This window comes from Actinokineospora spheciospongiae (assembly GCF_003182415.1).
GTDB lineage: Bacteria > Actinomycetota > Actinomycetes > Mycobacteriales > Pseudonocardiaceae > Actinokineospora > Actinokineospora spheciospongiae.
Map to the genome: position 1 here is coordinate 209444 of NZ_QHCP01000008.1, position 57118 is coordinate 266561.

54 protein-coding genes and 1 pseudogene (1 of these 55 only partly in view) are annotated in these 57118 nt (G+C 72.2%); 34 read left to right on the forward strand and 21 right to left on the reverse strand.

Annotation, left to right across the window (positions count from 1 at the left end; all coding sequences use genetic code 11):
• The first annotated feature begins 685 nt into the window (after window positions 1-685).
• From DFQ13_RS21855 to DFQ13_RS21915, 13 genes are all read left to right on the forward strand, one after another.
• Window positions 686-1651 (forward strand): multidrug resistance efflux transporter family protein, encoded by a 966-nt coding sequence (locus tag DFQ13_RS21855; RefSeq protein ID WP_219994581.1) that lies wholly within the window; start codon window positions 686-688, stop codon window positions 1649-1651.
• A gap of 110 nt (window positions 1652-1761) precedes the next feature.
• Window positions 1762-2949: an MFS transporter gene (locus tag DFQ13_RS21860; protein ID WP_110081148.1), complete on the forward strand. Its 1188-nt coding sequence runs from the start codon at window positions 1762-1764 to the stop codon at window positions 2947-2949.
• 415 nt (window positions 2950-3364) lie between these two features.
• Entirely contained in the window at window positions 3365-4147 is a 783-nt protein-coding gene (locus tag DFQ13_RS21865; RefSeq protein WP_233427423.1) for a glycosyltransferase, read from the forward strand.
• Complete coding sequence (locus DFQ13_RS21870; RefSeq protein ID WP_035278576.1) at window positions 4144-5598, forward strand: glycosyltransferase family 4 protein; 1455 nt, start codon at window positions 4144-4146, stop codon at window positions 5596-5598. The genes DFQ13_RS21865 and DFQ13_RS21870 overlap by 4 nt, the downstream gene beginning before the upstream one ends.
• On the forward strand, window positions 5595-8138 hold the full coding sequence (locus tag DFQ13_RS34505; RefSeq protein WP_219994584.1) for a glycosyltransferase: 2544 nt from the start codon (window positions 5595-5597) through the stop codon (window positions 8136-8138). The genes DFQ13_RS21870 and DFQ13_RS34505 overlap by 4 nt, the downstream gene beginning before the upstream one ends.
• A complete protein-coding gene (locus DFQ13_RS21880) occupies window positions 8116-8874 on the forward strand; it encodes a phytanoyl-CoA dioxygenase family protein (RefSeq protein ID WP_052020596.1) in 759 nt (252 codons plus the stop codon). The genes DFQ13_RS34505 and DFQ13_RS21880 overlap by 23 nt, the downstream gene beginning before the upstream one ends.
• A 43-nt stretch (window positions 8875-8917) precedes the next feature.
• Window positions 8918-9931, forward strand: a complete 1014-nt coding sequence (locus DFQ13_RS21885; protein WP_161784419.1) for a polysaccharide pyruvyl transferase family protein — start codon at window positions 8918-8920, stop codon at window positions 9929-9931.
• Between the two features lie 148 nt (window positions 9932-10079).
• Window positions 10080-11633, forward strand: coding sequence for an ArnT family glycosyltransferase (locus DFQ13_RS21890; protein ID WP_110081149.1), 1554 nt, complete (start codon window positions 10080-10082; stop codon window positions 11631-11633).
• 407 nt (window positions 11634-12040) lie between these two features.
• Window positions 12041-12562, forward strand: a complete 522-nt coding sequence (locus DFQ13_RS21895; protein ID WP_035278579.1) for a hypothetical protein — start codon at window positions 12041-12043, stop codon at window positions 12560-12562.
• A gap of 254 nt (window positions 12563-12816) precedes the next feature.
• The gene (locus DFQ13_RS21900; protein ID WP_181400097.1) at window positions 12817-14649 is read left to right on the forward strand and encodes a protein kinase domain-containing protein; all 1833 of its coding nucleotides are present in this window, start codon (window positions 12817-12819) and stop codon (window positions 14647-14649) included.
• A gap of 66 nt (window positions 14650-14715) precedes the next feature.
• Window positions 14716-15495, forward strand: coding sequence for an FHA domain-containing protein (locus tag DFQ13_RS21905; RefSeq protein ID WP_110081150.1), 780 nt, complete (start codon window positions 14716-14718; stop codon window positions 15493-15495).
• A 28-nt stretch (window positions 15496-15523) separates the two neighbouring features.
• Window positions 15524-16657, forward strand: a complete 1134-nt coding sequence (locus DFQ13_RS21910) for a hypothetical protein (RefSeq protein WP_035278582.1) — start codon at window positions 15524-15526, stop codon at window positions 16655-16657.
• Window positions 16654-18237, forward strand: a complete 1584-nt coding sequence (locus DFQ13_RS21915) for a vWA domain-containing protein (protein ID WP_110081151.1) — start codon at window positions 16654-16656, stop codon at window positions 18235-18237. Before DFQ13_RS21910 ends, DFQ13_RS21915 begins: the two co-directional genes overlap by 4 nt.
• On the opposite strand, the gene DFQ13_RS21920 is transcribed toward DFQ13_RS21915, so the two are convergent.
• Window positions 18231-19583 carry a hypothetical protein gene (locus DFQ13_RS21920; RefSeq protein WP_110081152.1) on the reverse strand — a complete coding sequence of 451 codons (1353 nt, stop codon included), beginning with the start codon at window positions 19581-19583 and terminating at the stop codon, window positions 18231-18233. The genes DFQ13_RS21915 and DFQ13_RS21920 overlap by 7 nt on opposite strands.
• Window positions 19584-19693: 110 nt before the next feature.
• Between DFQ13_RS21920 and DFQ13_RS21925 the strand changes: the two genes are divergently transcribed.
• Entirely contained in the window at window positions 19694-20509 is an 816-nt protein-coding gene (locus DFQ13_RS21925; RefSeq protein ID WP_110081153.1) for an SDR family NAD(P)-dependent oxidoreductase, read from the forward strand.
• Here the strand turns inward: DFQ13_RS21925 and DFQ13_RS21930 are convergent.
• Window positions 20494-20976, reverse strand: coding sequence for a flavin reductase family protein (locus tag DFQ13_RS21930; protein WP_325050953.1), 483 nt, complete (start codon window positions 20974-20976; stop codon window positions 20494-20496). The two genes, DFQ13_RS21925 and DFQ13_RS21930, sit on opposite strands and share 16 nt — an antisense overlap.
• Before the next feature lie 220 nt (window positions 20977-21196).
• Here DFQ13_RS21930 and DFQ13_RS21935 point away from each other — a divergent pair, with 220 nt between their 5' ends.
• The 9 genes from DFQ13_RS21935 (at window position 21197) to DFQ13_RS21980 (ending at window position 32148) form a co-directional block, all read left to right on the forward strand.
• Window positions 21197-22819, forward strand: a complete 1623-nt coding sequence (locus DFQ13_RS21935; protein ID WP_233438520.1) for an ABC transporter substrate-binding protein — start codon at window positions 21197-21199, stop codon at window positions 22817-22819.
• The gene (locus tag DFQ13_RS21940; protein ID WP_181400098.1) at window positions 22816-23787 is read left to right on the forward strand and encodes an ABC transporter permease; all 972 of its coding nucleotides are present in this window, start codon (window positions 22816-22818) and stop codon (window positions 23785-23787) included. Before DFQ13_RS21935 ends, DFQ13_RS21940 begins: the two co-directional genes overlap by 4 nt.
• On the forward strand, window positions 23780-24616 hold the full coding sequence (locus DFQ13_RS21945) for an ABC transporter permease (RefSeq protein ID WP_110081155.1): 837 nt from the start codon (window positions 23780-23782) through the stop codon (window positions 24614-24616). Before DFQ13_RS21940 ends, DFQ13_RS21945 begins: the two co-directional genes overlap by 8 nt.
• Window positions 24613-26211, forward strand: a complete 1599-nt coding sequence (locus DFQ13_RS21950) for a dipeptide ABC transporter ATP-binding protein (RefSeq protein ID WP_110081156.1) — start codon at window positions 24613-24615, stop codon at window positions 26209-26211. The genes DFQ13_RS21945 and DFQ13_RS21950 overlap by 4 nt, the downstream gene beginning before the upstream one ends.
• Before the next feature lie 103 nt (window positions 26212-26314).
• Window positions 26315-27439 carry an LLM class flavin-dependent oxidoreductase gene (locus tag DFQ13_RS21955; RefSeq protein WP_110081157.1) on the forward strand — a complete coding sequence of 375 codons (1125 nt, stop codon included), beginning with the start codon at window positions 26315-26317 and terminating at the stop codon, window positions 27437-27439.
• Between the two features lie 9 nt (window positions 27440-27448).
• A complete protein-coding gene (locus DFQ13_RS21960) occupies window positions 27449-28807 on the forward strand; it encodes an NtaA/DmoA family FMN-dependent monooxygenase (RefSeq protein WP_110081158.1) in 1359 nt (452 codons plus the stop codon).
• A 373-nt stretch (window positions 28808-29180) separates the two neighbouring features.
• Entirely contained in the window at window positions 29181-30443 is a 1263-nt protein-coding gene (locus DFQ13_RS21970; RefSeq protein ID WP_110081159.1) for an alpha-hydroxy-acid oxidizing protein, read from the forward strand.
• Between the two features lie 203 nt (window positions 30444-30646).
• The gene (locus DFQ13_RS21975) at window positions 30647-31696 is read left to right on the forward strand and encodes a DUF6745 domain-containing protein (RefSeq protein ID WP_233438521.1); all 1050 of its coding nucleotides are present in this window, start codon (window positions 30647-30649) and stop codon (window positions 31694-31696) included.
• An 11-nt stretch (window positions 31697-31707) separates the two neighbouring features.
• Window positions 31708-32148: a hypothetical protein gene (locus tag DFQ13_RS21980; protein WP_110081205.1), complete on the forward strand. Its 441-nt coding sequence runs from the start codon at window positions 31708-31710 to the stop codon at window positions 32146-32148.
• A gap of 232 nt (window positions 32149-32380) precedes the next feature.
• On the opposite strand, the gene DFQ13_RS21985 is transcribed toward DFQ13_RS21980, so the two are convergent.
• Entirely contained in the window at window positions 32381-32770 is a 390-nt protein-coding gene (locus DFQ13_RS21985) for a carboxymuconolactone decarboxylase family protein (RefSeq protein ID WP_035278600.1), read from the reverse strand.
• 54 nt (window positions 32771-32824) lie between these two features.
• Entirely contained in the window at window positions 32825-33571 is a 747-nt protein-coding gene (locus tag DFQ13_RS21990; protein WP_110081160.1) for a dienelactone hydrolase family protein, read from the reverse strand.
• Window positions 33572-33717: 146 nt separating this feature from the next.
• Between DFQ13_RS21990 and DFQ13_RS21995 the strand changes: the two genes are divergently transcribed.
• Window positions 33718-34590 (forward strand): helix-turn-helix transcriptional regulator, encoded by an 873-nt coding sequence (locus DFQ13_RS21995; RefSeq protein WP_110081161.1) that lies wholly within the window; start codon window positions 33718-33720, stop codon window positions 34588-34590.
• Between the two features lie 3 nt (window positions 34591-34593).
• Here the strand turns inward: DFQ13_RS21995 and DFQ13_RS22000 are convergent, their stop codons facing one another.
• The 3 genes from DFQ13_RS22000 to DFQ13_RS22010 form a co-directional block, all read right to left on the reverse strand.
• Complete coding sequence (locus tag DFQ13_RS22000; RefSeq protein ID WP_181400099.1) at window positions 34594-35211, reverse strand: hypothetical protein; 618 nt, start codon at window positions 35209-35211, stop codon at window positions 34594-34596.
• Between the two features lie 349 nt (window positions 35212-35560).
• Window positions 35561-36109, reverse strand: a complete 549-nt coding sequence (locus tag DFQ13_RS22005) for a flavoprotein (protein WP_110081162.1) — start codon at window positions 36107-36109, stop codon at window positions 35561-35563.
• Entirely contained in the window at window positions 36106-37320 is a 1215-nt protein-coding gene (locus DFQ13_RS22010) for a helix-turn-helix domain-containing protein (protein ID WP_110081163.1), read from the reverse strand. Before DFQ13_RS22010 ends, DFQ13_RS22005 begins: the two co-directional genes overlap by 4 nt.
• A 266-nt stretch (window positions 37321-37586) precedes the next feature.
• Between DFQ13_RS22010 and DFQ13_RS22015 the strand changes: the two genes are divergently transcribed.
• The 4 genes from DFQ13_RS22015 (at window position 37587) to DFQ13_RS22030 (ending at window position 40104) form a co-directional block, all read left to right on the forward strand.
• Complete coding sequence (locus tag DFQ13_RS22015) at window positions 37587-37898, forward strand: hypothetical protein (RefSeq protein ID WP_146241323.1); 312 nt, start codon at window positions 37587-37589, stop codon at window positions 37896-37898.
• A gap of 35 nt (window positions 37899-37933) precedes the next feature.
• Window positions 37934-38740 (forward strand): helix-turn-helix domain-containing protein, encoded by an 807-nt coding sequence (locus DFQ13_RS22020; protein WP_181400100.1) that lies wholly within the window; start codon window positions 37934-37936, stop codon window positions 38738-38740.
• The gene (locus DFQ13_RS22025) at window positions 38737-39135 is read left to right on the forward strand and encodes a hypothetical protein (protein ID WP_146241324.1); all 399 of its coding nucleotides are present in this window, start codon (window positions 38737-38739) and stop codon (window positions 39133-39135) included. The genes DFQ13_RS22020 and DFQ13_RS22025 overlap by 4 nt, the downstream gene beginning before the upstream one ends.
• 147 nt (window positions 39136-39282) lie before the next feature.
• On the forward strand, window positions 39283-40104 hold the full coding sequence (locus tag DFQ13_RS22030; protein WP_110081167.1) for a helix-turn-helix domain-containing protein: 822 nt from the start codon (window positions 39283-39285) through the stop codon (window positions 40102-40104).
• A gap of 104 nt (window positions 40105-40208) precedes the next feature.
• Here the strand turns inward: DFQ13_RS22030 and DFQ13_RS22035 are convergent.
• The 14 genes and pseudogenes from DFQ13_RS22035 to DFQ13_RS22090 all read right to left on the reverse strand — a co-directional run.
• A pseudogene (locus DFQ13_RS22035) lies at window positions 40209-40568 on the reverse strand (nuclear transport factor 2 family protein); the annotation flags it as partial.
• A 78-nt stretch (window positions 40569-40646) separates the two neighbouring features.
• Window positions 40647-41123, reverse strand: coding sequence for a hypothetical protein (locus DFQ13_RS33240; protein ID WP_146241325.1), 477 nt, complete (start codon window positions 41121-41123; stop codon window positions 40647-40649).
• Between the two features lie 73 nt (window positions 41124-41196).
• Window positions 41197-42552, reverse strand: coding sequence for a NucA/NucB deoxyribonuclease domain-containing protein (locus DFQ13_RS22040; protein ID WP_181400101.1), 1356 nt, complete (start codon window positions 42550-42552; stop codon window positions 41197-41199).
• 454 nt (window positions 42553-43006) lie between these two features.
• Window positions 43007-43291, reverse strand: coding sequence for a transposase (locus DFQ13_RS22045; protein ID WP_233438522.1), 285 nt, complete (start codon window positions 43289-43291; stop codon window positions 43007-43009).
• A 7-nt stretch (window positions 43292-43298) separates the two neighbouring features.
• Window positions 43299-43631 carry a transposase gene (locus DFQ13_RS35190; protein WP_233438523.1) on the reverse strand — a complete coding sequence of 111 codons (333 nt, stop codon included), beginning with the start codon at window positions 43629-43631 and terminating at the stop codon, window positions 43299-43301.
• Window positions 43632-43830: 199 nt separating this feature from the next.
• Window positions 43831-44241: a nuclear transport factor 2 family protein gene (locus DFQ13_RS22050; protein WP_035278614.1), complete on the reverse strand. Its 411-nt coding sequence runs from the start codon at window positions 44239-44241 to the stop codon at window positions 43831-43833.
• Entirely contained in the window at window positions 44238-45857 is a 1620-nt protein-coding gene (locus DFQ13_RS22055; RefSeq protein ID WP_110081170.1) for an FAD-dependent monooxygenase, read from the reverse strand. Before DFQ13_RS22055 ends, DFQ13_RS22050 begins: the two co-directional genes overlap by 4 nt.
• Window positions 45858-45880: 23 nt before the next feature.
• Complete coding sequence (locus DFQ13_RS22060) at window positions 45881-47434, reverse strand: MFS transporter (RefSeq protein ID WP_110081171.1); 1554 nt, start codon at window positions 47432-47434, stop codon at window positions 45881-45883.
• A 43-nt stretch (window positions 47435-47477) separates the two neighbouring features.
• Complete coding sequence (locus DFQ13_RS22065) at window positions 47478-48434, reverse strand: NADP-dependent oxidoreductase (protein WP_181400102.1); 957 nt, start codon at window positions 48432-48434, stop codon at window positions 47478-47480.
• A gap of 43 nt (window positions 48435-48477) precedes the next feature.
• Window positions 48478-49149, reverse strand: a complete 672-nt coding sequence (locus DFQ13_RS22070; RefSeq protein WP_035278617.1) for an HAD family hydrolase — start codon at window positions 49147-49149, stop codon at window positions 48478-48480.
• Window positions 49150-49151: 2 nt separating this feature from the next.
• Entirely contained in the window at window positions 49152-49388 is a 237-nt protein-coding gene (locus DFQ13_RS22075) for an acyl carrier protein (protein ID WP_035278618.1), read from the reverse strand.
• Window positions 49389-49415: 27 nt separating this feature from the next.
• Window positions 49416-50417 (reverse strand): beta-ketoacyl-ACP synthase III, encoded by a 1002-nt coding sequence (locus DFQ13_RS22080; protein ID WP_110081172.1) that lies wholly within the window; start codon window positions 50415-50417, stop codon window positions 49416-49418.
• Window positions 50418-50454: 37 nt separating this feature from the next.
• Window positions 50455-51174: an AAA family ATPase gene (locus tag DFQ13_RS22085; protein WP_035278620.1), complete on the reverse strand. Its 720-nt coding sequence runs from the start codon at window positions 51172-51174 to the stop codon at window positions 50455-50457.
• A gap of 26 nt (window positions 51175-51200) precedes the next feature.
• Window positions 51201-52199, reverse strand: a complete 999-nt coding sequence (locus DFQ13_RS22090) for an AvrD family protein (RefSeq protein WP_110081173.1) — start codon at window positions 52197-52199, stop codon at window positions 51201-51203.
• Window positions 52200-52485: 286 nt separating this feature from the next.
• On the opposite strand from DFQ13_RS22090, the gene DFQ13_RS22095 reads away from it, so the two are divergent.
• The 6 genes from DFQ13_RS22095 to DFQ13_RS22120 all read left to right on the forward strand — a co-directional run.
• Window positions 52486-52941: a hotdog fold thioesterase gene (locus DFQ13_RS22095; RefSeq protein ID WP_052020603.1), complete on the forward strand. Its 456-nt coding sequence runs from the start codon at window positions 52486-52488 to the stop codon at window positions 52939-52941.
• Window positions 52942-53117: 176 nt separating this feature from the next.
• On the forward strand, window positions 53118-54329 hold the full coding sequence (locus DFQ13_RS22100; protein ID WP_233427426.1) for an MFS transporter: 1212 nt from the start codon (window positions 53118-53120) through the stop codon (window positions 54327-54329).
• A gap of 200 nt (window positions 54330-54529) precedes the next feature.
• Complete coding sequence (locus DFQ13_RS22105) at window positions 54530-55402, forward strand: helix-turn-helix transcriptional regulator (protein ID WP_063935874.1); 873 nt, start codon at window positions 54530-54532, stop codon at window positions 55400-55402.
• Window positions 55399-55542, forward strand: coding sequence for a hypothetical protein (locus DFQ13_RS34030; protein ID WP_181400103.1), 144 nt, complete (start codon window positions 55399-55401; stop codon window positions 55540-55542). Before DFQ13_RS22105 ends, DFQ13_RS34030 begins: the two co-directional genes overlap by 4 nt.
• 555 nt (window positions 55543-56097) lie before the next feature.
• Window positions 56098-56778, forward strand: a complete 681-nt coding sequence (gene cmk / locus DFQ13_RS22115; protein ID WP_110081208.1) for a (d)CMP kinase — start codon at window positions 56098-56100, stop codon at window positions 56776-56778.
• On the forward strand, window positions 56775-57118 hold the 5' portion of the coding sequence (locus DFQ13_RS22120; RefSeq protein ID WP_110081209.1) for a lysophospholipid acyltransferase family protein. The gene runs 334 nt beyond the window's last position; only the first 344 of its 678 coding nucleotides appear in the window; the start codon lies at window positions 56775-56777; its stop codon lies off the right edge, out of view. Before cmk ends, DFQ13_RS22120 begins: the two co-directional genes overlap by 4 nt.

The following is a 57118-nucleotide window of genomic DNA, read 5'->3' on the forward strand; positions in this document are numbered from 1 at the left end:
GCCCGGTCACCAGCCGCATCGAGTCCTGTCAGTGCAGCCGCCGACCGCTTCGGAAACCAGTTGTCTGGCGGGCGGCGGGGTCTGGGCGGTTGGTTGCCGGTGCGTGGGTGAGGTGTGGGCGGGTCGGCCATTCTTGGGGTGGTCGGCCGCTGTGCCGTCGAGATTTGGCGTGGCCCCCAGCCACAGCGAACCCGCCGGTGCGGCGGCAACCAGTCATCCCGCCAACACCGCCCCGGTCACCAGCCGCATCGAGTCCTGTCAGTGCAGCCGCCGACCGCTTCGGAAACCAGTTGTCTGGCGGGCGGCGGGGTCTGGGCGGTTGGTTGCCGGTGCGTGGGTGAGGTGTGGGCGGGTCGGCCATTCTTGGGGTGGTCGGCCGCTGTGCCGTCGAGATTTGGCGTGGCCCCCAGCCACAGCGAACCCGCCGGTGCGGCGGCAACCAGTCATCCCGCCAACACCGCCCCGGTCACCAGCCGCATCGAGTCCTGTCAGTGCAGCCGCCGACCACTTCGGAAGCCCGTTGTCCGGCGGCTGGTGAGCGGCGGGTTCTGGGCGGTTGGCTGCCGGTGCGGGGTGGCCGAGCGGCTTCGCGGGCAGGCCCCGGGCCGTGCGGAGTGGTTCGCTGTGCTGTCCGTCATGGGTGGTTTGCTGGTGGAGTGGGCCGTCTCTGGCTCAGAATCGCGGGGTGTCCACTCCGTTCCCGCTCCGCGTGCCCCGCGTCCGCCCGTTGGCCCTCTCCGGCCTCCCCGCCGCGATGGGGCTCGGGTTGCTCTCCGCGCTGTTCTTCTCGGTGTCCTTCGTGGCCAACCGGGGCCTGTCCGTCGGTGGTGGGGCGTGGGAGTGGACGGCGGCGCTGCGCTACCTGATCACCCTGCCCGTCTTCGCCGCCCTGGTGGGGTTGCGTGGTGGGCTGCGTCCGGTCGGCGCTGCGCTGCGGGCGGCGCCGGGGCGGTGGCTGGTGTGGGGGACCGTCGGGTTCGGGCTGTTCTACGCGCCGTTGTGCTTCGCCGCCGACAGTGCGCCCGGGTGGGTGGTCGCGGCGGTGTGGCAGGTGACGATCGTCTGCGGCATGGTGTTGGCCCCCGTCCTCTACCGCGATCCGGCCCGCAGGCGGATTCCCCCGGTGGCGCTGGTCCTGTCGCTGGTGGTGTTGGGTGGGGTGGCGTTGACCGTCCTGGAGGCACCCGGGGGGCTCGGTTGGTCCGTGGTCGTGGGGGTTGTCGCGGTGCTGGTGGGGGCGGTCGCCTATCCGGTGGGCAACCGCAAGTCGATGGACCTCGGTGGTGGGTTGGACACGTTCCAGCGGGTGTTGGCGCTGACGGTCGGCAGCCTGCCCGGGTGGGTTGTCCTCGCCGTGGTGGGTGGGGTGCGGGCGGGGTTGCCGTCGGGGACGCAGGTGGCCGGGACGGCTTTGGTCGCGCTGTCGTCCGGGGTGGTGGCGACGGCGTTGTTCTTCGCCGCGACCCGGCGGGTGCGGGACGACCCGGTGCACCTGGCGGCGGTGGAGGCGACGCAGGCGGGGGAGGTCGTGTTCGTCGCGGTGGCGGAGCCGCTGGTGCTGGGTGGGGCGGCGCCGGGCGCGGTGGCGTGGTTGGGGATTCTGGTGATCGCGCTCGGGGTCGTCGGGTACGCGGTGGTCGGTCGCGGCTGACTGTCCCCAGTGGACCGCAAAGGGGGCTGTGGACAACTTTTCGCCCCCGAAACCGTTCCGCCGTAATCTTCGTCCGCGGTGAACGGACGAGGGTTGGGGGAAGCGTGCGGATGCGGATCGCGGTGGTGCAGGTGTTGGCGCTGGCCGTCTGGTTCTCGGTGTCGGCGGTGGTGCCGGGCCTGCGGCAGGAGTGGGGGATCGGGGCGGCCGAGGCGGTGTGGCTGACCGGGGCCGTGCAGGTGGGGTTCGTCGTGGGCGCGGTCGGGTCCGCCGCGCTCACCCTCGCCGACCGGGTCCGGCCGCACCTGCTGCTCGCCGCCTGCGCCCTCGCCGCCGCCGCGTGCACGGCGGTGCTCGCCGTGGCCGTCGACGGGATGGCCGGTGCGGTGCCGTTGCGGTTCCTGACCGGGGTGTGCCTGGCGGGGGTGTACCCGGTGGGCATGAAGCTGATGGCGTCCTGGTCGGAGTCGGCCACCCGGGGGCGGTCGCTCGGCATCCTGGTGGGGGCGTTGACGGTGGGGTCGGCGCTGCCGCACCTCCTCGGTGGGGTCGGGCACCTGCCGTGGCGGGGCGTGCTCGCCGTCGCGGCCGGGTTGGGGGTGGTGGGGGCGGTGGTGGCGGTCGTGTCCGTGCGGCCGGGGCCGCACGCCGCGGTGGGTGCGCCGCCGCGCAACCCCCGGTACGCCGTGGCGATGTTCGGGGAACGGGGGCCGCGGCTGGTGAACTTCGGCTACTTCGGTCACATGTGGGAGTTGTACGCGCTGTGGACCTGGTTACCCGCCTTCCTGGTCGCCGCCGGGACCGGGGGCGCGGCCTCGGAGGTCCTGGTCTTCTTCGCCCTGGGGGTCGCCGGTGTTGTCGGGTGCCTGCTCGGCGGGTGGGCTTCGGACCGGTGCGGGCGCTCGTCCGCGGCCGTGGGGGCGTTGGCGGTGAGCGGGGCGTGCTGCCTGTTGTCACCGATCGCCTTCGCCGCGGGGCCCGCCGCGCTCGCGGTCCTGTGCGTGGTGTGGGGCGCGGCGGTCATCGCCGACTCGGGGGTGTTCTCCACCGTCCTCAGCGAGACCGCCGACCAGCGGTACGTGGGCACCGCGCTGACCGCGCAGACCGCGCTCGGCTTCACCCTCACCACCGTCAGCATCGCGCTCGTGCCGGTGTTCGCCGAGGCCGCGGGCTGGCGGTACGCGTTCCTGCTGCTCGCCCCCGGCCCGCTGGTCGGCGCGGTGGCGATGCGGGTGCTGCGGGCAGGTCAACCACCGTCTGGAGTGGACGGTCGCTTCGTCCGGACGGCTTCGGATTGATCGCTCCCCACATTTTCCTACTTTCGCAGGTAGCGCTCCGGAGCACGGGTCAGGACGGAAAAATCGGACCACCGCAGAAGCTGTGAATGAAGTTCGAGTTTGCTGACAACAGCGGTGTGACACATTGTGGCAAACGGAGCAATTGCCCACGGGGGCCCCTGAGCTGCGCAAACGTTGACTGTTTCTGCCTTCAACCATTTCCGGGACCGGCGTCCACCTGCGGAAATGGTGGATCGTGACCCCGCTCACTCGATACTCTCGGTGTCGTCGTAACGGTGAATTCGCCGTTTCGTGTTGTGAACAGGTACCCCTCCTGTGTTACGCCGCAACCGACCGTGTCCTATGGTCAGAGCCGCTGTGCCACCGCAGGCAGGAACAGATCGCAGGAATCCGCAATCACGACGGGAGCCCTCGTGTGACCCAGGCCAGCCAGTTGCCGCCCCGCGCCCTCCGGGCACAGGTGTCCGACCCGGCCATCCCCCGGCCACGGCGCTCCGCTGTGGACCTCGAGGTGGTCATCCCGGCCTACAACGAGGCGCGCAGGCTGGGGGTGTCGCTCACCGCCACCGCCGACTACCTGGCCGGGGTGCCGTGGTCGACGCGGATCGTCGTGGTGGACAACGGCAGCAGCGACGCGACCTCCCGGGTGGCCCGCACCGCGGCCTCCGCCGCCGTGCCGGTGGAGGTCATCGGCTGCTCCACGGCGGGCAAGGGCGCGGCGGTCCGGCGCGGCATGATGACCAGCTCCGCCCGGTTCGTCGGGTTCGTCGACGCAGACCTGGCCACCCCCATCGACGCCCTCGGCCCGGCCGCCGAGCTGCTGGAGCAGGGCGCCACCGCGGTGATCGGCTCCCGCTACGCCACCGGCGCGGCCATCGTGCGCAGGCAGCCGGTCACCCGGCGCGTCGGCGGCGCCGCGTTCCGGGCACTGACCAGGCGGGTCGTGCCCGGGGTGTCGGACACCCAATGCGGCTTCAAGTTCTTCGAGCGCCGCGCGGTGCAGCGCGCGCTGTCGGGCTGCGCGGTCACCGGCTTCGCCTTCGACGTCGAGCTGCTGCGCGGTGTGCAGGCCCAGGGCGGCACCGTCGTCGAGCTGCCGGTGAACTGGACCGACGACGCCCGCTCCACCTTCCGCCCGCTGCGCGACGGGCTGCCCGCGTTCCGCGCGGCCCTCGGTCTCCTCGGGACGAACGGATGAGCGGCGTGTCGGGTTCGGACGGACCGGTGAGCGGTCTGCACGCGCTGCGGGGTCGCTCGGTCCTGCTGGTCAACTGGCGTGACATCAGGCACCCGCAGGCGGGCGGCGCCGAGCTGTACGCCCACCAGATCGCCCGCCGCTGGGCCGCCGCGGGGGTGAAGGTCACCTGGCTGACCTCGCGCCCCGAGGGCGCCGCCGCCCGCGAGGTGATCGACGGCGTGCAGGTCCTGCGCCGGGGCGGGCAGTTCTCGCTGTACCCGGCGGCGGCCTCGGCGCTGCTGCGGGTCGGCTCGCTGTTCGACGCCGTGGTGGACTGCCAGAACGGCATCCCGTTCTTCGCCCCAGCGTTCGTGCCGAAGTCCACCGCCGTCGTCCAGGTGGTGCACCACGTGCACCAGGACCAGTTCGGCGCGCACTTCAGCAAGCCGGTGGCCGCCGTGGGCCGGTTCCTGGAGGGCCCGGTCAGCAGGCGCGTCTACCGCGACCGGGCGATGGTCGCGGTCTCCCCGTCGACCCGCCGCGACATGCGCACCCGGCTGGGCGCGCGGGGCCCGGTGTTCATCGTGCCCAACGGCAACGAGCCGTCGGTGCTGCGCGCCGGTCCGCGCGACCCCGACCCGACGATCGTGCTGGTGAGCAGGCTGGTCGCGCACAAGCGGGTCGACCTGCTGCTGCGCGCGCTGCCCGAGGTGCTCACCGCCGTGCCGAACCTGCGGGTGGAGGTCATCGGCGACGGCCCGCTGCGCAGGCCGCTGGAGCTGCTGGCGGGCGAACTGGGCCTGCGCGGCTCGCTGCGCTTCCGCGGCAGGCTCTCCGACGCCGAGCGCGACGAGCTGATGCAGCGCGCCTGGCTCACCACCTCCACCTCCCAGGGCGAGGGCTGGGGCTGCACGGTGCTGGAGGCGGCCAGGTTCGGCGTGCCGTGCCTGGCCATCGCCGCCGCGGGCATCGACGACTCGGTGCTCGACGGCCGCACCGGCTGGGTCGTGCCGGACGCCGCCGCGCTCGGCCAGGGCGTGGTGGACGCGCTCACCGCCCTGGCCGACGACGACACCGCCGCCGCGGTGTCCGACCGCTGCCGGGCGTGGGCGTCCGCGTTCACCTGGGACCGCAGCGCCGAACTGCTGGCCGGGGTGGTCGGTGCCGAGATCACCCGCCGCGGCACCGCGCGCCGCAGCCGCCGCCACGCCCGCTCCGACATGGCGACCGCCGTGCGCTTCCGGGTGCCCCGCGACGTCCCGGCCCCCCGGGGCAGGCTGACCGACCAGGTCCGGGTGGACGGTGAGCACGGCACGGCGCTGCTGCACGGCTGCGACGAGCTCGACGCCGAGTCGGTGCTGGCCCGGTGGAACGTCGAGCCGGTCAGCGTCGAACTGGCCACCGAGGAACACCTGCTGACCGGGGTGAACCCCCTGCCCGCGACCTCGTCCACCGCCGTGGAGCGCCGGTGAGCGGTGCGCCGCTGGCCCGCGCGGGCCTGCAGGTGGCGGGCGCGACGATGGTGGTCAGCCTGGTCAGCTACGGCTACGGCATCGTCCTGGCCCACCTGCTCGACGGCGCCCAGTACGCCGTGTTCGCCGCGGGCCAGACCATGCTGCTGCTGGCCGGGACCGCCTCGGCGGCGATCCCGTGGGCGCTGGCCAAGGCGGTGCGCGTGCACCCGCCCGGCTCCCCGGGGCGCCGCTCGGCCATGGCCCACAGCGTCACGCTGAGCCTGGTCGGCGCCCTGCTCGTCGCCCTGGTGCTGGGCGGGATCAGCGCGGTGTACGCGCCGGTGCCCGCGGTGCTGGCCACGGCCGCCGCGGTGGCCGCGGTGGTGCTGCCGGGGACCGCGATCGGTTGGTTGCAGGGGGAACTGCGGTTCGCCCGGCTCGCCGTGCTGCGGGTGGCGGAGGTCGTCGTCCGGGTGGCGCTGGGCGCGGTGGCGGTCGTCGCCGGGTTCGGCGCGGCCGGGGCGCTGGGCGCGTTCGTGGTCGGTTCGGCGGTGCTGCTCGTCGGCGGCCTGACCGCGCGGGCGGTCGGCGACGGCGTGCCGCAGACCGCCGGATCGCAGCTCGGTGACCTCGGTCCGACTGGGACGGCCAAACCCGCCTGGCGCGACCTGCGCTGGCGGCCGGGGCTGCTGGGCGACCGGTCGCGGTGGCGGGAGACGGCCGGGCTGACCAGGGCGCAGGCGCTGCTCGGTGTGTTCACCGCGACCGACATCGTGCTCGCCCCCGTGCTCGCCGGGGCCGACACCGACACCGCGGGCTTCCAGTTGGCCAGCACCCTGGGCCGGGCCCCGCTGTACGTGGCCACCGCCCTGGCCGTCGTGCTGTACCCGAGGCTGGCGGGCCCGGACCGGCGCGACGCGCTGCGCTCGGCGCTGTCGGCCTACGGGTGGCTCGGCCTGCCCGCCGCCGCTGTGCTGGTCACCGCCCCCGCCGACGTCCTCGGCCTGGTCGTGCCCGCCCACCTGTCCGGTGTCGGGGGGCTCGTGGTGGCCACCGCCGTCGCCGGTCTCGGCTACGGCGTGGTGACCCTGGTGGCCACCGTGCACCAGGCACGCGGCGCGTTCGGGCAGGTCACCGGGATGCTGGCGGTCGCGGTCGGACTGCTGGTCGCCGGGCTGGCGGCGGGCTGGTTCCTCGGCGGGGTGCCGGGGCTGGCCGTCGGCACCGCGCTCGGGTCGGTGGCCGCGGCCGTGGTGGCGGTGCGCACCGAGCCGCTGCCGGTGCCGCTCGGGGCCGTGCTGGCCACGCTGGTCGCGCTGCCGCCGTTGTGGCTCGCGCGGACCTGGACCCCGGCCTGGGCCGTGCTGGCGGTGGCGCTCGGGCTGTTCGCGCTGTGGCGGCTGCGGTCGGGTCGGCCGCAGCCTGCGCCCGGTGAGCGGCTGCGGGTGCTGCACCTGGGTTTCGAGGACCCGGCGCTGCCCGGGTCCGGCGGCGGGGCGGTGCGCACGCACGAGATGAACCGCAGGCTCGCCCGCAACCACGACATCACCGTGCTGACCACCCGCTGGCCCGGCTGCGTCGACCGGGTCGAGGACGGCGTGCGCTACCTGCACGTCGGCGTCGGGTCGGGGCGCACCTACCTGGGGCGGATCGCGGGCTACGCGGTGGCGCTGCCGTTCGTCTCCCGCAGGCACCGGGCCGACCTGGTGGTCGAGGACTTCTTCGCACCCATCTCCACCATGGCGGCTCCACTGTGGACCAACCGGCCCACGCTGGGCATGGTGCAGTGGCTCAACGCCAGGGAGAAGGCGCGGCAGTACAGGTTGCCGTTCCACCTCGTCGAACGCGCCGGGGTGCGCACGCACCGGCGGATGGTCGCGGTGTCCGACGGCATCGCGCGGGAACTGCGCCGGATCAACCGCACCGCCCGGGTCGACGTGGTCGGCAACGGCGTGGACGCGCGGGCGTTCGACGTGCGCGAACCGCGCGGGTGCGACGTGGTGTTCGTCGGCAGGCTGGAGATCGCCCAGAAGGGCCTGGACCTGCTGCTCACCGCGTTCGCCGCGCGCGCGGGCGACCTGCCGGGGGACCTGGTGCTCGCGGGCACCGGGCCGGACGAGGAGCGGTTGCGCGCGCTGGCGGCGCGGGCTGGGATCGCCGACCGGGTGCGGTTCGCCGGGTGGGTGGCCGGGGTGGACAAGTACCGCCTGTTCGCCGGGGCCGCCGTGGTCGCGGTGCCGTCGCGGTTCGAGACGTTCGGGATGGTGGCGGTCGAGGCCGCCGCGGCGGGCAGCCCGGTGGTGGCCTTCGACATCGACTGCCTGCGCGAGGTCGTACCCGAGGCGGTCGGCGTGCGGGTCCCGTGCTTCGACACCGACGCCCTGGGCGCGGCACTGGTGTCGCTGGCCCTGGACCCGGAGCGGGCCGACCGGCTCGGCGCGGCGGGGCGGGAGTTCGCCCGGGCGTACTCGTGGGACTGGTTGGCCGAACGGCAGGAGGAGAGCTACCTGTCGGCGATTCGGGAGTGGAGCGCGGATGCCGCACACGGTGGTCGCTGAACGCGAGCGCGACGCGCTGCTGGGGCAGGGCTTCCTGGCGGTGCCCTCGCTGTTCACCGCGGCCGAGGTGGCGGAGGTCGCCGCGGAACTGGACCGGCTGTTCGAGTCGTTCCCGGCGCTGCCCGCCACCAGCGTGCTGGACCTGGGGGCGACGGACGGCGACTTCGGCGCCGACGTGCCGGAGATCCTGTACCCGTCGGTGCTCTCGCCCGCGCTGCGCCGCTCGGCGGTGTTCCGGCGCAGCCGCGCCCTGGCCAGGCAGGTCCTCGGGCCGGGCACCTGGTTCCGGTTCGACCACAGCATCCGCAAACCGCCCGGGTGCGGGTTCGAGACGGTGTGGCACCAGGACCGGGTGCACAAGCGGTCCGGCCTCGCCGAGCGGCGGCTCAACGTGTGGGTGCCGATGGGCGGCGTCGGGGCCCGCGACGGCTGCATGCGGTACGTGCCGCGCAGCCACCTCGGCGGTGTGCTGGCGCACGAGGAGGTGCCGGGGCGGCGGGGAGCGCTGCGGACGGTGGGCGTGGACGAGTCGGCCGCGGTCGACTGCCCGCTGCCGGTGGGCGGGGCGGCGATGCACCTGTTCGAGACGGTGCACTCCGCGCACCCGAACCTGGGGGAGGGGACGCGCACGGCGTGGATTCTCCAGTTCACCCGCCCTCGGGCGGTGGTGCCCGCCGCGAGCCTGGCCCACCAGGGCATCCACCGGTGGCGGACGCGGTCCTGGCGTTCCCGGTGAGTCTGTGCGGTTCTGTCTTGTCCGGAGTGGAGAGGGGGCTCGGGTGACCGGGTTGAGCGGGTTGTCCGGTCGTCGGGTGCTGGTCGTGGGGAACTTCGGCAACGGCAACACCGGTGACGAGGCGCTGCTGGCGCGGGCGTTGCAGGAACTGCCCGCGACCGCGGAGGTGGGCGTGCTCTCGCGCAACCCCCGCATGGTCGAGTGGACCCACGCCGTGCCCGCGCGGCCGATGACCCCGCTGTCCTTCGCCGCCGCGCTGCGCTGGTGCCAGGCGGTGCTGGTCGTCGGCGGCGGCATGTTCGGCGCCGGGCTGCCGCCGCTGGTCCGGCTGCTGCCCTCGGTCGTCGCCGCGGCCGAGGCGGCCGGGCGCGACACCTTCTACCTGGCGATCGGGGTCTACCCGGGCACGCCCCCGCTGGCCATGCGCGGCCTGCGCGCCGCGGCCCGGGCGGGCCGGATCACCGTGCGCGACGAACTGTCGGTGCGCACGCTCGGGGTCGAGGTGCCGAACGTGGGCGACCTGGCGCTGCGACTGGAACCCGAATCGCCCGAGGCGGCGGACCGGGCACTGGTGGCCGCCGGGGTGGACCGCGACCGGCCGCTGCTGCTGCTGTCGTTGAAGGCGCTGCCGTCCGACGAGCGGATGGGGGTGGCTGTGGACAGTTGTTTGCGCGCCGCCCGGCGGTGGCGCGACCATGGTGGGGAAGTCGCGGCGGTGGCGCTGTCGACCCACGCGGACTACGGCCTCGGCCTGGCCCGGCGGGACTCGGTGCTGGCCGGGGAACTCGCCGAGCGGCTCGGCGCCGACGTCCCGGTGGTCGGCCCGCAGTTGCCGCCGGGACTGGCGAAGGCGGTGGTGGGGCGGGCCTCGGCGGTGCTGGGGCTGCGGCTGCACGCGCTGGTGTTCGCGGTCGGCTCGGGGGTGCCGTGCGCGGGGTTCGCCTGGGAGGAGAAGACCCGCGCGTTCCTGGCCGAGTCGGCCGGGGCGACCGCGGTGTCCGGAGTGGACGACGTGGAGGACTGGGTGGAGCGGACCGTGGCGGAGGTGGTCGTGTGAGCACGGCTCGGGTGATGCCCGTGGGCGCCGGGCGAGCGGTGCCTGCGGGCGCCGGGTGGGTGCTGCCTGCGCTGGGACGGGGTGGTCCTGCCTGTGCGGATCGGCCTGCGGTGGCGGGGGATGTCGGCTCTGGTGTGGGAGTGGGTTCGTGACCGCGGTGGCTGTTCCCCCGGCGGGGGAACCGGTGGTGGTGTCGCACCGGCGGGCGCCCGGGGCCGGGTGGCTGGTGGGTGCCGGGGCGGCGGTGGTCGTGTTGGCGCTGGCCCTGCGGGTGTGGGGGTTGGTGACCGCCAACGAGTTGTTCATCGACGAGGTGACCTACTCGCGGCTGGCGCTGTCGGTCAGCCGGGGTGAGTGGCCGAACCTGGCCGGGCAGCCGTTCCACCTGCACCCGCCGCTGACCTTCCTCATCAACGGCGCGGTGATCGACGTCTTCGGGCTCTCCGCCGACCCGACCTCGTTGGTGTTCCAGTTGCGGTGGGTCAACGCCGTGCTGGGGGCGGTGGGCGTGGGGCTGGCCTACGCGCTGCTGCTGCGGGTCACCCGGCCGTGGATCGCCGTGGTGGGTGCGGTCGTCCTGGCCGCCGACCCGTTCGTGCTGCGCAACGACAGCCGGGTGATGCTGGAGACGCCCGCGTTCGTGTTCGTGCTCGCCGGGCTGCTCTGCGTCCTGTCGCGCAGGCGGTGGGTGGCGGTGCTGGGCGGGGTGCTGCTGGGCCTCGCCGTGGTGGCCAAGGACGTCGCGGTCGTGCCCGCCCTGCTGCCCCTGGTGCTGGCGGTCGTGTGGCGCAAGACGATGCCGGTGCGGCAGGGTTTGGTCGTGGTCGCGGCCGGGCTCGTGCCCTACGCCGCCTACCTCGTGGCGCTGGGTGTCACCGGGCGGCTGCCGGGCTGGTGGGCGGCGAAGGTCGGTGGGGTGCGGCGGATGGCCGGGCTGGACCAGATCACCGGGTTCAACTCCGCGCAGGCACCGAGCTTGCTGGACGCGCTGATCTCGCAGTTGACCCGGTTCGGCACGTCCTACGTGCTGCTGGGCCTGGCGGTCCCGGCCGGGCTGTGGGCGCTGCGGTCCACGCGGGCCGACCGGCGGCTGGTCGGGCTGGTCGCCTCGGTGATGGGGCTGCTCGGCCTCTTCGCGCTGGCCTTCGGCACGCTCGAGGAGCAGATGGGCTACTTCGTCGTGGTGCCGGGCGTGCTCGCCGTGGGCATCGCCTTCACCGAACCGCCCCGGTGGACCCTGCGCGCCCGACCGGTGTTCACCGTCGCGGCGGCGCTGGTGGTGCTGGCGGGGTTGGCGTCGGCCATCCACGCCCGCAGCGTCCGCGACAACGCCTACCAGCAGGCCCGGGCTTACCTCGACACCCAGGTGCCGCCGGGGTCGCGGGTCGGGTTGACGTCCCCGACGGCGCAGTTCGCTCTGCACTCCGGCGAGGGCAACGACCTGCACGTGGGCACCTGGGTGTCGTTGGGCGCCCTGCAACAACACCGGGCCGACTACGTGCTCACGCAGAGCCGCCCACTGAGCCAGGGCTACGGCTACGCCTCGCCGGACCTGCTGCCCTGGCTGGCGAAGCACGCCCAGCCGGTGTTCACCTTCTCCGGCCCGACCGGCGGCGACACCGTCGTCTGGAAGTTGTCGCAGGCGGAGTTGGACGCGGCGGTGAGCCGGGGGCAGCTCATCCCCGAGGTGGTGACGCCGTAGTGCCGAACCCACCCGGCCGCGCCTGACGGGGCACCTCGGGTTCCTCCCCGCGTGCCGCCGGTCTTCCCGGCGCGGGGCGTTTCCGGGACGTCCTCGGCTCGTTGAGTCGGATGTGGCTCCGCGCCCGGGGGATGAGCCGTCCTCGCGGGCGGTGGGAGTCCTGGTCACGCCCGCGCCGCCCGGAGGGCCGCGGGCGGGGCACCGGACCGGGCGGGGGTTCCGGCAGGCGTCGGGGGCCTGCCGGAACCCCCGCCCCACCCGATCAGCGTCCCGGCTTGCCGCACCGCCGGGACGTTCCTTCGATCGGTGTGTGTGGCCCGTCCCGGACAGGTGATGCCGGGGTTCCCGGGTTGTCACGTCGGATGCCGAACACGCAGTCTGCGATGACTACCGTGAGGAGAGCAGCCATGTCGGACCCGGCGAGATTCCCATCCGCAGACGACCAGCCGTTCGTTCCCAAGGGACCACCCCTCACCCTGCCCGGCGAGGCGGCGGCGGTCAGCCCGGACACGTGGTACCGCTGCAAGGCGGACTTCCTGAGCAACAACGGGAAGACAATGATCCCCGGGTACCTCGGCCCGCGCAGTGACTGGCCCTCGAACGTGGCGTTCGCGGACTACATCGTCATGTACGAGGACATCGATTCCGCCTGCCAGTTCCAATTGCAAGAGGTGGACGAGCAGGGGTGGGCGCGCTGGTTGATCAAGAAGGACGGCTACCACCTCGACTTGAAGAGCACCGGCTGGTTCTACCGGGCGTCGTACTACACCACGCGCTTCGCCGTTGTGGACGGGATGCTGCTCAACGACTACTGGGGCGGACCCGCGTGCGCCGACTTCCGCGGCGGTGTGGTCCCCGACGGCTACTACGTCGGCCAAGACCTGGGTGAGGCGTTCAGGTTGAAGAACTGCCTGCTCGAGCCCGTCTGACCGGACGACCGGCACGAGCGGGTGCCGCGCCCGGGACGTTCACCCCCGCCGGACCGGCCACGGAATCCACCCCTCCTCGTCGCGCTGCGGGCGGCCACCGGCACCGTGCCCGGCTGAACGGGCCGGGCTGGGCGAACAACGCGCGGCGGGTGGGTGACCGGGAGTTGAACTCGGGAGCCCACCCGCACCCGCGTGCCTAGACTCCGGACTCCCGGGCCCCGCACCGGGCTCACGCTGGAGTGCGAGGTTCGATGGTGCGCGACGAAGTGACCCGCTACCGGCTCGTGCGGTTGCTCGGCCGCGGTGGCATGGGCGAGGTGCACGTCGCCGAGGACACCATGCTGCACAACCGGCAGGTGGCGTTGAAGCTGCTCTCGGCGGGGGCGCTGACCGACCCGGACCTGGAGCGGCGGTTCCGGCAGGAGTGCGAACTGGCCGCGCAGATCGACCACCCGAACGTGCTGCCGGTCTACAACTACTCCGTGGGCGAGAAGCCCTACATCGCCATGCGCTACGTCGACGGCACCGACCTCTCCACCGAGATCAAGGCCCACCCGGGCGGCCTCGACCCGGAGCGGGCGGTGCACGTGGTCTCCCAGGTCGCCGCGGCGCTCGACGCCGCGCACCGCAAGCACCTGCGGCACCGGGACGTGAAGCCGTCGAACATCCTGCTGGAGCAGGTCTCCGCGGCGGGCGGCGAGCACGCCTGGCTGTTCGACTGGGGGATCGCGCAGCCGATCGAGGCGCAACCGCTGACCGGGCTCAACCAGATCGTCGGCACCCCGCACTACATCGCCCCGGAGCGCCTGGACGGCACCAGGTCCGACCACCGCGCCGACGTCTACGCCCTCGCCGTGGTGCTCTACGAGTGCCTCAGCGGGCGGCGGCCGTTCGCCGGGGACGACATGTCCGTGCTGGTCGCGCACATGCAGACCCCGCCCCCACCGCTCCCGGAGTCGATCGGCGACGGGCTGCGCGCGGTGGTGGCCAAGGGCCTGGCCAAGAAGCCGGACGAGCGCTACCAGAGCGCGGGCGACCTCGCCGCCGCCGCGCGGGAAGCCCTCCGCGACGAGCAGCTCAGCCGCCTGCGGGCATCGCTGGCGGGGGAATTGGCGGCCGGTAAGCCCAAGCGCGGCCGGTCGGCCACCCCGCAGAAGCGATTACCGGCGTGGCCGCGCGGGCGGGGAACCGGAGCACCGAAGCGGTCGGCGCCCGCCGAACCAGACGGGCGGACGCCCGCCGGGCCGGAAGGGCGGCAGCCAGGGGAACCGGGGAGGGGGACGCCCGCCGGGCCACAGGGGCGGATGCCCGCTGGTTCGGAGGGCTGGCCGCCTGCCGGACCGGAAGGGCGGACGCCTGCCGGTCCGGAGAGGTGGGAACCTGCTGGGCCGGAGGGCCGGGGGCCTGCTGGTTCAGAGGGCTGGGTGCCTGCCGGGTCGGAGGGGCGGGGGCCTGCGGGGCCGGAGGCATGGGCGCCTGGTGAGTCGGAGGGACGTGGGCCTGCCGGTTCGGAGGGTTGGGTGCCTGCCGGGTCGGAGGGTCGGAAGCCTCCGGGACCGGAGGCGTGGGTGCCTGATGGGCCGGAGGGGCGTGGTCCTGCTGGTTCGGCGGCGTGGGCGCCTGCTGGATCAGAGGGTCGGGGGCCTGCGGGGTCGGAGAGGTGGGTGCCTGGTGGCTCGGCGGGGCGGGAGCCTGCCGGGTCGGAGGGGGCGCCTGCGAGGGCGGGGTGGCGGAGGTTCATCGGGTCGGAGACGTGGTTGTTCGGTGGGGAGGGGGAGCGGGCGCCTGCCGGGACCGGGGCGGTGGAGCCGGGGGCGCGGGGGCCGGGGGAGTCCGCGACCGGTCGGGCCGGGGGGCGCTTGGCGGGGGTGCGCGTGCCCGAGGTGGTGGCCGGGGGCGCGGTCGGTGGGATCGTCGGCGGTGCGCTGGTGTTCAGCGGGGTCGCCGGGGTGTGGATTCTGTTCGCCCTGGCGGTGGCGGGCGCGCTGTTGGCGTTCGGGGTGCGCGGGCCCGCCGCGCCGCCGGGGCCCGCGCGGCCGGACGACCACACCCGCGACGCGGGAGGGCTCCCGCCACCGCGGCCCTAACGTCGTGCACGACCGGCCCGCACCGACCGGCACGACCGGCCCGCACCGACCAAGGAGCCCCCGTCGATGGGCATGTACTTCCTCGAACCGCTGACGCCGAGCCTGCTGCGGCACGAGCCGCTGCTCGGCGGTGCCCCGGCGCCGGTGGGCACGCTGTTCGTCCTCGGCGAGGAGGGCGGGTACGCCGCGGCGCCGCGCGCGCACAGCACGCTGGTGCTCGGCCGCAACAGCCCCGACGTGCACGTGACCGTCGGGGCCGGGGACTGGTACGTCAGCCGGGAGCACGCCACGCTGCGCTGTGCCCCGGACGGGCGGTGGACGCTGCGCAACGGCGGCAGGCTGCCGATCCGCATCTCCGACGCGCCCGCGCTGCTGCACGAGCACGAGACCACCGTGCCGCACGGCTACGCCCCGCTCTACATCCAGGGCAGCCGCCTGCACGTGGTGGAGCTGCTGGTCAGCTCGGGGCGGCGCGGTGCGGACCGGGTGCGCCCGGAGACCGGCACCCGTGACCTGGCCTGGCCGCTGTCGCCGCGGGAGCGGCTGGTGCTGGTGGCCCTGTTCCAGTTGTACCTGCTGCGCGCCGACGACGCGCACCCGCTGTCCTGGAACGAGACCAGCCGCAGGCTCAACGAGGTCCCCCGCCAACAGGGGTGGACCGACCGGCGGGCCGAGCACGCCGTGGACGGGGTGCGCAAGCGGTTGGCCGCGGCCGGGGTTGCGGGGGTCACCGCCGACTCGGCGCCCCCGGACGCCATCAAGCGCAACCTGCTGCGGGTGCTGCTCGACACCGCCACCCTCGTGCCGCCCGACCTGCGGCTGCTGGACACAGGAACAGGAGATTGACGTTGTGGTGCAACACGGACGGGCTCCGGTGACCGCGCCGGGGAGGCGCGGCGGCACGGCGCGGCTGGTGGCGCTGGTGCTGGGCGTGGCGATCATCGCCGTCGTCGCGGTCTACGTGGCCAAGGGCGGTGGGAGTGGCGCCGCGGGTGGGTCCTGTGTGGACGAACCGGTGGCCGAGGTGCACGGGGTGATCGGGTCGGAGAAGGAGGAGTTCTTCCGCGACCCCAGGGTCGTCGAGCGGTTGCGGTGCCTGGCGCTGCGGGTCGTGGTGGACTCCAGGGGGTCGCTGGACATGGTGGACCCGCTGCGGCGGGAGGGGCACGGCTACGACTTCGCCTTCCCCGGCAGCCGCACCACCGCCCGGGAGATCCTGGACGACCAGGCGATCCGGCACGAGCTGCCCGCGCTGGACCCGTACGAGGTCTTCTCCTCGCCGATGGTCATCGCCACGCTGTCGGAGACGGTCACCACGCTCAGGGCCAACGGCGTCGTGCGGTCGGTGGCCGACCAGGACGTGGTCGACCTCGGGCGGGTGCTCGAACTCGTCAGCGCGGGCACGACGTGGAGCGCGCTGAACGCGGACGGCCCCGCCACCGACCAGACCCCGGTGCTGCTGTACTCCACCGACCCGGACGCCTCGAACTCCGGGTTCCTGCTGCTGGCCGCCGCCGCGTGGACCCGCAACCAGAACCGGGCCGAGATCGGGGCGGAGAACATGGCGGCGGTGGCGGCCCAGGTGTGCCCGCTGTTCGCCGCGCAGGGCGGCAGCAAGCCGATCAAGAGCCAGGACCTGTTCGACCAGTACGCCGGGCAGAACCCGCGCACCTCGATGGCGTTCGTCTACGAGTCGCAGTACCTGTCGGCGAAGGTGCTCCCCGAGGGCCACGACGTGCTCTACCCGAACCCGGGGATCGCCTCGGTGCACACGCTGATCGCGCTCGACGCGAAGGGGCAGCGGGTCGGGCAGGTGCTGCGCGACGACGACGAGCTGGCGCGGCTGGTGGCCGAGCACGGGTTCCGGCCGCAGGGGCGGACCGTGCAGCCCAAGGGGTTGGCCGACCCGCCGGTGACCGCGGCGGAGTCGCCGTCGTTCGACGAGATGCGGTCGCTGGTCGACCGGTTGGTGGCCATGCGGGCGTCCGGGAAGAGGTGTGGGGGATGAGGGTTCTCGGTGCGGTGCTGCTCGCGGCGCTCTGCCTGACCGCGTGCACGCAGGAGACGCCCGCGGTCGGACCCGGGGAGCCGGGGACGCTGCGGGTGCTGGCGGGCAGTGAGCTGGCGGACATGAAACCGGTGCTGGACAGGGCCGCCGAGGCGACCGGCGTGCGGGTGGAGCTGACCTTCGTCGGCAGCCTGGACGGGGCGAAGCAGGTCGCCGACGGCACCGCGGACGGCAAGTACGACGCGGTGTGGTTCTCCTCCGCCAACTACCTGCGGACCTTCCCCGGTGCCGGGTCGCACCTGGGCACGTCCGTGCAGACCATGGCCTCGCCGGTGGTGCTGGGGCTGACGAAGTCGACCGCGGACCGGCTCGGCTGGGCGGGCAGGCCGGTCCGCTGGCCGGACGTGGTGGCGGCGGCCAGGGCGGAGCAGTTCACCTTCGCGATGACCGACCCGAACGCCTCCAACACCGGTTTCTCCGCGCTGCTGGCGATGACCGCGGCCCTGGAGGGCAGCGGCCGGGTGCTCGACGTGGAGGCGATCGGGAAGGTGGCCGAGCAGGTGGCGGCGCTGTTCTCGGTGCACCGGCTGACCGCCCCGTCGTCGGACTGGCTGACCGACGCCTACGTGGAGCGCAACGCGGGCAGGCAGCCGGGCGGGCCGATCGACGGGCTGGTCAGCTACGAGTCGTCGCTGCTGGCGCTCAACCGGTCCGGGCGGCTGCCGGAGCCGCTGACCCTGGTCTACCCGACCGACGGCGTGGTGGTCGGCGACTACCCGCTGACCGCGCTCGCGGGCGCCTCCGCCGGGGCGCGCGACCTGCACCGGCGGCTGACCGAGTACCTGCGGACCCCGGACGTGCAGCGGTCGATCGGGGAGACCACGTCGCGGCGCCCCGCGGTGCCCGGGGTGGACCGCCCGCAGGGGGTGCCGGGGTCGCTCAACGAGATCCCGTTCCCGGATAGCTGGGCGGCGATCGAGGCGCTGTTGCAGGCCTACAACGACGACCTGCGGCGGCCGTCGCGGGTGGTCTACGTGCTCGACGTGTCCGGGTCCATGGCGCGGGACGGTCGGATCGACGGGTTGAGGGCCGCGTTGAAGGAGCTGACCGGCGCCGGGTCCGAACTGGCGGGGAAGGTGTGCGGGTTCCGCAAGCGGGAGGAGATCGTGCTGCTGCCGTTCAACAGCCGCCCGCTGCCTCGGCACGACTTCACCGTCGACGCGGCGGACCCCGGCCCGTCGCTGGCCGCCATCCGGTCCGATGTGGACGGTCTGCGGGCGGGCGGCGGCACGGCGGTCTACGACTCGCTGATCACCGCGCACGGGCTCGCCGCCGGTGCGGGTGACCGCTTCACCAGCGTGGTACTGATGACCGACGGCGAGAACACCGACGGTGTCGGGCTCCCCGCCTACCTGGACTTCCTCACGACCGCGCCCCCGGTCCCGGTGTTCCCGATCCTGTTCGGGGAGGCCAACGAGTCGGAGATGCGCACGGTGGCCGACCGCACCGGCGGCGAGTACGTCGACGCCCGCACCGAGAGCCTGGCCGCCGCGTTCTGCGAGATCCGCGGCTATCAGTGACGCAGGCCGAGGTGGAACCGCAGGACGCGGACCCGCTCCTGGCCCAGGGTGGGTGCGGCCCCGGCGAGCAGGTCGGCCCAGGGCGCGTCGCCGGGGCGCAGGTAGGCCGTCGCGGACCCGCTGCGCAGCCACTCGGCGATGTCGCGCTCCGCCGCGCCGTGCAGCGGGTCGGCGGGGTCGGCGAGCAGCAGCAGGTCGGTGTGCAGGCGGCAGGCGGGTGAGGCCGCGCGCAGGAGCGCGTAGGCGGCGGTGCGCTGGTGCGTGGGGTTCCCCGGCGCCAGCGCCGCCCACAGGAACGGCTCGGGCGGCGGGGTGGCGCGCAGGGCCCGCACCGCGCGGCGGCTGACCCGGGGCGACGGGTCGGTGAGCAGTGTCGCCAGGAGGTCCGGGGTCCCGGCGCCGAGGGCGTGCACGGCGTCGACCGCGGCGGCGCGCATCCGGGGCAGGGGCGCGGCCAGGAGTGGGATCACGGCGTCGGCGTCCGCGCGGGAACCGGTCTCGCCCAGGCCCGCCACCGACTCCGGGGTGGGCGGGTCGACCCGCCGGTAGTGGGCGGCGGGGTCCTCGCCCGCGCGGCGCAGGGCGGCCTGGGCGGTGGCGCGGACGACGGCGGTCCGGTCGGTCAGCGCCGCCGCGGCGGGCCGCAGGTCACCGGCGAGGGCCAGGGTGTGCACGGCGTCCGCGCGCAGCGCCGAGGTGCGGGCGGTGAGCAGCGGGTGGACCGCGCCGGGGTCGTCCGCCGCCCTGGCCGCGCGCAGTGCCGCCGCCCCGCAGATCAGGCGGACCTCCCGGTCCCGGTCGGTGCGGGCGAGGTGCAGCAGCTCCGGCAGGGGCAGTGCGGCGGCGGTGGTGGCGAAGACCATCCGCCGCGCCTTCCGGTCCTCCACGGCCCTGGCGGCGGCCAGCACCTCGGGTGCGGCGGTGGTCAGCGCCGCCGTCACCGCCTCGGCGAGCCAGCCGCCGTGCGCCCGGTCGCGCATCGCCCTGGCTAACCCGACCAGCGCGGGCAGGGCGTCCGGCAGCGCCGCCGCGCAGCGTTCGCGGGCCAGGTCGCGCACCTGCGGGACCCAGTCGCCGCTGCGCAGCGCCGCGATCCGGGGGTCGGTGCTGATCCGCAGGGCGGCCTCGCGGAGGTGCCCGTCGCGGTGGCAGGCGGCCAGCAGGACGTCCGCCGGGGTGGCGGTGCCGTCGGTGAGGCGACTGCGCAGCGCCGTGCTCCAGGTGGCGGGGAACCGGGTCGAGCGGATCTCGGCGTCGAACTCCAGCCACGCGGACGCGCCCAGGCCGGGCAGGGCCTCCACCCTGCCCCGCAACTCGTCATCGATGTTCGACCGGCGGCTCCACACGCGGGCAGCGTACGAGGCGGGTGGGGCAACCCTGGTGCATTTTCAGGCGCCACCCCCTGCGCGGGGAACAGTGTTTGCGAACATCGACGTTCGCAAACTAGGCTTGGTGGATGCGCGTCCTCATCACCGGTGCTGCCCGCGGCATCGGCGCCGCCCTCGCCACCCGCCTGTCCGACTCCGGTGCCCGGGTCGCCCTCGCGGGCCTCGAACCGGAGCTGCTGGAGCAGGTGGCCGCGTCCTGCGCCGCCCCCTGGCGCCCCTGCGACGTGGCCGACCGGGAACAGGTCGACCGCGCGGTCGAGGAACTGGTCGGCGAGCTGGGCGGTCTCGACGTCGTGGTGGCCAACGCCGGGATCGCCAAGCAGTTGCCGCTGATCGGCGGTGACCCCGCCGCCATGGAGCGGACCCTCCAGGTCAACGTGCTGGGCGCCTACTACACGCTGCGCGCCGCGGGCCCGCACATCGCCCACCCCGGCGGCTACGCCGTGCTCATCTCCTCCCTGGCCGCGGCCGTCCACCTGCCGCTCCTGGGCGCCTACAGCGCCTCCAAGGCCGCGGTGGAAGCCCTCGGCAACACCCTCCGGGCCGAACTGCGCCCGACCGGGGCCCGGGTCGGGGTGGCCTACTTCGCCGAACTCGACACCGACATGACCAGCCGGGGCTTCGGCACCGAGGCCGCGCGGGCGGTCACCGGTGGCCCGATCAACAGGCCCGCCCCGCTGAGCAGGGGGATCGACGCGCTGGCGGAGGGCATCGCCGGGCGCAGCCGCACCATCGTCGCCCCGGGGTGGGCGCGGGCCGTGCTGCCGATCCGGGGGTTGGCGCAACGGGTCATGGACCGGCGGCTGCGCGGCCGGGTGGCCGAGGCGCTGCGCATCGCCAGGGGTGAGGACGCGGCGTTCACCACGCCTCAGCCGATGCCGTAGGACCCCCGGTGGTAGAGCAGCGGTGACCGCGACGGGTCGGCGGCGAGGTCGTGCACGTGACCGAGCGCGATCGTGTGGTCGCCGCCGTCGTACTCGTTCCACAGCGTGCAGTCGAGCCAGGCGCACACGCCGTCGAGGACGGGGGCGCCGTTGGCGCTGGGCCGCCAGGCGATGCCCGCGAACTTGTCGGTGCCGCTGCGGGCGAACGCCGCCGACACCGGTTCCTGGTCCTCGGCGAGCACGTTGATCCCGAACCGGCCGATCGCCCTGATCACCGGCCAGGTGCTGGAGGTGCGGGCGGGGGAGAAGCTGACCAGCGGCGGGTCCAGCGACAGCGAGGCGAACGACTGGCAGGTGAAGCCCACCGGGCCCGCGGGTCCGGCGGCGGTGACCACCACGATGCCGGTGGCGAAGTGGCCGAGCACCTCCCGCATCCGCGTCGACGCCACCGGGCTCGGAGTCTGCACCGCGTCCCCCCTCATCGCCGTTGACCGTCCACAGCGAACACTCGGACGGGATGTGCCGCTGTCCAGGATGCCCGTCCCGGCGGCGGTTGTCCACGCTCCCGGATGATGGGCGACAGTGGCCCAGTCAAGGGCGACCGCAGGGTGAGAAGGCCCCCGGACCTGCTCTAACGGCGGTTAGCGTGCGGGAAAACGCCCCTTTCCCCGCTTCTGGAGGCCTGCCGTGACCGGCCACGCGAGACCCCGAACCACCCGGACCGCGGCCCTGCTGGGCGCGGCGCTGCTGCTCTCGGCCTGCGGCGCCCAGGGGACCGCCGCGACCGGCGCCGACGCCGGGCCGCCGCGCCCCGGCGGCACCCTGCGGCTGGGGATCTCCTCCAACCCCGACTGCCTCGACCCGCAGCAGGTCGGCACCAACGCCGCGCTCAACGTCGGCCGCCAACTGGTCGACTCGCTGACCGACCAGGACCCCGAGACCGGCGAGATCACCCCCTGGCTGGCCGAGAGGTGGGAGGTCTCACCCGACTCGACCGCGTTCACCTTCCACCTGCGCTCCGGCGCCACCTTCGCCGACGGCACCCCGGTCGACGCCGCCGCGGTCAAGACCAGCTTCGACGGCATCAAGGCGCTCGGTCCGAAGTCCCTGCTCGGCGCCGGGTACCTGGCCGCCTACCGGGGCTCGACCGCGCTCGACCCGGCCACGGTGAAGATCGAGTTCTCCGCCCCGAGCGCGCAGTTCCTCCAGGCCAGCTCCACCATGTCCCTCGGGGTGCTGGCGCCCGCGGCCTACGCGAAGACCGCCGAGCAGCGCTGCCAGGGCACCGGGCTGATCGGCTCCGGCCCGTTCGTCTTCGAGAGCTTCCAGCCCAACCGCGAGGTCGTGCTGGCCAAGCGCCCCGGCTACGCCTGGGGCTCCCCGCTGTGGGGGCACACCGGCGAGGCGTACCTGGACAGGATCTCCTACCGGGTGGTCCCCGAGCCCGGGGTGCGCACCGGCAGCCTGGCCTCCGGCCAGCTCGACGCGATCACCGACGTGCAGCCGGTCGACGAGCCGCAGTTCGCGGGCAACGGGTTCACCGAGCCGGTGCGGCCGAACCCGGGCATCGTGTTCAACCTCACCGCCAACACCACCCGCGGCGTGCTCACCGACGCGAAGGTGCGCCAGGCCGTGTCCAAGGGCATCAACCGCCCCGAGGTGACCTCGACCGTCCTGTCGTCCAACTACAGGGCCGCCACCAGCGTCCTCGGCTCCACCACCCCGCTGCACGCGGACCTGTCGAAGGAACTGGCCTTCGACCAGCAGGGCGCCCAGGCGCTGCTCGACTCCGCCGGGTGGCAGCCAGGCCCGGACGGCATCCGGGTCAAGGACGGGCAGCGGTTGACCGCGAGCGTGGTGTTCTCGGCGGTGTTCAACCAGAACCAGAGCGCCTTGGAGCTGATCCAGCAGCAACTGCGCAAGATCGGTTTCGACCTGCGCATCGAGCTGCACACCAACGCCGAAACCACCGCCATCCAGCAGGCCGGGAACTACGACTTCCTCTGGTTCAACACCACCCGCGCCGACCCGGACATCCTGCGCCAGCTCTACTCCACCAAGTCCACCAACCGCAGCAAGCTCGCCCCTGGCCCGCTGGACGAGGCGCTGGACCAGCAGGCCGCCACGGTCGACCCGGCGACCCGCGGCCCCGCCGCCGAGCGGGCCCAGCGGCTGATCGTGGAGCAGGCCTACGTCATCCCGGTGTTCGAGCTGACCCAGGTCCTGGGGGTGGGGCCGACCGCGCACGGCATCGAGTTCGAGGCGTCCTCGCGGCTGCGGCTCTTCGACGCCTGGGTGTCGGGGTCGTGAGCCGCACGAGCGTGCCGCGCCGCCTGGCGCAGGCCGTCGTGGTGCTGTGGGCGGCGTTCACCCTGTCGTTCGTGGTGCTCTACCTGCTCCCCGGCGACGCCGTGCTGACCAAGCTCGGCTCCGCCGAGGGCGGGGTGACCGCCTCCGACGCCGAGGTCGCCGCCGCCAGGGCCGCCCACGGCCTGGACGACCCGCTGCCGATGCAGTACGGCAAGCGCCTGCTGGCGGCGCTGCGCGGCGACTTCGGCACCTCGGTCAGCACCGGCGACGACGCCACCCACCTGGTGTTGTCCGCGCTGCCGCCCACCCTGGCGGTGACCGGCCTGGCGCTGGTGCTGGCGGTCCTGTTCGGTGGCGGCGTGGCCGTGCTGGGCACCTACACCCGGCAGCGCTGGCTGGGGCAGCTCCTGCTGTCACTGCCGCCGCTGGGCATCTCGCTGCCGTCGTTCTGGGTGGGGCTGGTGCTCATCCAGGTCTTCTCGTTCCAGCTCCGCCTGGTGCCTGCCCTCGGTTCCACCGGGTTCGCCTCGCTCGTCCTCCCGGCGGTCACGCTGGCGCTGCCGACCGGCGCGATCATCGGGCAGGTGCTGGCCAAGAGCCTGCGCACCCAGCTCGCCGAACCCTACGTGGAGGTCGTGCTGGCCAAGGGCGCGAGTCGCGGCCGGGTCCACTTCGGACACGCGCTGCGCGGCGCCGCGCTGCCCGCGCTGACGCTGGTCGGGGTGGTGGCGGGCAACCTGCTCGCCGGGTCGGTGGTCACCGAGACCGTGTTCGCCCGCGACGGCGTCGGCCGGGTGACCGCGGCGGCGGTGACCGCGCAGGACATCCCGGTCGTGCAGGCGGTGATCGTGCTGGCCGCGTTCTTCTTCGTGGCGGTCAACCTGGCCGTCGACCTGCTCTACCCGCTGCTCGACCCCCGCCTGGCCGCACCGGCCGCCCGCACCGGGAAGGTGACCGCCGATGCCTGACCTGTCCGTCCGCGACACCGGACTGCACCTGCTGCGCAGACCGGGGCTGGTGCTCTCCGGGGTGGTGATCGCGCTGGTGCTGCTGGCCGCGGTGGCGCCCGCGCTGTTCACCGGCCAAGACCCCATCGCCGGGGTGCCCGTCGAGCGGTTGCAGGGGCCGTCGCCGTCGCACCTGTTCGGCACCGACGAGACCGGCCGCGACGTGTTCGCCCGGGTCGTGCACGGGGCGGCGCTGTCGCTGCGGGCCACGGTGATCGCCGTGCTGGTGGCGCTGGTGTCGGGGGCGGCGCTCGGGCTGCTCGCCGGGTTCCGCGGCGGCTGGCCGGACTCGGTGGTCATGCGCGTGATCGACGTGGTGCAGGCGGTCCCGGCGATCCTGCTCTCGCTCGCGCTGGTGACCGCGCTGGGCTTCGGCACGACCAACGTGGCCATCGCCGTCGGGGTGTCGAACCTCGCCGCGTTCGCCCGCCTGATGCGCGCGGAGGTGCTGCGCGTGCGGTCCGGGGTGTTCGTCGAGGCCGCGCGGGCCAGCGGGGTCCGCTGGAGCGGGGTGCTGGGCAGGCACGTGCTGCCCAACGCCCTCGGACCGGTCCTGGTGCTGGCCACGCTCACCTTCGGCACCGCCGTGCTGGAGGTGTCCGCGCTGAGCTTCCTCGGCTTCGGCGCCACCCCGCCCACCCCGGAGTGGGGCGCGCTGGTCGCGGGCGGGCGCGGCTTCCTGGCCACCGCCTGGTGGATGACGACCTTCCCCGGCCTCACCGTCGCCGCGGTGGTGCTGGCCACCAACCGGCTCGGCCGGGCCCTCGACGGCGAACGGAGTGGACGATGACCGGGGTGAGCGCGGGGTTGCTGCGCATCGACGGCCTGGACGTGACCTACCGGACCCGCACCGGGCCGGTGCGGGCGGTGCGCGGGGTGGACCTGACCGTCCACCCCGGACAGATCGTGGCCGTGGTCGGCGAGTCCGGGTCGGGCAAGTCCACCACCGCGCACGCCGCGATCGGGCTGCTGCCCGCGGGCGGCCGGGTCGAGGCGGGCAGCATCACCTTCGACGGCCGCGACCTCACCGGGCTGTCGGAGAAGGGGTGGCGGTCGGTGCGCGGCACCGGCATCGCCCTGGTCCCGCAGGACCCCACCGTCTCCCTCGACCCGGTGCGCCGCGTCGGCGAGCAGGTGGCCGAGGTGCTGCGCATCCACCGCCTCGCCCCCCGCGCCCGGCTCGCCGCCGAGGCCGTGGAGCTGCTGGGCCGCGCCGGGGTGGACCGGCCGGGGCAGCGCGCCCGGCAGTACCCGCACCAGCTCTCCGGTGGCCTGCGCCAGCGGGTGCTCATCGCCATCGCCCTGGCCGGGGAACCGCGGCTGATCATCGCCGACGAACCCACCAGCGCCCTCGACGTCACCGTGCAGCGCGCCATCCTCGACCACCTCCAGGAGCTGGCCGCAGAGTCCGGCACCGCGGTGCTGCTCATCACCCACGACCTGGGCGTGGCCGCCGACCGCGCCGCGCACGTCGCGGTGATGTCCGGGGGCACCGTGGTCGAGCAGGGACCCACCCGCGAGGTCCTGGGTGCCCCCGCCCACGCCTACACCCGCGACCTGCTCGCCGCCGCCCCCGCCCTGGCCGGGGAACCGCTGCGCCCGCGCCGCCCGGCGGGGACCGACGTGCTGCTCGCGGTGACCGGCCTGCGCCGCTCCTTCGACGGCACCGCCGCCGTGGACGACGTGTCCTTCACCCTGACCAGGGGCCGCACGCTGGCGCTGGTCGGCGAGTCCGGCTCCGGCAAGACCACCACCGCCCGGATGGCCGTCGGCCTGGAAACCCCGGACGCGGGCACGGTCACCTTCGACGGGGAGGACATCACCGCCGCGCGCGGGGAGCGGCTGCGCGCGCTGCGCCGCCGGTTCCAGCTCGTCCACCAGAACCCGTACGCCTCGCTGAACCCGAGGATGACCGTCGGCGACACCGTCGCCGAGCCGCTGCGCGCGTTCGGGATCGGCGACCGGGCGAGCAGGCGCGAGCGGGCCGCCGAGCTGCTGGAACAGGTGGCGCTGCCCGCGTCGGCGCTGCGCCGCAGGCCGGTCGAGCTGTCCGGCGGGCAGCGGCAGCGGGTGGCGATCGCCCGCGCGCTCGCGCTCAACCCGGACCTGGTGGTGCTCGACGAACCGGTGTCCGCGCTGGACGTGTCCGTGCAGGCGCAGATCCTCCGGCTGCTCGTGCGCCTGCAAGCCGAGCACGGGTTGACCTACCTGTTCATCACCCACGACCTGGCCGTGGTCCGGCAGGTCGCCGACGAGGTCGGGGTGATGCGGCGCGGTCGGCTGGTCGAGTCCGGCCCCACCGACGCGGTGCTCACCGACCCGAGCGCCGAGCACACCCGCGAACTGCTCGCCGCCATCCCCGGCACGCGGGTCACCGCGAGCTGAGGTTATTCCCGATCCGCGCAACCGTCCCACCCCCTGGCTGCCGGGGCGCCCGCCGCCCGCACCGGCGCACAATCGGCCAGGACGGACCGGAAGGAGATCCCGCATGACGACCCCTGACCCCGGACCCCACCTCGCCGTCGCGCTCGACGGCGCGGGCTGGCACCCGGCCGCCTGGCGCGAGCCGCGGGCCCGGCCGGACGAGCTGTTCTCCGCCCGCTACTGGACCGACCTGGTCCGCGAGGCGCAGTCGGCCGCCCTGGACTTCGTCACCTTCGAGGACACCCTCGCGTTGCAGCGCGGCGGGTCCCCGGAGGCCACCGACCGGGTGCGCGGGCGGCTCGACGCCGTGCTCATCGCCGCCAGGGTCGCCCCGCTCACCGTGGGCATCGGCCTGGTGCCCACGGTGGTCACCACGCACACCGAGCCGTTCCACATCTCCAAGGCCATCGCCACCCTGGACTACGTCAGCACCGGCCGCGCCGGGGTCCGGGTCCGGGTGGGGCGCCCGCACGAGTACCCGCACTTCGGCCGCCGCGACCCCGACGAGGACCGCGACTCCCTGTTCACCGAGGCCGCCGACTACGTCGAGGTCGTGCGCAGGCTGTGGGACAGCTGGGAGGACGACGCGGAGATCCGCGACGCGGCCACCGGCCGGTTCGTCGACCGGGACAGGCTGCACTACATCGACTTCGAGGGCGCCGCGTTCTCGGTCAAGGGACCGTCGATCACGCCCCGGCCGCCGCAGGGCCAACCGCTGGTCACCGCCCTGGCGCACGCGGAGGTTCCTTTTCAGTTCGCCGCGCAGTCCACCGACCTGGCCTACGTCACCCCGACCGACCGCGGCGACGCCGAGCGGATCGTCACCCGCCTCGAGGGTCTGCCGCACGTGTTCGCCGACCTGGTCGTGTTCCTCGACGACAAGCCCGGCGCCGCCGCCGACCGCCTCGCCCGGCTCGACGACACGGCGGGCAAGGCGTACGCCTCCGACGCGCACGTGTTCACCGGCACCCCCGCCGAACTGGCCGACCTGCTGCTGGACTGGCACGCCGCGGGCCTCACCGGCTTCCGCCTGCGCCCCGGCGCGATCCCCGACGACCTGACCGCCATCACCCGCGGCCTGGTGCCCGAACTGCGCGCCCGCGGCGCGTTCCGCTCCGGCTACGAGGCCGACACCCTGCGCGGGCTGCTCGGCCTGCCGCGCCCCGCCAACCGCTACGCGACCGCCTGAGGAGGACCGGTGACCGTCTCGCCGGAAGGCAAGCCCCGCAAGCAGATCCACCTCGCCGCGCACTTCCCCGGTGTCAACAACACCACCGTGTGGAGCGACCCGGCGGCGGGCAGCCACATCGACTTCCGCTCCTTCGTCCACCTGGCGCAGACCGCCGAACGGGCCAAGTTCGACCTGTTCTTCCTCGCCGAGGGCCTGCGCCTGCGCGAGCAGGGCGGCCAGATCTACGACCTGGACGTGGTCGGCCGCCCGGACACCTTCACCGTGCTGGCCGCCCTCGCCGCGGTCACCGACCGGCTGGGCCTGGCGGGCACGATCAACTCCACCTTCAACGAGCCCTACGAGGTGGCCCGCCAGTTCGCCTCCCTCGACCACCTTTCGGCGGGCCGGGCCGCGTGGAACGTGGTCACGTCGTGGGACGCCTTCACCGGGGAGAACTTCCGCCGCGGCGGGTTCCTCCCGCAGGAGCAGCGCTACTCCCGCGCCGAGACGTTCCTGCGCACCACCTGGGAACTGTTCGACTCGTGGAAGGGCGACGAGGTGGTGGCCGACAAGGACACCGGCACCTTCCTCAGCGACCCGGCGGCGGGCACCTTCGCCCACCGCAGCGAGCACTTCGACATCTCCGGCCGGTTCACCGTCCCGCGCAGCCCCCAGGGCCGCCCGGTCATCCTCCAGGCGGGCGACTCCGACGAGGGCCGCGAATTCGCCGCCGCCACCGCCGACGCCATCTTCAGCAGGCACGGCACCCTGGAGGCGGGCCAGGCGTTCTACGCCGACGTCAAGGGCAGGCTGGCCAAGTACGGCAGGCAGGATCACCAGCTCAAGGTCCTTCCGGCGGCCACCTTCGTCCTCGGCGACACCGACGCCGACGCCGCGGAGAAGGCCGACGTCGTGCGCAAGCAGCAGGTCAGCCCCGCCACAGCCATCAAGTTCCTGGAACAGCTCTGGAACACCGACCTCAGCACCCACGACCCGGACGGCCCACTGCCCGCCTTCGACCCGGTCGTGGGGGAGAACACGGTCGCCAAGGGCCGGGCCAGCGTGCGGATGCACCGGGACCCGGTGGCCACCGCCCACGAGTGGCGGGCCCTGGCCGAGGCCAAGGGCCTCACCAGCCGTGAACTGATCATCGAGGTCACCGGCCGCCAGAACTTCATCGGCTCCGCCGAGACGATCGCCACCCGCATCAACGACCTGGTCCAGGCAGACGCCAGCGACGGCTTCATCCTGGTCCCGCACGTGACCCCCGGCGGCCTCGACGAGTTCGCCGACACCGTCGTCCCACTCCTGCAGGAACGGGGGGTCTTCCGGGCCGAGTACACGGGCACCACGCTGCGCGAACACCTCGGCCTCGACCAGCCGTGAGCGGCTGCTGAGCCCGAGGTGCGGTGGCCGGGGTTCCGCGTTGCCACGAGGGCTTCCGGTCACCGGTGCCGGTTGAGAGCGGGCAGGCGGAACGCCGCCCGCTTGGGGCCGCCCGCTCGGGCGGGTGGTTGCGGGTGCGCGTGGCGGGTGCTGTGTCCGGCGCTGACCGGCAGGTGCCCGCCCCGCCGCCACCGCCCCGCGCCGCCCACACCGCTGTTCCGCGCTGCCCCGCCCGCCCTGCTGCCCCGCGTTGCCGCCACCCCGCCGCGCTGCCCCCATCGGGTGATGGTCGGTGGCCGGGCCGCGTGGTGGTGCCGGGGGTGGGGGTGTCTCGTAGGCTACTGATGGGTAGCGAGGGTGAGGGAGTGGCGGCATGGTCGAATCGGGTCGGGCTCGGCAAGAGGCGATCTACCGGGCCGGTGTGTCCGGCACCCGACCCCGCGTCCCCACCGACGCCGCCGCGCTGCGAGCGGCCGCTCGGCGCCGCTGCTCGCGCAAGGCGTGGGCCTACGTCGACGGCGGGGCGGGGGAGGGCGCGACCATGGCCGCGAACCGGGCGGCCCTGGACCGGTACGAGATCGTCCCCCGCATGCTGCGCGACGTCGCCGAGCGGGACACGTCCACCACCCTGCTCGGCACCCACCTCGCCGCTCCGCTGCTGCTGGCCCCCGTCGGGGCGGCGGGTCTGGTGGCCAGGGACGCGGACGTGCTGATCGGGCGGGGCGCGGCCGAGGCGGGGGTGCCGTACATCTTCTCCTGCCAGGGCAGCAGCCCGATGGAGCGCACCGCCGCAGCCATGGGCGACGCCCCGCGCTGGTTCCAGCTCTACTGGAGCCGCGACGAGGAACTGGTCGACAGCTTCCTGGCGCGGGCGGCGGCGATCGGGGCGGGCGCGGTGGTGGTCACCCTCGACACCACCATGCTCGGCTGGCGACCGCAGGACCTCAACCTGGGCAGCCTCCCGTTCTCCCAGGGCATCGGCATCGCCCAGTACACCTCGGACCCCCGCTTCCGCGAGCTGGTCCGCGCCCGCACCGGCGGTCCGGCCCGCGACGTGAAGATCACCCCCGCCGCCGTGCGCACCCTGCTGTCCATCTCCCGCGAGCACCCCGGCCGCTTCCTGGACAACCTCCGCTCGCCCATCCCCCGCGCGGCGGTGGAGACCTTCCTCGACGTCTACTCCAACCCCGCGCTCAACTGGGACCACATCGCGGGTCTGCGCGAGCGCACCAAGCTGCCCATCGTCCTCAAAGGAATCCTGCACCCGGACGACGCCCGCACCGCCGTCGACCTCGGTGTGGACGCCGTCATGGTGTCCAACCACGGTGGTCGCCAGGTCGACGGCGCCACCGCGTCCCTGGACGCCCTGGTCGCCGTTCGGAAGGCGATCGGGGCGGAGTACCCGGTGTTGCTCGACAGCGGTGTCCGCACGGGGGCGGACGTGTTCAAGGCGTTGGCGCTGGGGGCGAACGCGGTGACCTTGGGGCGGCCGCACATCTACGGTCTCGCCGTGGGTGGCAGCGGGGGAGTGGCTGATGTGGTGCGCAACGTGCTGGCGGAGTTCGACCTGACCATGGGGTTGTCCGGGGTGGCTTCGCTGGACGAGATCACCCCGGGCACTGTGGTCTGCCGCTGAGCCGTGTCCTGCGCGGAGCTCGGGCGGGCGGGAGGCGGTGGACCACGCGGCGCGGCGAGTCGGTGCGACAACCACTTGCGCGCGACCGCCGCCTGCTGCCACCATTGCCGCATGTCGAGTCGAAAGGGCGCGTGCGCCCTGATCTCTTGAGTCGCCGGGCGCGGCGCAGGTCGCGCGCCGGGGGGTACCGGGTCTCAGAACTGGTGTCCCAAGTCGAGGAAGTCCGCCGGGAGTGGCTGGAACACGCCTTCGCCACCGAACCCGCGGACCGGTCCACCGCCGAGGCGGTCATCTCCGAGTTCTACGCCATCATCGGCAGACCGCCGCCCGCGTTCGAGTGGGTGGGGTCCCCCGCCGCGGTCCGCGCGGACATCGGTTCGGCGGCGGGTGATCGGGTCGCGGTCGAGTTCGCCACCCGGACCGCGCGGGTTCGCGACAGGCTCGAACGGGACCTGCGGCCGTGGGGCCTGCCGGGGGAACCCGGTGAGCGCACCGCCTGCCCGGCCACCGCGCGATCCTTTGTGGACAACATGGTGCACGGCGAGCTGCGCCGGGTCGTCCGCGAGGGTGTGGTGGCGGTGGTGGCCGCCGAGGCGGGCCGGTCGGCGGTGCGCTGGTACGGGCAGCACGACGCGGACTGGGTCGGCTGGCACGACGCCTGCGCGCGGCTGCTGGGCACCCGCCGGTCCCCGCGCGACGAGCACTTCCTCACCCTGTGGACCACCCTCGCCCGCTCCTGCGGGTGGTGGTGGCCGCGCGAGGGCGTCTGCGTCGTGGCCGAGCGGCCCGAATCCGTGCACACCGAGGACTGGCGCCCGCACAGCGCGGACGGCCCGGCCCTGCGCTACCCCGACGGGTGGTCGGTGCACGCCTGGCGGGGAACCCGGGTGCCCGCCTGGGTGATCGAGGACCCCACCGCCGAGCGGATCAGCGCCGAGGCCAACATCGAGGTCCGCCGCTGCGCCATCGAGAACATCGGCTGGGAGGCCTACCTCGACGACGCGGGCACGACCGCCGTCGGCCGCGCGCCCGACCCCGGCAACCCCGGTTGCGAACTGCTCCTCTACGACCTGCCCCGCTGGGACCGCCCGTCCCGCCTCCTGCTGGCGGTCAACGGCTCGGTCGAGCGCGACGGCACCCGCCGCCGCTACGGCCTGCGCGTCCCGCCCTGGCTGGACGACCCGGTCGAGGCCGCCGCCTGGTCCTACGGCCTCACCGGCCCCCAGTACGCCCAACTCCTACGACGAACCTAGAGGTGACCGACGTGGAACTCGCACAGCTTCTCGACCGCACCGGCCTGACCGTCCTCGACCACCTGGAACTCCAGGTCGCCATCCCCGTCATCGACGGCCTGCAAGCCCAGGGCGACCTCATCATCATCCCCCGCGCCCTGGTCCCCGTCGTCACCGAGAACCCCTGGGCCCGGTGGTCCCCCGTCCCCCGCGCGGGCGTGGAACTCGTCCGCGGCGCCAACGGTGCCAACCCGCACACCCTCACCGCCGACCCGGGCACCTGCGAGTGGACCACCCATGTCCACGAACCCCTGCGCCTGGCCATCGCGCTCATCCGCAACACCGCACCGGTCCACCTCGTCCACCCCGAACACGGCGGCACCGGCATCGCCCCCGGCGAGTGGGTCGTCCGCCGCCAACAGGAACGCGGCACCGCCCGCTTCCGCTCGACCTCGACCCTCGTCTGCGACTAGGGGTCGCACCGGGTGGGCGGGCTGGTGTGCCCGTGCCCGGGTTGCGGGTCCACCACCACGATCCGGTCGCCCGTGGTCCGCGCGGAAAGCGGAAACCCCGGTGCCCCGCCGGGGGAGGGCGGGGCACCGGGGTGTTTCCCCGTCGGCTGACCGCCCGGGCGCGACCACCGGTCCCCCCGGAACCCGTCGCGGGGTCCGGGTCCGGGTGGTGGCGCCCGGCGGGGGGAGTGGGTCAGCCGACGACCGGGAGCAGGTCGCGGTCGGCGAAGACCGACTTGGCGACCAGCATGGCGTTGAACACGCGCGGGTTACCGGCGAAGGCCAGCAGGTGGATGATCGTCTCGACGATCTCCGCGGGCGTGAGGCCCACGGTGAGCGCGGCGTTGATGTGGAACCGCAACTGCCGCTCGGTGTCGCCCAGGGTGACCAGGGCGGCGATGGTGGCGAGCTGCCGCTGCCGCAGGTCCAGGCCGGGGCGGGTGTAGAGGTCGCCGAAGGCGAACTCGCCCACGAACCGGGCCAGGTCCGGGGCCACCTCGGCCAGCGGGGCGACGATGTTGTCGATGTCGCCGCCCATCTCGGCCAGGCGGGCGGCGCCGCGCTCGAAGCGTTCGGTGCTCACGGTGGTGCTCCTTCGGCCGGGGGTGGTGGGGCGGGTGCCGCCCCACCACCGGGATCAGGCGGGGACCTTCGCCGAGTGGGTCTCGATGAAGGTGACCATCCGGGCCCAGGCGTCGTCGCACGCCTCCTGCCACTGCTCGTAGGTGGCGTCGAAGAAGGAGTGCGGCGCACCCTCGTAGACGTGCAGGTCGTAGTCCTTGCCCGCGGCGTCGAGCTTGCCCGCGAACGCCTGGAACTCGTCCTGCGAGGTCGCCACGTCCTCCCCGGCGAGCAGCAGCAGCAGCGGCGCGGAGATGTCGTCGACGACGTCCTCCACCAACCGGGGCAGCCCGTAGAAGCCGATCGACCCGGTGACCCCGAGGTCGGTCGCCGACATCCGCCACGACTGCCCGCCACCGAAGCAGAACCCCACGGTGAACACCGGACCGGTGTTGAACTTCGTCAGGTACTCGGCGGCGGCGGCCACGTCCGCGGCCACCTCCTCCGACTTGACCTGCGGCAGCAGCGGCTTCCACTCGAAGTTCTCGTCGCGCAGCCCCGGCCCGGCGGTCCGCCCGTAGTAGTCGATCGCCGCGACGGTGTACCCGGCCTGGGCGAACCGGTTCGCCAGCGCCTGGTAGTAGGGGTGCGTGCCGCGGATGTCCGGCAGGATCACGATGTTGACCCCGTTGGGCGCGGCGGGGATCGCGCGGAACGCCGAGAACGCCGTGCCGTCCGCCGAGGTCAGCTCCAGCAGACCTTCTTCGGCGACCTCACCGGGGTTGTCGAGGGCGGGGGGCCTGCTGTCGGTGCTGTGGCACATGCGGTCGAGCCTTTCGTGCGGGGTTCGGCGCCGACCCGGCGCCCGGGGTGAACTCTGGTCCCCCGCCGCGCCCCCATCCAGACCCCTGCCGTTACTGGTACTGGCAGACCCACGCTGCGGCTGCGGAGGTGCGGCACACTGGTCGCGTGGACGATCGCAACGAGCTGGGCCGGTTCCTCAAGTCCCGACGCGCCCGCCTCGACCCCGCCCGCGCGGGCATCGAGGTCATCAGCCGCCGCCGGGTCGCCGGTCTGCGCCGCGAGGAGGTCGCCGCCCTGGCGGGCATCAGCGTCGAGTACTACGTCCGCCTGGAACAGGGCCGCGCCCAACGCCCCTCCGAGGGCGTCCTGGACTCCCTCGCCAGGGCCCTCGAACTCGACGACGTCGAACGCCGCTACCTGGAGGGCCTGGCCAACCCCAGGACGTCCACCCCCAGGGCGCCCAGGGCCGAACGCGCCCGCACCGAACTGGCGCAGCTTCTGGGCATGATGGACCGCATCCCCGCCCTGGTCATCAACCACCGCATGGACGTCCTCGCCTGGAACCACCTCTCCCGCCAACTCTTCTTCGACTTCCCCGCCGCCGCACCCCGCGACCGCAACCTCGCCCGCTTCGGCTTCCTCTCCCCGGAAAGCCAGAACCGCTTCGTCGACTGGCACGACGTCCAGCGCGCCACAGCGGGTGCGCTGCGCCTCGCCGCCAGCCGCCACCCGAACGACGAGGCGTTGGCCACCCTGCTGGGGGAACTGACGATGAAGAGCGAGGTCTTCCGCACCCTGTGGGCGGGCCGCGACGTCAAGCAGCGCACCCACGGCACCAAGCGCTTCCGCCACCCGGTGGTCGGCGAACTGCCGCTGCGGTTCGAGAACTTCGAGCTGCCAGGGGAAACGGACCAGCGGCTGGTCACCTTCTCCCCGGAACCGGCGAGCCCGGCGGCGGCTGCCCTGGAACTGCTGATGATGTGGACGGCCCCGCCCGCGGAGCGCACCCAGCCGCACCAGGAACCGGTCACCGATTGACCCTCAGCCCGCTTGGCGGCCGAGGAGGTGGTGCCGGAGGCGCCAGGCGCGGTCGAGGATGCAGGCGCCGGGTGAGGCCATCGGTTCGTCGGTGAGGAGCCGGTGCACGCAGGGTTCGTCGAAGGGCAGGCCGTCGGTGACGGCGGTGGTGTCCGACGCGGTGACGAGGTGCCCTTCGGCGTTGACGGCGACGAAGTCGCCGAAGAGGGTGTCGAACACGTCGTCGTCGATGACCACGGCGGTGAGGATGGTGGCGGTCAGGGTGAGGGTGTCCAGTCCGATCCCCAGGCAGAAGGGGCGGACTTTCCCTGCGGTGCGAGCGGTCTGCAGGCCCCGGTACAGCGGCCAGGACTCGTAGTCGAGCGGCACCCCTTGTGAACCGTCGCGCTCGGGTTCGCCGAGCAACTCCTCGGAGTACTCCCGGACGATGTTGCGCCAGAGGTCGAAGTCGTTCTCCCGGTCCCAGGTCGCGATGGTCGACGGTTGGAACTCCCCTGCCGGGATGAGTCCGTAGATCCCGGCTGCGGTGGCCACCTTCGCCGGGTCGCGCCAGTGTGAGAAGAAGGTTGCCTGGCCGGTCTCGGTGTTTCGCCGGAGGGTGAGGGTTTCGATCGCAGGCATGACGGCCCGTCGGCGAAGGTCAATGGATCGCCCACGAGTCCCCGCAGCGGCAGTTCTTCCCAACCGGGTTCGGACTTGCGGCTGGCGGCTCCTGTGAGTTCTTGGGCGATGGCCTCCGAGAGGCAAGGGGTGAGCGGGTGTCCAAGCGTCAGGGGCGAGGAAGGGCACACCTGTGGCAAGAAGCCCAGGCGAGTACAGCGACGCCGCGATTCGTGCGAGATCGCCCCTGCCGTTGTTGAGAGTTCGCCGTAGCTTGCGCCATTCTTGCTGGCTGTTTTGCACAGGGTCATTTCCGCCGCGCTCCGGGACGATCATGTCGTGGTGCGGAGCGGGTCTGTACTGGCTCCCACTATACTTCTCCAGGTATCTTTTTCCGTGCCGCCTCCAACGCCGCTTCCCACGGATACCCCTCCATGACCTGGCCTCCAGTTCGTGGGGGATGCGGTACAAAGCCACCTTCACCGAGTAGGACGGTGACGCCGGAAGTGCGCAGCTCGTCAACGCTACGCTGGAAAACCCGGTTTGCGGCCAAGGCGGTATTCACGAACGGCAATACGACGATCGGGACACCAAGACCGGTCAGCTCGGCGAGTTGCGTCAAGACGTAGGTGTCCGCAATGCCTGCTGCCCACTTGTTGATGGTGTTGTAGGTGGCCGGGGCGACAACCACGGCGGTGGCCTTGGGCAGCGCTGGTTGTCCGGCTCGCTGGTGACCGGTGCGTACCACGTGCCCGGTCAACTCAGCCAAGGCATCCAGGTCGAGAAAGTATTCAATGGCTGCCGGGGTGGCTACACACCAGGTGTCCCAGCCGTCATCGTGGGCCAAGCGGATCATGCGCTCGATGTGGTCGGCCGGGCCTGCGCCGCAGATCATGAGGTACAGGACAGGTTTACTCATGTGGTGACTCCTGCCCTTTCGGCCATTTGCTTGACAAGTGTGGCCGGTTCGCCGCTGGTGTTGTGCAGCAGCGAGCGCAACAGACCATGTGCCAGCGGGCGGCACTGGACTTCTTCGGGGGCGACCTGTTCGGCTTGGTGGAGCAAGTTCGTGGCCTGCTTGTAGTTGCCAACCATCGTGTGCGCTTCGGTCAGGTCGAGCAGGAAGTTGGAGCGGCGTTCGGCGGACAGCGCGGCAATGGCGGCCGGATCGATGGAGGCCGCGAACTCGACGGCTCGGCCAGCCTCGTGCAGCCGCACCAGGGCCGCCACGCGGTGGATGAGCACGTTGGTGAGACCGAAGTACGTGTGGTGGGTGTCGTACTGAGGCCGGAGGCGCGCGGCTGCGGCGGTGGCCTGGGCGTGCATCTCGTCAGCAAGGCCGCTGTCTTCGCGGCCGGCAGCCGTCACCGATGCCGCCAGGAACAACATGCCGTAGAGCGCCAAGAGGTTGTGTTCGTCGTGGCTGACCTCGCCGCGCATGCGGTCGGCCATGTCGAGCAGCACCGCGATGGCCTGGTCGGGTTGGTGGGTACTCGTCATGGCTCGCGCGGTACTGCGCGTGGCACGGGCCAGTGACCAGGTGTCGTCAATGCGCAGGGCCGTGTTCAAGGCCCGGTCCGCAGCCAACCAGGCCAGGTCGTTGGCCTGGAATTTCAGCAGCATGGAGGAGGCCAGGCGGTAGGTGGAAACCAGCACGCGATGAGCCGCGAGCTGGTCGGCCGGTGCAGCGGCAACGGTGGCCGTCTGGGCGTCAGCCATGAGCTGGGGCAAGTACCGGGCCACGACCGTGAATCGCGACGACAGCCAAGCGTGGTCCAGATAGCCGGCCTGGCGGCTGAGCTGCGGGATGCTCACCGGGTGCTCGCCCTGAGCCGACAAGCCGGCATAGCGACCGAGCGCTACCCGAATGGCCTGGACCTCGCTGGGATCGACACAGCGCGCGGCTTGGTCAGCCACCTGAGCATCTGTCAGCACAGCCGGGTCAACACCGAGGGCATCGGCAACCCGCTCGATGATGGGCACCCGGGCCAGCAGCCGTTCGCCCGTCTCGATCTTGTCCAGCCACGAGGCGGAGCGACCGACCATGTCGGCGAACTGCTTGCGGCCGAGGTTGCGTCTGATCCGCCAGTAGCGCACCCGTGAGCCAATGTCCTTCCCCACCTGGTCCACGGGGCTCACCTCACTCGTTCGGATGGAAGAAGCACTGGGCACCAGCCTAGCTGCCGGATGGTCACACATTTTGTACAACACGTCACCGACAGTCGCTCCTAGTGTCGGCCGTCCCTCACCCTCCGAGCCAGGGAGCCGAGCTGGATGTCGCCACGTCAGGTTGCCAGATTGTGGACGGTGTTCACCGACGTCTGTTCGTGGTACGCACGCGCGTTGGTCACACTGTTGTTCCCGGTCGCTGCGTCGTGGCCTGGGGGTGGGTGGTGATGCGGCAGTTCGTGACGCCGTCCAATCGGATCGGGCGGGCGGCGTGCACCAGGGTCTTCGAGGGTGGTCACACGTTCCGCTTGGCGGCGGGTGACCGTGCGATCGCGGTGTTGCGTGGTGTGTGCGTGGAGGAGAAGCGTGTGTTCATCGTCCGGGATCGCCGGTTTCCCGGGCCGGTGATCGAGGGGCCTCAGCCGATCGTCGCCACGATTGCCAAGCCGTTGGCCTTGCAGTGGTTCGACCACCACGGTTTGGCCGTGATCGCCCGGGCATGGATCAGCGCGGCAGCATCCACCCGAGGTGCGCGATGATGGCGGATGTCGGTGTTCGGCATCGGGTTCTGGGCATGACGTTGGCGCGGTGTCGTCGTGATCGCGGGTTGACGACCCGGCAGGCGGCGTCCTGGTTGGGGATGTCTGCGGCGTCGCTGAACCGTTCGGAGAACGCCCGGCGGCGGTTTGAGCCGGTGGAGGTGGGGGCGGCGTTGGCCGCCTACCGGGCCACGGGAGCCGTGCGGGCGCAGGTGTCGGCGCTCGCGGACGGGCCGCAGGCCGGCGGGTGGTGGGAGACGACGAACATGTCACCCTCGCACGAGCTGGCGGTCAGGTTGGTGGAGCGGGATGCCCGTTCAGTGGTCGAGTTCTCCACCACCGAGATTCCCCTGGTGGCCCAGGTCCCCCTCTACACGCGGGCCTTGTGCTGGAACCGCCCCGTCGACACCCACGCGGCGCTGACCCGGGCCGCGCGCAGGCGCGAGGTCCTGTTGGAGCCCACCCAGCCGCAGCGGACCCTGATCCTCGATGAGGCGGTGTTGCGTCGCCCGGTGGGCGGTCCGACGGCGATGGCACAGCAACTGCGTCACCTGCTGGCTTTGGTGCACGGCAGACCGATCACGGTGCGGGTGATCCCGTTCAAGGAAGGCGGGTACCGCAGCCCCGGCAACTGCGCGGTGTACCGGATCACCGACAAGCCCACTGTGGTGCACCTGTGGTCCGGCACAGCCTCCGGGCTGCTCGACGACCCATCCCACACCGAGGACATCGAAAAGTCGGTGGACGACCTCCTCTCGATCGCCGCCACCCCCGCCGAGAGCGCCGGGCTTCTGGCCCGGTTCGCCGCCGATCACGAACGCACCGCAGGCCTGTACCCATGACGAACACACCCAGGACGTGCACCAGGCCCGGGCACCGCACGACGACGGTGGACCTGCGCAGCACACTGGTGGCCGACGGCTGGACCCTGCACGTCGAGCCACCCGACAGTTCGGGGGTCATCGGCGCGTACCGCGTCGGTGCGGGTTGCCGCGACTTCATCGTGACGGGCGAGAAGGGCAACGGTGTGGTCTTCGGTGGCCGCTGGTTCGCCGCCTCGAACCTCACCTGGATTCGGCAGGTCGACGGCTGCCGGGAGATGACCCGACTGCTGGACGCCTTCCCGGATGAACCGGCCGCCCCGTGGATTCCCGTGGATGTCGACGAACTCCTGAGCATGACGCAGCAGCGACAAGCGGAGCTGACACGAACCCCGTCCCTGCCCGATCACGAATGACGGCAGATCAGGCGATGTGCTTCTCACCAGGTCCGGTGCGGTGCCCCATCACCCGGGTGACCCACCTGTTCGACCGTGGCGGGATCACCTCCTGCCCCGGGGTGATCCCGCCGCGTTTCCACCACCAGCACGAGCCGAGGAACATCGATGTCCACACCCACCACCACTGCCTCTGCGACCGCCGAGGAACCCGGGGCCCGTGCGAAGACCCTGCGAGGACTGCTGTTGGCCCGCGAACTCGACGCCGCCCGGCAGAAGCAAGGCTTCACCACCCGCGCTCTGGCGGCAGGGATGTCGATGTCCCCGGCGATGCTCAACCGAGTCATGACCGGCCGCCGGGTTCCCACCGCCCTGGAGATCGGCGGCCTGTGCAGCCTGCTCGACATCCACCCCGCCCGCCGACACCACCTCTACCGGCTGACCGCCAACGCCGACCTCACCGACTGGCTGCTCCCAACCAATGCCGAGGAGAACCCAATCGGCCAAATCGAGGCAATCGCGGAAACCATCACCTGGTTCGCCTCCCACCTCATCCCCCAACCGCTGCGCACCACCGCCTACAACAACGCGATCACCACCGCTGCCCACCCCACACCCACCGCCGCGTCCGCACAGACGACGGGGATCAGCATGTTCCTGCTGCACCCCCAAACCCTGCACCACCCCGGCGTGCCCACGGCTGTGTCGCGCGAACAGCTCTACCACCTGCGCGACACCCACCCGCACAAGATCCGACTGCTGCCCACGACGATCCCACCCGAGCCCAGCTTCCGAGTCCTGGACATCGACCACTTCCCACCGATCGTCCACATCGAACACCACAACACCACCATCCTCATGGAGCACCCCACCGCGACAGCCACCCACACCGCCTTCCTCCACCACGCCAAGGCCGTCTCGCTCACCGTGGACCACACCCGGGAACTCCTGGCCTCAGCGGGTGTCAGTGATCTGAGATCCCCCGGCTGAAAGCAGAGCGGGCTCTGGTCTCCGAACACGGAGAACAGAGCCCGCTTCCTCCGCTGCGAGAACCCGGATCAGGGGATTCGGTGAAGCTCTCGGGGGGAAGTTCCCTAGCTCCAGGCCTGGGCGGCGCCGTGGCTGTCTTCGAACATGTGGTACTTGGCGATCAGGCCGTCGGTGACCACGATGTGGAGGGCGAAGGTGCTTTCGAAGAGCTTGCCGGTGTGGGTGATCCGATGGGCGAATGATCCCAGCACCACCCCGTCCTGGCCGTCGACGAGAATCTTGTCGATGTCGAACTTCTCCGTGGTGATGTCTTCGGTGGCGATGCGGAGGAATTCCGTGACCGACGGGTGGTCGGTGCGGGGGCCGGTCCACGGGACGATGTCCTCGGCGCCTGCGACGGCGAAGTCGACGGTGGTGGCGAACAGTTCCACCATGCCGGGGACGTCGCCCGCGCCGAATCGGGTGAAGAACTCCTGCCGATGATGAAGACGATCGCCCCTTTCGGCTCGTTACGCCCAAACATCGGTGGAAGAATTTGCGTGTTAGCCGCCGAGCTTCTCGAGCTGAATCAGCCAGTCTTCAGAAAAATACCCGGGGTTGTCTGCCTCGTCGAAGATCTCTGGATCGAGTTGGTACTCTCGTCGGACCCGAGATCGCCATGCTTTGATGGCGTATGCGCCCGGTTCGAGGTGAAGCGCCAAGTCATCAGGGCTTGCGGAAATGCTTCCGAGGAGCAGCTTTCCTGTTTCGCAGGTCAGTTGCCCCTCAAATGTGTCGGAATCTGTCAGTCCTTCGGAAGAGTTTTTTCGCTGTACCTCGAGGCGGATGCATGGCCGAGCCAGGTCACCCTGCGTCAGGAAAATTCCTCCGCCGGGGCCGGTGGTCGCTATGCTGCCAGGAGTGAAATCCGGAAGATCGCCGTACGAGAGATCTGACCATGCGTCGAACAGTAGGAATTGGTTGAAGTCGGGTGAAGGTTGATGTTCGATGATTGAGAGCGGCTGGTCAGCCTCGGGCACAGCTCCTCCGTGCATGTCGTGGTGCGGGTAGCCGGAACATCTTACCGGACTGCCCGCACCACGAAATTATCTGCTAGTTGTAGGCGGTCACGTAGTAGTCGTCACCATCGAGGATGTGGTCCTCGGCGACGAAGAGGCTCAAGCGACTGCCCACTTTTTGATTGTGAGAGCTGAGTACTGGGCGAACGGCGTAGGTGCGCAACATGCCGTCGGTGACAGTGAACGACCCCTCGTATGTGGTAGCGAAAGGGAATTCGTCGCAATCATTCGTCAGACCGTCGGGACGTTGCGTGTAATTTGTTCCCCAGTTCTGCTTGCATGAAGCGATAGACTTGTTGCGATTGGCTTGACGGAGGTTGGAATCGTAGAAGAGACGCTGGAGCGGCTCAGTTTCGCCGATTTCGCCTGGAATGTATTTTCCGGTATTTCCAGGGTAGGTATTGCCGATGTTGTTGTGCGCATCGTAGATGAGCTGCGCAGACTCGGTAATCTCGGGATCGGCGATGTTCAGTTTGAACCAGCCAGTCGCGGCATGGAAGACACAGTCACTGCTTTTGGCGTAGTTCGGGTTTTGTGAGCGTGCAATATCGCAGCGGAAAGGTGTGGTCACGACGTCAGTCTGCGAGTATCGGTCGTAGGGACCCGGGCCACCGTAGGTGTAAGCATATGTTTGTACAACGTGCAAAGTGCGTTTTTCGGCATTGACCTCGGTTGGCTCGGTAGAGCTCGGGGGGTCTTCCCCCGAAGTTGTCTCAGTGTAGGTTGAGGTGTCAGCGGACTGCCATGCCGCAATTGACTTTGACCACCCGTAGGTTGGTTGGCTGCATTTGGCTGTCGATCCGGTAATGCCAACACCGGCACACCGGAACTCAATTCCAATTTGCGAGCCGAGATTGACCGTGTTGGAAAATTTCCAGTCCCATACTCGAGCTGTTATGCCGACTTCTCGGGTGTTCCAGTTCATATTCCAGGTCATCGCCCACTTGGCGGACGCCTGTCCGGTGACGATGCACAATGACCCTTTGCAGCCGAATTGCCTTACAACAAGAAACTCTGAGTGACAAGCGGCGAAACGGTTCTTGTACAAGATGGGGCCGGAAAATCCGCCGAGGTAGCGGTCGACACACTCCTGCGGAGAAATTGGGTCACCAGGAGTTGCCAGAGGAACCATCGTCTCCGACGCATACTTGCTTGAGTCGACCTCATAGACCTGCTGTGTTGGGTGCGTCAACTCGGATAGCGACGGAAGTTGGTTGGGGATTGGTCGTTTCGTGTCCTGGATAGGCGCCGAGTCTGTGATTTCGTCCAAGGATTCTGTCGTCATTGGAAGCGAGGTCAAGACCTGGTACGTCACCTGCTCGCTAGCCTGTGCCTGCGGCAGGGCGGCGAAGGTCGTGACGGCTGTGACGGCGGCGCAGAGCGAAATCACGCGCACAGTCCAGCGCTTTTGGTTAATCTTCATTTTCCCCTCAGAAATATTCGCGTGTCATCTCATGAAGACGCGCGCAAATCACACTAGGGGGTGTAAGTCGTTCACGCGCTAGGGCGAATCGGTACTACTAACGTGCGACATCACTACGCAGGGTGCTCTTGATCTGCCGAAGGAGTGTGTTCGTCGTCATATGATTGCGCCAAATGTATTATTCGGCTGAAAGTGATTAATCGCCTGCTTGCTGATCAATGTAATTGCGGTTGAGGATGTGCGCCGGTTGTCGCCCACGGAGTCCGAGATGGTGCGCTTGTCGTGCCGGTGGTGTTACCCGGACGGTGCCCGGGATCAGCTCGTCGGTGTCGGCGACGCGGCCAGCCAGGGTGGTGCGCCGATCGAGTATCGCCGCCAGCATGCTGGACCGATCGGGTTGCAGGGTGCTGCACCACCAGCATCACGGCAGGCAGCGGCGCGAGTACGTGGACAAGACGTTGAGCTCTCCAGTGGAGGTGACCAGAGCGACGACCGCGGTGAGGTCGACGCCGGGTGACAGGCGGACCGCGTCCACCAGCGCGGTCCACGACGTGCCGCCGGTCTCCAACGCGGCCACGAACGAGTACGGCCAGCCCGGGATCATGCGGTGCTCGCCCTTGCCGCGTCCGTGGACGTGGCAGAACCCGCGGTCCGGGCAGGTCGTGCCGTCGGGTCGCAACCACGGGGAGATGTCGACCGCGAGCACCAGACGATCACCGGTCGCCCGTGACAACGGCCATCCCGGCCGGTGCGTTGCGCAACCGGTCAACCTCGACACGGCCGTTGTAGACCGCGTCGTAGAGGCCGCCGTGCCCAAGCCGGTGCTCCGGCGCCAGCGACAACCCCACCAGGGCCCGCACCGGCCCCTCGGCGCACAACACGACGTCGACCAGCTCGAACAACCCGTCCGCACGGCGAGTCAGCCACCGATAGAGTACCCACCGGAACCCGGACAACGCCCCGAGCGACCGCTCACGATCCAGATGACGCACACTGACCAGGCAGCCCTTGATCGAACATTTTCCTGCCGCAAGAACGACGATCAACCAAAGACTGCTTCCATCACCAACCGGGGCATACGCCGCCGACCGGAACCTCAAACGACAAGCTGAGATCCTTCACTCGGCGGCCCCGCACGCAGCAGAGCGGGCTCTGGTCTCCGCGTTCGGAGAACAGAGCCCGCTTCCTCCACCTCGGGAACCCCAGACCAGGGGATTCGGTGAGGTTCCCGAGGGGAAGATCCGACTAGCTCCAGGCCTGGGCGGCGCGGTGGCTGTCTTCGAACATGTGGTACTTGGTGATCAGGCCTTCGGTGACCTGGATGTGCAGGGCGAAGGTGCTTTCGAAGAGCTTGCCGGTGCGGGTGATCCGGTGGGCGAAGGCGCCCAGGACGACTCCGTCGGTGCCGTCGACCATGATCTTGGTGATGTCGAACTTCTCCGTGGTGATGTCCTCGGTGGCGATGCGCAGGAACTCCGTGACCGACGGGTGGTCGGTGCGGGGGCCGGTCCACGGGACGATGTCCTCGGCGCCCGCGACGGCGAAGTCCACGGGGGTGGCGAACAGTTCCACCATGCCGGGGACGTCGCCCGCGCCGAAGCGGGTGAAGAACTCCTGGATGGTGGCGGCGGTGTCGCGGACGGTGACGCTGGTCATGCGGTCTTCTCCTTGTGTGCCGGTGCGGCGGGGACGGCGATGGTGGTCAGGTGGGCGCGCAGGGTGGGCAGGTCGGGGGTGGTGTCCACGGCGGCCACGTAGCCGTCGGGGCGGACCAGTGCGACCGTGAAGCTCTTGGGGCTGAACAGCTTCGACTGGCTCGACGCAAGCCAGCCCAGCCGGGGGTTGTCCGAGAGGACTCCGTCGCCGGTGAGGACGCGGGTGGTCAGGAGGTCCGGGTGGGTGGCCAGCAGGCCGTCGACCGCCGCTTGGGCCTGGCGGCCCAGGGAGGGGTCGGGGAGGCAGATCAGGAGGGTGTAGCGGTCGATGGGCATCGAGGCGCGCAGGCCCGCCACCTCCGAACCCACCCGGATGTCGTGCGCGGGCAGGAGGTGGCCGCTGAGGATGCGGTCGCGGGCGGTGCCCGCGCTGCGGGTGACCGGGCCGGACACCGCGAAGTTCTCCGGGTAGGAGTTGGTCAGGCCCGCCAGCCACGGGGAGTAGTAGCGGTCGAACAGGCCGAGCTTCTGCGCCAGCCCGGCCGCCACGTCCCTGGCGACCGACTGCCACTTCTTCTTGAGCATCCACGCCTTGGTCTGGACCTCGGCCTGCTTGACGACCGCCGCCGCCACCGCGGCGCGTTCGACGCCGTAGCTGTCGAACAGGGCCGGGGTGGCCGTGCCGCGGTGGACCAGGGCCAGCTTCCAGGCCAGGTTGTGCGCGTCGGTGACGCCGGTGTTGAGGCCCTGGCCGCCCGCGGGGCTGTGCACGTGGGCGGAGTCGCCCGCCAGGAAGACGCGGCCGACCTGGAACTTCTCGGTGTGGCGGGCGTGGATGTTGAACGTGGTCTTCCAGGACACGTCGTGCAGGCGCAGGCCGCCGGGGCCGCGGCGGTCGACGTAGTCCTGCAGGACCTCCTCGGTGAGGTCCTCCGGCTTCATCCCGGGCGGGCCCGCGGTGAAGACGCGGAAGCGGCCGTTGTAGAGCGGGACCATGACCAGGATGCCCGCGCCCGAGCAGTAGTAGTGCACGGCGTCGCGCTGGAGGTCGCCGTCCACGGCGACGTCGGCGAGGATGAAGACGTTGGCGTAGGTGGCGCCCTGGAACTCCAGGCCGATCTGCTTGCGGACCAGGCTGCTCGCGCCGTCGGCGCCGACCAGGTAGGCGAAGCGCTCGGTGGACTCCTGGCCGTCGGGGCCCAGCAGGGTGGCGGTGACGCCGTCGTCGTCCTGGGACAGGGTGGAGAGGGTGGTGGACCACTCGATGGTGCCGCCCGCGTCGGCGAGGGCCTTGCGGAGCAGGTCCTCCACGTCCGGTTGGGTGATGACCGCGGGCTGGGTCTCCCGGCCGAACGGGATGCGGCAGATCTGCCGGGCGTCGGAGTAGTAGCGGAACGACTCGACCGGCAGGCCGCGGGTCTCGATGTGCTCGGCGCCGCCGAGGAGGCGGAAGACCTCCAGGGTGCGCGGCCACACCATCAGGGCCTTGGTCAGCGGGCTGGGCCCGTCGGCCTTGTCGACCAGTCGGACCGGGACGCCGCGGCGGGCCAGTTCGGCGGCGGCGGTGAGCCCGACCGGGCCCGCGCCGACCACGAGGACGGGGAGGGACTGTCTCATCGGCTTGCTCCTGGGTCGGGAGGTCAGGACGCGGCGGGGAGCGCGGCGTCGGCCTCGGGGGACGGGGTGGTGGCGCGCTCGCGCAGCATGAGCACGATCACCGGGGCGCCGACGGCGCAGACCGCGGCCAGAATCCACAGCACGGTGTGGAAGGCGCCGGTGTAGGCGGTGGCGGCGAACTCGACGAACCCGCCGCGGGCGGCCTCCGGGACGGTGGCGGCGACCTCGCCGAGCTTGCCCTGGGCCAGGTCGTTGGCGATCTCGCCGACCTCGCCGGTGCCGGGGTGGGCGGCGATGCCGTCGGCGAGCCTGTCCTGGGTGAGGCTGACCAGCAGCGACCCCATGCCCGCGATGGCCACCGCCTCACCGGTGAGGCGCATGGTGTTGAACATGCCCGCGGCCATGCCCGCCCGGGCCGGGTCCACGGTGCCGATCGCGGCGCCGTCGAGCAGGCCGAAGGAGATGCCGACGCCGGTGCCGATGACCAGCAGCGGGCCGATCAGGGTGGCGGTGGCGGCGTCGCGGTCGATCGTGGTCAGCCAGGCGGCACCGGCGGCGACCAGGACCAGGCTCAGGCCGAGCAGCACGTGCGTGGGCACCGCCTTGACCACCGCGCCCGCGATCACCGGGAACACCAGCACCGGCACGGTCAGCAGCAGCATGGTCAGCCCGGCCTGCTGCGGGCCCATCCCGGCGATGCCGATGAAGAACGACGGCAGGAACACCAGCAGGCAGACGAACCCGAACGCCAGCAGCACCGGCATCAGGCACACCGCGACGAACCTGGGCTGGCGGAACAGGTTCAGGTCGAACATCGGCCGCACCTGCGCCCGCTCCACCACCACGAACCCGGCGATGAGCACGGCGAACACCGCGAACAGGGCCAGCACCAGCGGGTCGGCCCAGCCGCGCTGGGGGCCCTCCACCAGCGCCAGGGTCAGCGCGACGAGCCCACCGCTGAACGTGGTGGTGCCCTTCCAGTCGACCCCGGTGGCCTCCGGGTCGCGCGACTCGCGCAGCGACGGCAGCGCCACCAGCACGGCCAGCGCGATCGCGGCGTGCACGAGGAACACCGACCGCCAACCCCACAGGTCGACGAGGATGCCGGAGGTGGACGGGCCGAGCGCCAGGCCGAGGCCGAAGGAGGACCCGAGCGCGCCGAACGCCTTCATCTGCGCCGGGCCGCTGTAGGCCTGCGCCAGCAGCGCCGAGCCCGCGGTCAGCACCATGGCGGCGCCGATGCCCGCGACCGCGCGCAGGACGTCGATGGTGACGATGTCCGACACCAGGCCCACGCCGGCGGTGCAGGCGACGAACACGACCAGGCCGGTGGCGAACATCCGCTTGCGGCCCAGCAGGTCGGCCAGCGCGCCCGCGGCCAGCATGACCCCGGCGAAGGCCAGGTTGTAGGCGTTGACGACCCACTGGAGGCTGACCAGGGCGGCGCCGAGGTCGGAGCCGATGGCGGGCAGGGCGATGGAGGTGCCGGTGAGCGAGGCGGGCAGCAGCCCGCAGGAGACGCAGACCGCGATGAGGGTGATCAGGGGTGTGGCGCGCCGCGCCGCGGGTGTGGACACGAGAACTCCTCGGATGGGCAGGGTTTCGGACGAGACCGGGTGCTCAGCGGGCGACGCTGAGCACGAGCTTCCCGGTGGTGCGGTCGGACTCGCCGACCTCGTGCGCCTTGGCCACCTCGGCCAGCGGGAAGACCTGGTCGACGTGCACCCGCAGGTCGCCGCGGTCGACCATCCGGGCCAGCGCTTCGAGGCCCTGGTGGTCGGGTTCGACGAGGAACGGGCTGACCCGCACCCCGCGCGCCTCGGCGGCGGCGGCCAGCTCGGGGCTGATCAGGCCGATGGTCAGGATCAGCAGCCCCCCGGGGCGCAGGGTGTCCAGCAGCGGGATGGTGTGCGGGCCGCCGAGCAGGTCGAGCACGACGTCCTGGTCGCGCACGGTCCGCCCCACCTCGACCCGCGTGTAGTCGACCGCGTCGTCCACGCCCAGGGAGGCGAGGAAGTCGTGCTTGGCGGAACGGGCGGTGCCGGTGACGATCGCGCCGCGGGCGTGCGCGATCTGCGCGGCCAGGTGCCCCACCCCGCCCGCGGCGGCGGTGACCAGCACCTTGCTGCCCGCGCCGATCCCGGCCACGTCGACCAGGGTCTGCCAGGCGGTCAGCCCCGCCATCGGCAGCGCCCCCGCCTCGACCATGCTCAGCCCGGCGGGTTTGCGGGCGAACTGCCGGGCCGGGGCGGTCACGTACTCGCCGTAGGCCCCGGCCTGCCGGGGGAACCACAGCAGGCCGAACACCTCGTCGCCGGGGGAGAAGCGGGTCACCCGGGGACCGGCCTCGACCGTGCCCGCCACGTCCCAGCCCTGCACGAACGGGTGGGCGCCGAGGCCGCCGGTCGGGAACACCCCGCCGCGGACCTTCCAGTCCACCGGGTTCACCCCGGCCGCGTGCACCTTCACCAGCACCTCGGTGGGCAGCGGCACGGGCCGGTCCACCTCGGCGGCGGCGAACACCGCCCCCGCCTCCCCGGCCGCGGTGGTCCGCATGACGGTCATGCGCTCGCTCATCTGGTTTTCCTCGTGTCTGTGCGTATGTCTGTGTTGTCGTGGGTCACGGTGCGGGCACCGCGAGCGGGAGGCGGTCCCAGCCGCGCCGGTCCGCGTGCGCGGCGAGCACCGGGTCGTCGCCCACGACGACCGGGTGCCCGACCAGCTCCAGCACCGGCAGGTCGGAGTCGTGGTCGCCGTAGGCGGTGCAGTCGGCCAGGTCGACCCCGCGCTCCCAGGCCAGTTCCCGGGCGGCCACGGCCTTGCGCGCGCCGACGACGGGGTGCGCGACCGCGCCGGTGTAGCGGCCGTCGCGCACCTCCGGTTCGGTGCACAGCACCGCGTCGGCGAGGACGAGCCGGGCCAGCGGGCGCAGGCACGGCGGGAACGAGCCGGACAGCAGCACCACCGCCTCGCCCGCCGCCCGGTGGGCGCGCAGCCTGGCCAGCACCGACGGCACGAACAGCCCGCCCGCGGCGTGCTCGGCGTCGAACCACCGCCTGCCCACCGCCGCCAGCTCCTCCACCGGGCGCCCCGCGAAGTTGGCGAAGAAGGCCCGGTTGGCCTCCTCGCGGGACGCCCCGGCCGCCTTGAGCGCGCCCAGCGCCGCCAGCCGCGCGTCGAACTCCGACGGCGGGTGGCCGCGCTCGGCCAGGTCGAAGGCCAGGAACCGGAAGATGCTGGTGACGGTGATCAGCGTGCCGTCGACGTCGAAGAAGGCCAGGCCGCGCGCCACGGTCAGCGGGTCTTGGCGTCGAGGTAGGCCAGCGCCTCGCCGAGCGGCTGGTCGTGGCGCAGGTCGCCCTCGGGGATGACGACCCCGTACTCCTTCTGCATCCACAGCGCGATCTCCATCAGGTGCAGCGAGTCGAGGCCGATGTCCTCGAAGGTGCGCTCCAGCCCCAGCTCGGCGACCGGCAGCTCGGCCTTCGCCGCGACCAGCTCGACGACCCGGGTGTTGACAGTTGTGTCCATGTGCGACTCCCCTTGGTGTTCTTCTGCTTACAGGGCGGCCAGGTCAGGCCATTCCAGGGCGATGGCGCCCCAGGTGGCGCCGCCGCCGAACGCGGTCAGCACCACCCGGTCGCCGGGGGCCAGCCGCCCGGCGCGCGCGGCGTCGTCGAGGGCCAGCGGGATGGAGGCGGCGGCGGTGTTGCCGACGCTGTCGACGTTGACGAACGCCCGCTCCCCGGGCAGGTCGAGCTGGTCGGCCACCGCGTGCAGGATGCGCACGTTGGCCTGGTGGCCGACCAGCCAGTCGACCGAACCGGGGTCCCAACCGGTCCGGCGCAGCACCGCCCGCGACGACTCGGTCATCCGGTTGACGGCGTTGACGAACACCGTCCTGCCCTGCATCTTCATGAAGTGGTCGGTCGGCCCCGGCTCGACCCCGGACGTGCGCTGCCGCGATCCCCCGGCGGGCACGACGATCAGGTCGGCCAGGTCGCCGTCCGCGCCGAGGTCGAACGCCAGCAGCGCGCCCCGGTCGGACTGGTGCCCGGCGGTGAGCACGACCGCACCGGCGCCGTCGCCGAAGATCGGCGCGGTGTTGCGGTCGTCCGGGTCGATGATGGTGGTGAACGCCTCCGCGCCCACCACCAGCACCCGGTCCGCGGTGCCCAGCGAGATCAGCCCGGCCGCGGTGGCCATGGCGTAGAGGAACCCGGAGCACACCGCGGCGACGTCGAACGCCGGGATCGGGCCGAGCCCGAGCCCGCTGGCCACGGTGGGCGCGGTCGCCGGGCACGGGTGGTCCGGGGTGGTGGTGGCCAGCACCAGCGCGTCGACGGACTCCACGCCCGCCGACTTCAGCGCCCGGCGCCCGGCCTCCACGGCCAGGTCGCTGGTCGCGGTGCCGACCCCGACCCGGCGGCGTTCGCGGATGCCGGTCCGCGAGCGAATCCACTCGTCGGAGGTGTCCATCCGCGCGGCCAGCATGTCGTTGGTGACGACCTGCTCGGGCACGGTGGAGCCGATGCCGGTGAGGACTGCGGCGCGCCCCATGCGGTGTTCTCCTCTGCTGCTGGTTCTGGCGGGGGCGTCAGACCGCGGAGCCGACGGCCCAGGCGCGGTCGGTCTCGATGGTCATGTCGACCGCCTTGTACTCCTGCTGCGCCTTCTCGATGGCGGTGTGCACGTCCATCACCGGGGTGAAGTCGAAGGTGTCGACGATGCCGTTGAGCCGCTGCACGAGGGTGCCGCCGATGACGTGGCGGGGGATGCCCAGCTCGTCGATGGCCTTGGCGATGCCCTCGTCGGCCAGCCGCCGGAACCGCTCGTTGACCGGGCGGTGCCCGTCCTTGGCCAGCTCCAGCTCGTTGGGCAGGTGCACGAACGCGTCGTAGGTGTTCTTCACGTGCTCCTTGATGGCCACGCCGAGCTGGTCCATGACCTGCTCGAAGAACAGCATCTCCGGGGTCTTCTCCACGGTCTCGACGTCGCTGAGGTGCACCGAGTCGTTGGGGTTGATGCCGACGATCACCCGCACCGCGCCGTAGAGCCACTCCTGCAACGAGGAGCCGTCGGAGACGAAGCCGTTGACCAGGTGGCTCTCGTGGGTGACCCGCTCGACGTGCCTGCGCACGATGAGCTGGATCAGCTCCGCGCCGTTGCACTGCTCCAGGGTCTTGCCCGGCACCGCGAACGGCAGCAGCTCGCGCATGGTGCGCGCCCGGGTGCGCTCGATGCCGATGTAGTGCGACAGCGCGTAGGAGGTGAGGGTCTTGCCGGAGGAGTACGTGCCGGAGATGGCGAGCTTCATGGGTTTCCTCTTCTGGTGGGGGTTTGTCAGACGCCGCGCGGCAGCGAGTGCGCGACCGCGCAGGTGAACCGCACGCCGCCGAGTTCGGCGACGACGTCGGCGGTGCGCCACACGCCGCCGCCCATCTCGATCAGGTTGGGGTCGCGCAGCTCGGTCAGCAGCGGCAGCGGCCCGGCGACCGGGCGGACGGGGTGGGCCACCTCAAGGGTGGTGCTGCGCATCCACAGCGTGTTGCTCGCGCTGCGGCGCATGGAGTCCAGCTCGTAGAGCAGCACCTGGGCCAGTTGCAGGCCGGTGGCGAACGCGTCGACCATGGTGGCCGCGGGCTGGTAGGCGCCCTCGATGCCCTCCTCGGCGCCCGCCGGGGTCAGCTCCACCGCGGCGGTGGCGCGCAGCGCGGGCAGGTCCAGCGCCAGGTCGTCGACGCGGTGCCCGCCGCGGGTGAAGCCGGTGCCGTAGTAGCGGCTCGCGGCCGGGCCGAGGAGCACGTCCGGGCTGCCGTAGGTGTCGCGGCCGGGGCGGACCTCGCCGCCGGGGTGCTCCACCTCGCAGCGCACCCGCATCGACCCGACCGCGCAGTCCACCACGGACACCGCGCCGCACAGCGAACCCGGTTCCTCGCGGGTGGACACCAGCCGCGCGGCCAGGCCCAGCTCGCGCAGGTCCTCCTCCGGGCTCTGCCCGGCCCGGATCGCCACCTTCCGCACCCACATCGCCCGGTGCTGCTCCGGGGTGGGCAGGAACGCGCGCACCAGGACCAGCTCGCTGAGCTGCACGCCGAACAGGATCGCGTCGATCGTGCTCAGGTGCGGGCGCAGGTCCACGCCCGCCGACTTCTTCGACCAGTCGGCCGGGTAGCCCAGGCCGACGTGCGTGCCGACCGAGGCGGCGGCCGGGTCGAGGACCAGCGCCGAGACCGGGCCGAAGGTGTACTCGACGCGCTTGTACCCGGCGGAGAAGAAGCGCTTGGCGCCGTCGCCGAGGTGGTCGTCCACAGTGGTGTGGGCTAAGGCGGGGTTGGTCATGGGTGGAACTCCCAACGGCGTGCGAACGCCTAGGTGGGTCGGGGAAGTGAGGTGGTGGCAGCGGCCGGGAGCCGGTGTCGGACCGCGGCGGCGGGCTGCTGGTGCGACGCTAACAGGACCGGCGGCCCCGTTGCCTGCGTCGGTTTGTACGGGGCAAGGCCATACGGGTACTCCCAGCACCACCGTGACCCCCGCCACAACCCGTGGCGGGCGGGCGGCGGCGCCTACATAGCCTGGCGTCCCCGGACGCGTCCGTCGATCTGGGACAGATCCCTTGGAGGTTTCGGTGACCGCAGAACTGTTCCCGGTCGAGGTGCAACCCGGTTACGCCGACGAGCAGCTGATCGCCAAGCTGGGCATCACCATCGTCGAGTGCCGCCCCGGCCTGGTCGTCGGCACGATGCCGGTCACCGGGAACCGGCAGCCGGTCGGGATCATGCACGGCGGCGCCAACGCCGCGTTCGCCGAGACGCTGGGGTCCTTCGCGGCCTGGCTGCACGCCGGTCCCGGCGGGCAGGCGGTCGGGCTCGACCTGTCGTGCACCCACCACCGCTGGGTCGCCTCCGGGCTGGTGACCGGGGTCGCCACGGCGCTGCACGAGGGCCGCTCCAGCGCCACCTACGAGGTCGTCATCACCGACGAGGACGACCGGCGCACCTGCACCGCCCGGCTCACGTGCGCGATCAGCAGGCGGGTGCGCCGTTCGGCGGGTGGGCGCGCGCCCGTTCGGCCCCGGGTCTGAGGGTCCATTTCGGACATCGCGGACCGGGTTGATCACTGTCGGTCGCCGGATCACCCGGCAGCGCAAACTGCCCCCGGCGGTACTGGTACCACCGGGTGGGGGGTTCGGCGCGGCCTGGCACGGCGGCACCCGGGGGCGGGATGATCGGGGGTGAAGTCCATCCCCGTGGAGGTCCCGTGGCCAAGACAGCGTCCGCACCCCGTCGCGCCGAGCCCGGGGCGGGGATGTCGGAGCGGATGGTCGCGCTGTTCGCCGTCGCGGGCGGGCTGGCGGTCGCGAACATCTACTACGCCCAGCCGCTGCTCACCGCCATCGCCGCCGAGTTCGGCGTGGGCAGCGCGACCGCCGCGCTGCTGGTCACCGTCACCACCGCCGGGTACGCCCTCGGGTTGGCGCTGGTGGTGCCGTTGGCGGACGTGCTCAACCGCAGGCGGCTGGTCGTCACCCTGCTCTCGGTGGTCGCCGCCGTGCAGGCCGCGTCCGCGTTCGCCCCGTCGGTCGGGGTGCTGACGGCGATCTCGGCGGTGCTGGGCGTCTCCGCGGTCGTGGCGCCGCTGATGGTCGCCTTCGGTGCCACGCTCGCCGACGACCGGCAGCGCGGCCGGGTCACCGGGACGGTGATGAGCGGGGTCCTCATCGGTGTCCTGCTGGCGCGCACCGGCGGCGGGCTCATCGCCGAGGTCGCGGGCGACTGGCGGGCGGTCTACCTGGTCGCGGCCGTGCTGATGGTGGTGCTCGCCGCCGTGCTGCACCGGACCCTGCCGGACGTGCCGGTGGCCACCCGGATGCGGTACCCGGCGCTGCTGCGCTCGGTCGTGTCGATCGTCCGCGAGGAACCGGTGCTGCGGCTGCGCTGCGCCTACGGGTTCCTGTGCTTCGCCGGGTTCAGCGCGTTCTGGGCGTCCTCGGCGTTCCTGCTGGCGGGGGAGCCGTACCGGTTCGGCGAAGCGGTGATCGGCGCGTTCGGGCTGCTCGGCGCGATCGGCGCCTACGCCGCCAGGGTCACCGGCCGGTTCCTCGACCGCGGCTGGGAGAAGGCCACCACCGGGACGCTGCTGGTGCTGCTGCTGCTGAGCTGGGGCGTGCTCGCCCTCGGCGGCGGCACCTGGCCGGTGGCGCTGGTCGTCGGCGTGCTGCTGCTCGACCTGGCCGTGCAGGGCGTGCAGGTGACGAACCTGGGCACCGTGTACGCGCTGCGACCGGAGGCGCGCAGCCGCATCACCATGGCCTACACCGGCACCTACTTCCTCGGCGGCGCGGCGGGCTCGGCCCTGTCCGGGGCCGCCTACGCCGCGGCGGGCTGGCCCGCCGTCTGCCTCGTCGGCGCCGTCCTGGCGCTGGCCGCGGTCGTGCTCTGGGCCATTCAGACGCTGCGCCGCACCCGTTGACCACATTCCCGTCACCGCTGTGTGTCGATTGTGACGCGTGAATAACAAATCGAACGGACAGTCATTTATCCTGGGCTCCGGCGCGCGGTCGTTGGGCCGATTGTGATTGCTGCACAAACTTAAATACGCCTGGTGATCGGCCGATTACCAGATGCACTGCGGCTTGACAAGCACCCGTTCCGGGGGTGATGCTCGGTCGCATGGCAAAAAGTGGGGGAAACAGTCGGCAGCGGGAAGAGTTGGGGCACTTCCTGAAGACCCGGCGTTCACGATTATCGCCGACTGATTTCGGATTGTCCGTTTCAGCGGGCAGGCGGCGCACGCCCGGCCTGCGCCGCGAGGAGGTCGCCGTGCTCGCGGGCATCGGCACGTCCTGGTACACCTGGCTCGAACAGGGTCGCGACATCAACGTGTCGGAATCGGTGGCCAGGGCGATCGGCCGGGCGCTGTGCCTGGACCGGTCGGAAGTTCGCTACCTGTACCAGTTGCTGGGGATCACCCCACCGCAGCCGACGGTCGCCGTGGGGGAGCGCACGACCGTCGACCTGCGGCACGTGGTGGACGAGTGCCTGCCCAGCCCGGCGCTGGTGGTCGACAGCCTGTGGAACCTGCTCGGGTTCAACGCCTCGGCCGCACTGGTCTTCGGGTTCACCCCCGAAGACCGCAATCTATTGATCAGCTTCTTCACCAACCCGGAGATCTGGTCGCGCTACGCCGAACCGGAACTGATGGCCCGAATGGCCGTCGCCCAGTTCCGCATCAGCGCCGCGGGGCACTACGACGACCCGCTCTTCAACAATGTGGTCACCACCCTGTGCGAACAGAGCCCGCAGTTCGCCGCGCTCTGGTACAGCCACGAGGTGCTCGACTCCAGAATGCGCCACAAAGAGGTCAATCATCCCACCGTCGGGCGTCTGGTCTTCGACACCCACTCCTGGCAGTTGGACGGCCCGGAACAGATCCGCATGTTCCTGCACATCCCGCGCAGGCACTCCGACACCCGGCGCAAGCTCGAATGCCTCCTCGACCAGCACGCCCGCGAACACGCCCTCCCGGAGCGCGTGACCGCGTGATCCCGGCGACCGGCGCGGCTCGCACCGCCACGACCGCGCCGGTCACCGCCACCCCGCCGGGCGGGAACGGGTTGCGCGTGTGGAACCCCGTGGTCCGCCCGGCCCGGTCCATCACCTCCGACAGCGCGGGCAGGTCGTAGTCCAGGTCCGCCTGCCGCGCCCGGCTGCCCGCCGGTCTTTGTGGGGTGCCCGGCTGGGTGGATGTGCTTGGCCGGGGCCCCTACGGCGATCATGCGGCCCAGCGTGACAGGGTGGGGCTGAAGGGATGCCCCACCGCCCAGGCAGGCTTGCACATGATCGCCACCCCCGACCAAACACATCCACCCACCCGGGCAGGGGCGTAGCCGGGCCTGCGGTTGCGAGGGTGGTCGGCGGCTGCGCCGGTGGGGTTTGCGTGGCTGGTGGCCGGGTCGGCGGTTGGCGGGGTGGCTGAGCAGGTTGGGGGCAGGTCCTGGGCCGCGCGCACCACACCGTGTCCCGCCCGCCGCCGCGCCCCGCGGGAATGCCCGTCGTCGCACGGGAAGTCTCCGGTCTGCTCCGGTCGGGAGGGCGGTGACCGGCCTGCTGGGAGGGGCGCGGGGTCCCCCGGGTCGGGTGGGCAGGCAGAATGGGGCGCTGCGTGGCCAGTCGGAGTGGCCGGTCGGACGAGGGGAGTGGCAGCGGTGGGACAGGGTGAACTGCGCGGGGTCGTCGCCATGGACGGACCCTCGGGCACCGGCAAGTCCACCGTGGCCCGCGGGCTGGCCAGGGCGCTGGGGGCCGGCTACCTCGACACCGGGGCGATGTACCGGGTGGTGACGCTGGCCGTCCTGCGCGCCGGGGTGGACCCCGCCGACAGCGTGGCCGTGCTGCGCGTGGCCGAGGGCGTCGACCTGGGCATCGGCACCGACCCGGGTGGGTCGGCGGTGCTGCTGGGCGGCGAGCCGGTCGACGCGGAGATCCGCGGGCCCGAGGTCACCGCCGCGGTGTCCGCGGTGTCGGCGGTCGCCGGGGTGCGCGACCTGCTGGTCTCCCGGCAGCGGCGGATCATCGGGGAGAGCCGCGCCACTCTGGGCGGCATCGTCGTCGAGGGCCGCGACATCGGCACCGTCGTCGCCCCCGAGGCCCCGCTCAAGGTCTACCTCACCGCCTCCGCCGACGCCCGCGCCGCCCGGCGCACCGCGCAGGACTCCGCCGAGGGGCGCGTCTCCACTGTGGACGCGACCAAGGCCGACGTGCAGCGCCGCGACACCTTCGACTCCACCCGCGCGGTGTCCCCGCTGCGGCCCGCGGTCGACGCCGTCGAGGTCGACACCACCGACCTGGGCATCGACGCCGTGCTGGCCCAACTGCTGGAGATCGTGCGCGAGCGCGGCCTGTGCGGGGCCGAGCGGTGAGCCGCGAGCAGGCCCCGGACCTGCCGCCCGACGCGCTGCCCCGGCTGCACGACCTCGCCAGGCTCGCGGCGGGCCACCTGCACCGCCCGGCGTTCCGCACCCGGGTGCACCACCGCGACCGGGTGCCGGGCACCGGGCCGGTCGTGCTGGTCGCCAACCACAGCTCCCTGCTGGAGCCGCAGCTCATCTTCGGAATGCTGCCGCGCCGCTCGGTGTTCCTGGTCAAGAGCGAGCTGTTCCGCGGCCCGCTCGGCCGGGCGCTGCGCGGCATCGGGCAGATCCCGGTGCGCCGCGGCACCCCGGACCGGGCGCCGCTGATGTCCGCCGTGCGCGTGCTGCG

Bases quoted from the DNA above. Each gene is read 5' to 3' on its own strand.
- DFQ13_RS21860 (WP_110081148.1), top strand. From the start codon at position 1,762: ATGCGGATCGCGGTGGTGCAGGTGTTGGCGCTGGCCGTCTGGTTCTCG.
- DFQ13_RS21870 (WP_035278576.1), top strand. From the start codon at position 4,144: ATGAGCGGCGTGTCGGGTTCGGACGGACCGGTGAGCGGTCTGCACGCG.
- DFQ13_RS21880 (WP_052020596.1), top strand. From the start codon at position 8,116: ATGCCGCACACGGTGGTCGCTGAACGCGAGCGCGACGCGCTGCTGGGG.
- DFQ13_RS21895 (WP_035278579.1), top strand. From the start codon at position 12,041: ATGTCGGACCCGGCGAGATTCCCATCCGCAGACGACCAGCCGTTCGTT.
- DFQ13_RS21905 (WP_110081150.1), top strand. From the start codon at position 14,716: ATGGGCATGTACTTCCTCGAACCGCTGACGCCGAGCCTGCTGCGGCAC.
- DFQ13_RS21915 (WP_110081151.1), top strand. From the start codon at position 16,654: ATGAGGGTTCTCGGTGCGGTGCTGCTCGCGGCGCTCTGCCTGACCGCG.
- DFQ13_RS21925 (WP_110081153.1), top strand. From the start codon at position 19,694: ATGCGCGTCCTCATCACCGGTGCTGCCCGCGGCATCGGCGCCGCCCTC.
- DFQ13_RS21945 (WP_110081155.1), top strand. From the start codon at position 23,780: ATGCCTGACCTGTCCGTCCGCGACACCGGACTGCACCTGCTGCGCAGA.
- DFQ13_RS21950 (WP_110081156.1), top strand. From the start codon at position 24,613: ATGACCGGGGTGAGCGCGGGGTTGCTGCGCATCGACGGCCTGGACGTG.
- DFQ13_RS21955 (WP_110081157.1), top strand. From the start codon at position 26,315: ATGACGACCCCTGACCCCGGACCCCACCTCGCCGTCGCGCTCGACGGC.
- DFQ13_RS21970 (WP_110081159.1), top strand. From the start codon at position 29,181: ATGGTCGAATCGGGTCGGGCTCGGCAAGAGGCGATCTACCGGGCCGGT.
- DFQ13_RS21990 (WP_110081160.1), bottom strand. From the start codon at position 33,571: ATGTGCCACAGCACCGACAGCAGGCCCCCCGCCCTCGACAACCCCGGT.
- DFQ13_RS22000 (WP_181400099.1), bottom strand. From the start codon at position 35,211: ATGCCTGCGATCGAAACCCTCACCCTCCGGCGAAACACCGAGACCGGC.
- DFQ13_RS22005 (WP_110081162.1), bottom strand. From the start codon at position 36,109: ATGAGTAAACCTGTCCTGTACCTCATGATCTGCGGCGCAGGCCCGGCC.
- DFQ13_RS22015 (WP_146241323.1), top strand. From the start codon at position 37,587: ATGCGGCAGTTCGTGACGCCGTCCAATCGGATCGGGCGGGCGGCGTGC.
- DFQ13_RS22020 (WP_181400100.1), top strand. From the start codon at position 37,934: ATGACGTTGGCGCGGTGTCGTCGTGATCGCGGGTTGACGACCCGGCAG.
- DFQ13_RS22025 (WP_146241324.1), top strand. From the start codon at position 38,737: ATGACGAACACACCCAGGACGTGCACCAGGCCCGGGCACCGCACGACG.
- DFQ13_RS22030 (WP_110081167.1), top strand. From the start codon at position 39,283: ATGTCCACACCCACCACCACTGCCTCTGCGACCGCCGAGGAACCCGGG.
- DFQ13_RS22050 (WP_035278614.1), bottom strand. From the start codon at position 44,241: ATGACCAGCGTCACCGTCCGCGACACCGCCGCCACCATCCAGGAGTTC.
- DFQ13_RS22055 (WP_110081170.1), bottom strand. From the start codon at position 45,857: ATGAGACAGTCCCTCCCCGTCCTCGTGGTCGGCGCGGGCCCGGTCGGG.
- DFQ13_RS22065 (WP_181400102.1), bottom strand. From the start codon at position 48,434: ATGAGCGAGCGCATGACCGTCATGCGGACCACCGCGGCCGGGGAGGCG.
- DFQ13_RS22075 (WP_035278618.1), bottom strand. From the start codon at position 49,388: ATGGACACAACTGTCAACACCCGGGTCGTCGAGCTGGTCGCGGCGAAG.
- DFQ13_RS22080 (WP_110081172.1), bottom strand. From the start codon at position 50,417: ATGGGGCGCGCCGCAGTCCTCACCGGCATCGGCTCCACCGTGCCCGAG.
- DFQ13_RS22085 (WP_035278620.1), bottom strand. From the start codon at position 51,174: ATGAAGCTCGCCATCTCCGGCACGTACTCCTCCGGCAAGACCCTCACC.
- DFQ13_RS22090 (WP_110081173.1), bottom strand. From the start codon at position 52,199: ATGACCAACCCCGCCTTAGCCCACACCACTGTGGACGACCACCTCGGC.
- DFQ13_RS22105 (WP_063935874.1), top strand. From the start codon at position 54,530: ATGGCAAAAAGTGGGGGAAACAGTCGGCAGCGGGAAGAGTTGGGGCAC.
- cmk (WP_110081208.1), top strand. From the start codon at position 56,098: ATGGACGGACCCTCGGGCACCGGCAAGTCCACCGTGGCCCGCGGGCTG.